This window comes from Lysinibacillus sp. NPDC056185 (genome assembly GCF_047737915.1).
Lineage (GTDB): Bacteria > Bacillota > Bacilli > Bacillales_A > Planococcaceae > Lysinibacillus.
In genome coordinates this window covers 118,652-176,322 of the sequence record NZ_JBLLLQ010000005.1, presented here as the reverse complement: position 1 = coordinate 176,322, position 57,671 = coordinate 118,652, and the positions used below count along the sequence as shown (strand labels likewise).

The following is a 57,671-nucleotide window of genomic DNA, read 5'->3' as shown; positions in this document are numbered from 1 at the left end:
TGATCACCTGTATAAACAGGCTTTCCACTTTCATCAACACGTAAATTCATTGTCGCTTTTTTATGACAGAACCAGCAAATCGTCTTCATTTCCTCAATTTTATCTGCATATGTAAGCATGTACTGACTGCCTTCAAATAACTCATTTTGGAAATCGTTTTTTAGACCGAAGCCCATGACTGGAATATCTAACTCATCTACGATATAGGCTAACTGCAAAACATGCTCTTTTTTTAGAAATTGTACTTCATCAACAAGTACGCAATATGGTTTTACAGCATTGTTTTTTACTAGCTCAAAAATATTTGTATCATCATTAACAGGAATGGCTTGTTGACGTAAGCCTACTCGACTTGAGATAAAGCCTACTTCATCTCGCGTATCTATGCCTGGTGTAAACATCATTACAGGTTTTTGTTGTTCTTCATAGTTATGCGCAACTTTTAGAATTTCTATAGATTTACCACTATTCATTGCACCGTGTTTAAAATATAGCTGTGCCATTTTGTCTTCTCCCTTTCTTCATGTCGATCTGGATACTGAAAAGACTCGCATCAGGGTTTCTTAACTTCTTTCATCAGAAGTCTCCCACCTCTATAGATGTTGAGATGAATACGGATTTAATCTACTTTTCAACGGGTGTCCAAATGCCCCCTGAAAGAAGTTAAAGCCTCCGGCGGATGTCACGGAATCGGAAAGGAGTTCTTTGTGCAAGCACAAAGCCGATATCGGACGCAATTATGCCGAGGCATAATTGATTATACTGAAAAAAATACCTGCCAAGCACATGCTTGGCAGGTATTAAACTAACATTAGTTTTTAAGACCGTATTTTTTGTTGAAACGATCCACGCGACCATCAGCAGACGCGAATTTTTGACGGCCAGTATAGAATGGGTGACATTCGTTGCAGAACTCGACAACGATGTTTTCTTTTACTGAACCAGTTTTGAAAGAATTACCGCAAGAGCAAGTTACTGTTGCTTCTTTGTAATCTGGATGAATTCCTTGTTTCATATTCGTTTTCTCCTCTCGCCCTGAACCATCTGGAACAGAGTATTATCGAACTGTACCTTACATAGCCCGAATATGTCGGCTACATATGTACACGTTGCATACTTTGCTATATTATCATATAAAATATACATTTGACAATAGTTAATGATTAGTTATTTATAACAAATAATTTAAATATCGCCCTATTGCAGAGTCAATAATAAAAGAGAAAATAATTTTAGATAAAATACCTGCTACTACTAAATAGAAAATAAAACCATAAAAACTATCAATAGTTTTAGATTTATTACTTAACAACTTAATAATGACAAAAATAGGGATGATTCCAATAACTAATGCAACCCCACCGTATATCATCATTATTGAATACTTAAATGATTTAAATAACCCAAATAAAATACTTAAAACCGCAAAGGCTATAGGTAGTGTATAATAGTTTCCTATTTTACTAATAACATTTGTAAAACTTTGACTTTCTGAAAATAGCTTTGAGGTTAAGAATATACCTAAGACACTTATTGCTATTAGTAAAGATATTAATAATGACATATAAAAGAATACTTGAATAAAAGATGGACTAAAGCTTTCGAAGAAACCAAATCCTCCAGAAAAGAAATTTTTCGTTAATAAGTATACTGATATTGCTGTTAATACAACATAGATAATCATACTAGCAAGACTATTTTTCCAAGTAGCTTCTACATTAAAATTTGCGGATGGCATTTTTAATTGTTCTAAAAAATAATTAAAGTATAACTTAGAATTCTTTTTAATTAATTCCATTTGCTCATTATTTTGCGTAGTTCCCTGAACAGTCTGATCATCATCACTCATGCTATCCATTGTTGCTGCTTGTTCACGTGCAGCATTTTCAAATGGAGTCCCACATTTCCCACAGAATTTTCCTTCTTCCTGTGAATGACCACATGTTATACAGTCTTTCATAAACACACCTCATTATAATTTTGTCTTTTTCGTATCTAAATCAACAATCATACGAAAAGACCTATTTCTTTTACGTTCATAATTAGTAGAACTGTAGTAGCTGGGGATTTATCGAGGGGCTATTTCTTGATGATGCTGAGGATTTATTTCGGTTCATTTTCCTCAGATTTTTTTGTAGAGTAATTACCACAGTTTATACAAAATAATACTTCTCCACTTTTTACTCCCTTCATTTTTCATAAAATCCCATTACTGAGCATAATCCCCTGTATATTGTAACAAAATTATACAATACAAATTTATGAAATAATAGATTAAATTATTATGATTATAATCAGCTCAGCACTTTAATGTGTGGTCATTTCTGTTCCGACTGGGAATAGATTTCTTATAATTTCAAACTAACAAATAGAACATCAAAAAAATCACCATCGACTATTGCTAGTCAACGGTGATTCATGTTTATAGTAAGCCCTTACCTTTAGTAGCTTTTTTCATATCTTCATTTAACTTTTCAAAGAATTCTTCATTTGAATTTGTCGTACGTAATTTTTTCATGAAGCGCTCCGCGAAATCAGGTGCGTCCGAGAATGTTTTACGAATTGCCCATAGCTTTTCAAGTTGCTCAGGCTCAAGCAGAAGCTCTTCCTTACGTGTACCTGAACGGCGGATATCAAGCGCAGGGAAAATACGACGCTCTGCTAATTGGCGATCAAGGTGAAGCTCTAAATTACCTGTTCCTTTAAATTCTTCATAAATGACCTCATCCATGCGAGATCCTGTATCCACTAAAGCTGTTGCTAAAATTGTTAAGCTACCGCCTTCTTCAATATTACGTGCAGAACCGAAGAATCGTTTTGGTCTATGGAAGGCAGCAGGATCAATACCGCCTGAAAGCGTACGACCGCTCGGAGGAATAACTAAGTTATACGCTCGAGCTAAACGTGTAATAGAGTCCATTAAAATAATAACATCACGCTTATGCTCAACTAAGCGTCGTGCACGTTCTAATACAATTTCTGCAACTTTCACATGATTTTCTGGAACCTCATCGAAAGTCGAGCTCACTACATCTGCATTCACAGAACGTTCGATATCAGTTACTTCCTCAGGGCGTTCGTCAATAAGTAAGACAATTAACTCTGCATCCGGATAATTTGTTGTAATAGCATTCGCGATTTCTTTTAATAATGAAGTTTTCCCTGCCTTTGGTGGTGCAACGATCAATCCACGTTGCCCAAAGCCTACAGGTGCCACTAAATCCATAATACGAGTCGATAAATTACGTTGTGTTGTTTCAAGCTTAATTTGGCGATCAGGATATAAAGGCGTTAATGCAGGAAAATGCACACGTTCCTTTGCTACTTCTGGGTCTTCGCCGTTAACAGCATCCACCTGTAGTAGTCCATAATAGCGTTCGTTTTCTTTAGGTGGACGTACTTTACCAGATACCTTGTCCCCATTTCGTAAGTCAAAGCGACGAATTTGAGACGCAGAAATATAAATATCTTCTTTACTTGGAGAATAGTTAATTGGTCGAAGGAAGCCAAAGCCCTCTTGCGAAACAATTTCTAGTACACCTTCCATAAAGAAATAGCCCTCTTGCTCCGAACGTGTTTTCAAAATAGCAAATATTAATTCTTTTTTCGTTAGCTTGCTATAATATGAAATTTTGTATTGGCGTGCAAGGGCGTAAAGCTCTTTTAACGTCATGTTTTCTAATTGAGCGATTGTCAATGCAGACATATGCACAACTCCAGTCTTTTTCAAAATATAATTGCTGTTTTTGGGGTTAACAAAGAAGTTTTTTTTACGATAGGCTCTGTAGTCTATTCGTACCTGTCAGCTTGAATCAGAGCGATAGGTACTTGAATTAACTATGCAAAACAATGAAGCATAATATAGCCTTATAAAACTATGGGATGGTTGAAAATTTAGAAGAAGGTACCTAGCGCAAAAAGATGCACTAGGTATATTTTAGAAGAAATTTTTATTAATAGCTAGGTTTTTTATCAAGAGCGTGACGACCTTCTACAAAACGCACAGTTCCAGATTTAGCTCGCATAACAACTGAATGTGTTAATGCATAGGCTCCTTTATACTGCACACCTTTTAAAAGCTCACAATCTGTTACAGCAGTCGCTGCAAAAATAGCATCGTCACCTTTAACTAGGTCATCTAAATAAAGAACTTTCTCTACATCTACACCCATTTTTTTGCAACGTTCTAACTGTTCCTCATCTTCTGGGACTAGCTTCGCTTGGAAGTCTCCACCTAGACATTTTAATGCAACAGCTGAAATTACACCCTCTGGTGCACCACCTGTACCAAACATAATATCAATGCCAGTTTCATCAAAAGCAGTATTGATAGCTGCTCCAACGTCGCCGTCTTGAATAAATTTAATACGTGCTCCAGCTTCTCGGATTTCATCAACAATTGCTTGGTGACGTGGTCGATCTAAAAGTGTAGCTACTACGTCTGAAATATCTTTATTTTTAGCTTTTGCTACCTGTAATAAATTATACGTAACAGAAGCGTTAATATCTACCTTACCTGCTGCCTCTGGTCCTACTGCAATTTTTTCCATGTACATATCAGGTGCGTTTAACAGATTACCTTTATCTGCAATAGCAAGAACTGTCATTGCACCATTTGTACCCTTCGCTACAATATTTGTACCTTCTAATGGGTCAACTGCGATATCTACTTGAGGACCTCCATTACGTAGGCCAAGCTCTTCACCAATATAAAGCATTGGTGCTTCATCCATTTCGCCTTCACCAATCACCACTGTAGCATGCATTGGAATTGTATCGAACATTACACGCATCGCTGTCGTCGCTGCATCATCTGCCTCAATTTTCAAACCGCGACCCATCCATTTCCCGGATGCGATTGCTGCTGCCTCTGTTACTCGTACTACTTCCATCGATAAACTACGTTCCATTGTTTTATTTGCCTCCCGTTATCGGCATTTTTAATCGCCGAAACATTCAAATTACCTCTATTGTAACATAGTTAGTTCAAAACTTTTAGCTCTCATTATTCCTTTGCCTCTGCTACGCGGGCCATTATTGTTTCACGTCGAATATCAGCGCCTAAATCACGTAATTTCTCAATAAGTGAGCTATAACCACGCTCAATATGATAGATATCATGAATTTCCGTTTCACCTTCAGCTAACAGGCCTGCTAATACTAATGCGGCACCAGCACGAAGATCGGTAGCTGTTACAGTTGAACCATGTAATTTACTAGGCCCTGTAATAATAGCTGTATTGCCTTCAACGCGTGCATTGGAATTCAAACGACGAAGTTCATCAATATGCTTAAATCGAGCTGTATAGATTGTATCTGTTATCTTTGAGGAACCAAATGCTTGAGACATTAAAACAGAAAGTGGTTGCTGAATATCAGTTGGGAATCCAGGATACACTAATGTTTTCACATCAACGGCTTGCAATGTGGAGAGATCCGTTTTTGGCACAAAAATACTTTCTTCACCGATTTCAATTTTCACACCCATTTCACGAAGCTTTGCAATAATCGCCTCTAAATGCAATGGAATAACATTATCAATTGTAATGCCTTCACCTAAAGCGGCAGCCATAATCATAAATGTAGCAGCTTCAATACGATCTGGAATAATCGTATGCTCCGTACCATGAAGTTCCTCTACGCCTTCAATACGGATAACACTTGTACCTGCACCTTTAATATTAGCTCCCATGTTAGTGAGAAGAGTAGCTACATCAATAATTTCCGGTTCTTTTGCTGCATTTTCAATAACCGTACGTCCCTTCGCAAGGACTGCAGCTAACATAATATTAATTGTTGCACCAACACTGGCAACGTCTAAATATATTTTTGCGCCAATTAATTCATCAGCACGTAAATAAATTGCTCCATGCTCATTAGTGATTTTCGCACCTAATGCCTCAAAGCCTTTTATATGTTGGTCAATAGGACGCGGCCCTAAGAAACAGCCTCCTGGTAAACCAATCACAGCTTTTTTAAAGCGGCCTAGCATTGCTCCCATTAAGTAATAGGAGGCACGAAGCTTTTTCACGTTGCCGTTTGGTAATGGCAATGCAATCATTTCTGTCGGATCTATGGTCATTATGCCATCCTCAAATGACACTTCTCCACCGATTTCCTCTAATAATGCCTTTAACGTCCATGCATCAGAAATTTCTGGTATCCCTCCAATTGTCACTGGAGAGTTCGCCAAAATTGATGCTGGAATTAAGGCGACTGCACTATTTTTTGCACCACTAACTTTTATTGTACCCTTTAGACGATTTTCGCCTGTAATTTTATAAACATCCATTTCGCGTTCTCCCTCATGATTGGAAAGTAATTTTTCTGCAATTGGCTCACTATATAATCTTATTATTTGCCTTTTCTCTTATTCCAATCCGTTAAAAATCCTTCAATTCCTTTTTCCGTTAATGGATGATGGAAAAGTTGCTTTAATACTTTAAAAGGAGTAGTTGCAATATGTGCACCAGCAAGTGCTGCCGCTGTTACGTGCTGTGGATGACGAATAGATGCAGCGATAATTTGCGTATCGATATTATGGATTGTGAAAATATCTGCAATCGTTTCAATTAGTTCTACACCGTTTTGCCCCATATCATCGAGACGACCGATAAATGGTGATACATATGTAGCACCTGCACGAGCAGCCATTAATGCTTGGTTGGCACTGAAGATTAATGTTACGTTCGTTTTAATACCTTTGTCTGCAAAGAAGCGACATGCCTCTAAGCCAGCTGGAGTCATTGGCAGTTTAACTGTAATATTTGGAGCAATTTCAGCCAATTCTAAGCCTTCTTTAATCATACCTTCCGCATCTAGAGCAATTACTTCCCCACTCACTGAGCCATCTACAAGCTCTGTGATTTCACGAAGACGATCATGGAAAGAAACGTTCTCTTCTTTAGCAACTAACGATGGGTTTGTCGTAACACCTGATAAAATACCCCATGCGTGTGCTTCTTTAATCTCTTCAAAGTTTGCTGTATCAATAAAAAATTTCATTATATTCCCTCCTGATCACTGTTTGGCTCATTACCATAACGTGGGTTAATTTTCGTTCCGATTGGGCGCTTTCCTAGGGCCGTTCAGTTGGATCGGAAATCAACTATTATACATTACATTCGTTTTAACACAAATGCCATCCCCAACTTTTGGTGATGAACCCCATATTTAAATTTTCGCCAAAAATTTATCATTTCAAAAACAAGAGAAGGTCGATAACAGCATCAACACTTCTCTTATTTTGTGTATTCATCTGATCTTTTGTACTTTTAGATACAAAAATTATGCTTTTTGCGCACTACCAAATTCACGGATTTTCCCGATAACTGTTGTTTTAATCGCTTCACGTGCTGGAGCAAGGAATTTACGAGGGTCATAAACAACTTTATCTTTATCAAGAACTTCACGGATTACTTTAGTAGCAGCAATTTGATTTTCAGTATTGACGTTAATTTTTGCTGTACCTAATGAAATTGAGCGTTGGATATCTTTTGTTGGAATTCCTGTACCACCATGTAATACTAATGGTAAATCTGCTAATTTAGAGATTTCTTCCATTTCTTTAAAACCTAAATTTGGTTCTCCTTTGTAAGGACCATGTACAGAGCCTAGTGCTGGCGCTAAGCAATCGATATCTGTTAACTCAACCATTTTACGGCATTCCTCTGGATCAGCGTACATAATACCACCGATAACGCCATCCTCGTCACCGCCTACTGTGCCAAGCTCCGCTTCAACAGAAACACCTTTCGCATGAGCGTACTCAACTACTTTTGAAGTAGTCGCAACATTTTCCTCGAATGGATGATGAGATGCATCAATCATAACCGAAGTAAATCCTGCATCAATTGCTTCTTTACATTTTTCAAAGCTTGAACCATGGTCAAGATGAATAGCTACAGGTACTGTAGTGCCATAAGATTCCATCAAACCTTTTACCATGTGTACAACGGAGATGAATCCGCCCATATATTTACCTGCGCCTTCAGAAACGCCTAGAATAACTGGAGATTTTTCTTCTTGTGCTGCTTGTAAAATTGCTTGAGTCCACTCAAGGTTGTTGATGTTGAACTGACCAACCGCATAACCTTCTGCTTTTGCTTTAATTAACATCTCTTTCATAGATACTAATGCCATACTAAAAATCCTCCTCTTAGGACTATTCTTTTACATAGATATGCTATTCAATCATAGCAAAAACAAAGTAACCTGAAAAGCATTTCAGGTTACTTTGTTTTCTGCACGAAAGCGAAGTGCAACGGAGCGACAGTGCCAACCGCAGTGGAGTGCAACGGAACGAAGGTTTAGCCCCTGAAAAGCAAGGGCTGTTATTTTCTACACGAAAGCGTAGTGCAACGGAGCGACAGCGTCAAACCGCAGTACAGTGAAACGAAACGAAGGTTCTAGTTGCTGGGACAAAACTCGTCAAAACCTTAAAAAGCGCGAGAAATCAATTTAGAAACGTTGATTTCTTGTGCTTTTTTGATGTTAAATTTTGCGTAAAAAAATATGCTTATGTCATAAGCGGCGCAAATTATCAGTGCGGTCAGATAGTGTTGCATGAAGGTAGATGTCGATATTTTTGAAAGTTGGGTGATAAATCGATAAAGTTGGTCGATAAACAATCAAAAGTTCTCGATAAATCTCAAAACTGCAGCTCATCGGACGCCCCAAGGAAGCTTTGCACTGTGCGAAAGCGTAGCGACAGCAACGACAACAACAACAACAACAAAGCGCCGAGTAGGAGCGGAAATCAAACCTCACGTTATGATGAGCCTTATATTTCGGAAGCAAAATGAATATGAAACGATAAAACATTACTTCAAATCGAATAATAACCATAAAAAACAGGCGGTGTTGACCACTGCCTGTTCATCTAAACTTTTAATGTTTTATTAACTTCATCTCGCACTTCAAAAATATCAAAAGGCTTAGTAAAATATCGAATTGCTCCTAAATCTAATGCCTCCTGTACAACGTCCAATTCACCATATGCAGTCATCATGAATACTGGGAGTTGTGGCCACTTCTCTTTTAAGCGCTTTAAAATTTCTATGCCATCCATCCCTGGAATTTTCATGTCTAATAGGACACAATCCATTTCCTCCTCAGCATATTTCAGTGCTTCCATACCATTTGCAGCTAAATATGTAACATAACCTTCCTTTTTCAACACTTCATTTAAAAGTAAACGAATTCCTGGTTGATCATCGACAATTAGTAATCGTTTCACATTCATTCCGCCCTTTTTGAGTTATTATTCTTACAGAAAAACTTCCTATATTATGTATTATTCTCCTTTAACCTCTTAATACCTTCTAGTATTATAAATTATCTGCTTTTGCTTTATGCTCTTTTCATACCTATAATATTGATTGAGGTGGGATCATGTCAAAAATTCTAACAACACAATTAAGTGGATTATTACAAAGAATAACACAAAATGAAGAGGAAGCTATTGAAGAAACAGCGCGATTACTTGCACAAGCGGGTATTGGTGAAGGCAATGTCTATTTCGCATGTTTTGGCGAAATGCAAGTTGTCGAATTAAATGCATGCCAAGCTGTGGAACGTTTTACGAAGTTAGTCCCTTGGACAAAAGATACAGTGATTACGGAAGCTGATCGTGTATGCATTTTTACACGTAGTGCACACGATGAGGATGCATTAGCCTTAGCACAGCAATTAAATAATCATTTTATTCCATTTGCAGCAGTTGCTAGCGAAGTTGTTAATTCCGAAAATCCACTAGCAGATTTAGCGTATACGTATATTTCAACACGCATGCGCGGTGGTTTATTACCAAACGATTTAGGCAAGCGCATAGTCGTGCCACATGCTATTGCTGCCCTTTTTGTTTATGAAGCAGTAAAAATTGCGTATGATGAAATGCTTGGCCTTGATGACGAAGAGTTGTAATAATTCCATCATTTTCGCCTTTGCATGATTGATGCTGCCGCTGTCAAGCGCAGATTATGAAGAAAAAAAAGAGTTGTCTCAGCACTTGAGACAACTCTTTTTTCATTATTTGAATGTTGATCCGATAAAATCACGGAACAATGGCTGTGGACGGTTTGGACGTGATACCAATTCAGGGTGGAATTGACATGCTACGAAGAAATTATTTTCTGGTAACTCGATAATTTCCACTAATTTACCGTCAGGGCTTGTACCTGAGAAGACAAGACCTTCAGCTTCCATCGCTTCACGATATTCATTGTTAAATTCATAACGATGGCGGTGACGTTCATAAACAAGTTCTTGACCATAAGCTTGGATTGCCTTTGAGCCTTCTTTTAACTTACATGGATATAAACCTAAACGTAATGTACCACCGATGTCTACACTGTCGTTTTGATCTGGTAGGAAATCGATAATAGGATATTGCGTTTTTGGATCAAGCTCTGTAGAATGCGCTCCTTGTAAACCAAGTACGTTACGAGCAAATTCTACTGTTGCAAGTTGCATACCTAGGCAAATACCTAAGAATGGTACATTATTTTCACGAGCATATTGCGTCGCTAAAATTTTACCTTCAACTCCACGATCACCGAAGCCACCTGGAACTAAAATTGCATCAGCACCTTTTAATAATGAAACAACATTGTCAGCATCCACATGTTCTGCATTGATCCAATCAATCTCAATATCAGAATTAAATGCATAGCCTGCATGCTTTAATGCCTCTACAACAGAAATGTAAGCATCTTGTAGTTCTACATATTTACCTACTAATGCTACTTTTCGTTTATTTGGTAAGCTCTTCACTTTTGCTACAAGCTCGCGCCATTCTTCCATATCTGCCTCTGGTGCTTCAATGCCAAAATGGTCAAGCACGATATCATCAATATCTTGTGCATGAAGGTTTAGTGGTACTTCATATAAATGTTCTGCATCGCGAGATTCAATAATTTCGTGTGGCTGAACATCACAGAATAAAGCTAATTTTTCTTTCATATCCTGAGGCACTTCTTGCTCTGTGCGTACAACGATAATATTTGGTTGAATACCTAAAGAACGTAATTCTTTTACAGAATGCTGAGTTGGTTTTGTTTTTAGCTCACCTGCAGCTTTAATATAAGGAATAAGCGTACAGTGAACATACATCACATTGTTATGACCTAAATTCGTTTTCATTTGACGAATTGCTTCAAGGAATGGCAATGACTCAATATCCCCAACTGTTCCGCCTACTTCTGTAATAACTACGTCTGCATTAGTTTCGCGACCAGCTCGTTGAATACGATCTTTGATCTCATTTGTAATGTGAGGAATTACTTGTACTGTTCCACCGTTGTATTCACCACGGCGTTCTTTTTGTAATACAGATTGATAAACACGTCCTGATGTTACTGTAGAATGTTTTCCTAGGTTAATATCAATGAAACGTTCGTAGTGACCTAAGTCTAAGTCAGCTTCTGCGCCATCATCTGTTACGAAAACCTCACCATGTTGATAAGGACTCATTGTACCTGGGTCAATATTGATATATGGGTCAAATTTTTGAATCGTTACTTCTAATCCGCGATTTTTTAATAAACGACCTAGAGATGCTGCTACAATCCCTTTTCCAAGTGAAGAAACAACCCCACCTGTTACAAAAATATACTTCGTCATGAAAAAATTCCTCCTTTTGTTGTTCTAGAAATTACTAGTAAGAAAAGTGCATTCACGTCCTAAGCTAAGTAATCTTGAGCATTAATGCAAATGTCTCTACGGCCTAAGAAATTGATATTTCTTATCCCTAAAATAAGAAAAGCCGAGAATGCCTACAAAATTGTAGTCGATTCGAAGCTGTAATCGTTTCTATCTCTTTTCTACTTTCCTTTTAAAAAATCCATCCTAACATATACTCAGTCACCGATTAATATACATCATGAATAATTTAGAGCATTTATATTCATTCCGTAGCTATAAACATGGGAGAACTTGACTGAATATAGTTAAAAAAATAAAAAAACGCTCCTCCTGCATAGGTTTGCAAGGGAAGCGTATTACATACACGGTCTTTCTCCTTTAATTAAGGAGCCCAAGTAAAAGATTAAACGGAACCGCGATAGAAGTCAAGATTTTTTACTACACGGATAAAAGAAAGAAAATTTCAAAGAGTAATTATCATCAATTATGCCTCAGCATAATTGCGTCCGGAATCGGCTTATTTCAGCGGTTGTTTGCTGAAATAAGTTAGATTTCGTCCTCTTCTTCAAATTCCTCTTCATCTTCATCAGTAAAGTCCTCGTCGATTTCTTCATCGATTTCCTCTATATCTTCTTCATCAAAATCGATATCTTCTTTATCTTCTTCTTCTTCATCTAGATCATCATCTTCTTCAACGAATTCTTCATAATCTTCATCGAAGTCAATATCTTCTTCCTCTATATCTTCATCTAAATCATCTTCTTCAACGGCAGCTTTAGATTTTTTCTTATGAGTTTTAACAGAAGGAGCTGTTTCTTCTTCAATCTGTTCAACTTTATACCATTCACGTAAGCCCCAGCCAGTTTCCTGATTAAATAAGAAGCGGCCATCTACATTTAAATCTGTGTAAAATTGTAGTAGGCGAGCTTTCATTTCTTCATCACTATAGCCTACAAGCTCTTGAATAATTGTTAATAAGTCATTAAAAGACACTGAGGCACGTTTTTCATTTAAAATTGCATACGCTAAGTTAATTAACGACTCTTCCGTTAATTGTTCTTTTGTCATTTCACGAAAATTCATTCGTGCACTTCCTTTCCCTCATCACATTGGACGTTTTAAAATTTATATAGCTTTATTGTCGGAGCGCAGCAAAAAAGGCCGCACAAAAGTAACTTTCCATATCATAAGCATAATACCCATTATATACAAAGTTTTATCCTCTTTGCTAGCTTCAATTACTGTTTTTTATATCACGCATTTTTTTTATCCCTAAGTAAAACAAATAGAAAGATAATATAAGTAAAGGAACAGCGCCAAATTGCTTATCATACAGGAAAATAACTCCTACCACCAAAGCCAAAATAATGATGTAGTTAATTGTTGATTTCATCATTCTACTGCGCCTCCCCTTTTTTTTACATTTCTTATTATAACGGAAATAAAAAGAAGTGCCTAATCCTAAGACTAGACACTTAAAACTTCACAAACATTTTGCACAAACAAAATACTACGAATTACATATTACGACGATATTGTCCGCCAACCTCATATAAAGCATTTGTAATCTGCCCTAAGCTAGCGACTTTTACGGTTTCCATAAGCTCCGCGAAAATATTACCGTTGTTTACAGCTACTTGTTGTAAACGAGCAAGGGCCGCTTCGTTCTCACCTTCATGTTGCTTCCAGAAGGCATGTAAATTATGAATTTGCGTCTCTTTTTCTTCCGTCGAGGCACGCGCAATTTCCATATTGTTAATTTCATCTTCTGAAGGTGGGTTCGGATTTAAGTATGTGTTCACACCAATGATTGGTAACTCACCTGAATGCTTTAGCATCTCGTAGTGCATGGATTCCTCTTGAATTTTACCACGTTGATATTGTGTTTCCATTGCACCTAGCACGCCACCACGATCATTGATACGATCAAACTCTTCTAGTACCGCTTCTTCTACAAGGTCTGTTAACTCTTCTACGATAAACGCTCCTTGTAATGGATTTTCGTTTTTCGCTAAACCATGTTCCTTCGTAATAATCATTTGAATAGCCATTGCACGACGTACAGATTCTTCCGTAGGCGTTGTAATTGCCTCATCATATGCATTTGTATGCAATGAATTACAGTTATCCTGTAATGCCATTAACGCCTGTAAAGTAGTGCGGATATCATTAAAATCAATCTCCTGTGCATGCAAACTGCGTCCAGATGTTTGGATATGATATTTTAATTTTTGTGCTCGTTCATTGGCGCCGTACTTATCACGCATGACAACTGCCCAAATGCGACGGGCTACACGTCCAATAACTGTGTACTCTGGATCAAGTCCGTTAGAGAAGAAGAATGATAGATTTGGCGCAAAGTCGTCAATATTCATTCCTCGGCTTAAATAATATTCCACATACGTAAAGCCATTTGCTAATGTGAAGGCCAATTGTGATATTGGGTTCGCACCAGCTTCAGCAATATGGTAACCAGAAATAGATACTGAGTAATAATTACGAACTTTATGATCGATAAAGTATTGCTGAATATCTCCCATCATTCGTAACGCAAACTCTGTTGAGAAAATACATGTATTTTGCCCTTGATCTTCTTTTAAAATATCTGCTTGCACGGTTCCACGTACAACCTGTAATGTCTTCTCACGTGTCTCCGTAAATTCTTCAACTGTTAAAGGTCGACCAAGTTCTTCCTCACGTAGTTTCACTTGCTGATCAATAGCCGTATTCATGAACATCGCCAAAATAACCGGTGCCGGACCGTTAATTGTCATTGATACTGAAGTTGATGGTGCACATAAATCAAAACCTGCATAAAGCTTTTTCATATCCTCTAGCGTACAAATAGATACACCCGATTCTCCAACTTTCCCATAAATATCTGGTCGGTAATCAGGATCCTCACCATAAAGCGTTACCGAATCAAATGCGGTTGATAAACGTTTTGCATCATCATCCTTCGATAAATAATGGAATCGTTTATTCGTACGCTCAGGCGTGCCTTCACCAGCAAATTGTCGCTTCGGATCTTCACCTTCACGTTTAAATTGGAATACCCCCGCCGTATAAGGGAATTCACCAGGTACATTTTCTCTATAAACCCAGCGTAAAATTTCACCATAATCTACGAATTTCGGTAAAGCAACTTTAGGTATTTTTATACCAGAAAGGCTTACTGTCTTTAAAATTGTTCGAATTTCTTTATCACGAACTTTCGTGACAAATTCGTCTCCTGCATACGCTTCTTTTAAAGCATGCCAATTGTCTAATATTCGTTTAGACTCAGCTGTTAATTCATCTCTAACACCTTCCGCTAAAGAAGTGAGAGATGCGATAAGTGCATCATTTGGCGCTTTTTCCTTAACCGCTTCAATAGCTCCCTCTAATTGGTATAGACGGCGAGCAAATTCCACCTGTTGCTCTGATTTTTTATGATAGCCACGCACAGTATCTGTGAGTTCTCGTAAATAATAACGACGGTCGTTCGGAATGATAACATCTTGTTTTTGGGTTTTCGCAAATTGCTCATAGCCTGTTTCCCAATTACTACCTGTCTTCGTATTAATGATAGTTACTAATGCAGCAAATAAAGCATTCGTTCCTTTATCATTAAATTGACTGGCAATCGTACCGTACACAGGCATAGTATCAAGTGATTCATCCCAAAGCTCTCGTGAACGTTGATATTGCTTCTGCACTTGACGTAATGCATCCTCAGAACCTTTGCGTTCAAATTTATTGATAGCGATCACATCCGCAAAATCAATCATGTCAATTTTCTCAAGCTGTGTTGGCGCACCAAACTCACTTGTCATCACATACATAGATAGATCAGTGTATTTTGTAATTTCCGCATCACCCTGACCAATACCACTTGTTTCTACAATGATTAAATCATAACCCGCTACACGCGTTACATCTAGCACATCCCCAATGGAAGCAGTAAGTTCTGTACGAGATCCACGGGTTGCTAAACTACGCATATATACGCGATTATTGAAAATCGCATTCATACGAATTCGGTCACCAAGTAAAGCCCCACCTGTCTTTTGCTTTGTCGGATCGACAGAAAGAATAGCTACGCGTTTATCCGGAAACTCCTTCAAGAAGCGGCGAATTAATTCATCTGTTAAGGAAGATTTACCCGCACCACCTGTTCCAGTAATGCCCAATATAGGCGTCCCTTTTGAGCGTTTGCGAGCTTCCGCTAGCATCTTTTTCGTTTCTTCATCATCATTTGACTCAGCAGCAGTTAATAAATTTGCTAAAATTTCAGGTGTTTCTGTGGATAGAGCATCCAGCTTTTCTTGATAGCTACCTATAGCAGTCGGGAAATCAGTTCCTTTAATTTTCTCATTAATCATCCCTTGTAAACCTAAAACACGCCCATCCTCTGGTGAGAAAATCCCTGCAATCCCGTAAGCATGTAGCTCTTTAATTTCACGTGGTAAAATAACACCACCGCCACCACCATAAATTTTAATATGTGGCGCCCCTTTTTCACGCAGCAAATCATACATATATTTAAAGTATTCCATATGCCCGCCTTGATAAGAAGATACCGCAATACCTTGAGCATCCTCTTGAATCGCAGCATTTACGACTTCTTCCACGGAGCGGTTATGTCCTAAATGGATTACCTCTACACCGCTTGATTGTAAAATACGTCGCATAATGTTAACCGAAGCATCATGTCCATCAAAAAGACTCGATGCTGTTACAAAACGTACGTGATTTTTTGGACGATATACTTCTACCTTTGTCATATGAAATCCCCACTTTCTCCCCTTAATGTTCTTTATCGACTCATCATCATAAAGTGTGGTTGATTTCCGTTCCGACTGGGCGCTTTGCCGCTGACGCTTCGCTTTCGCGCATAGCAGAGCTTCCTGGGGGCGTCCGATGAGCCGCTTCACTCGCACCGCTCGCTCCAGGGTCTCATCTGTGACGCTGATCCCCAAGGAGTCGCCCAGTCTCCACTTCAATCAACTAATTTACATGACATACATTTTTAACAAATATCATCCCCAACTTTGGTGATGAGCCTCATAAAAAAGCCGGTAATTGCAATGTCGCTCTATGCAATTACCGACAACCCCTTTACGGAACTTATTAGAACCCCTTTATGCCCGAAATAAACAATGTTATTTGCATTTCAATAAATTCGTCAATAGAGTGCTGACGATGGAGCGCCCATTTACGGAATGCCCAGCTTTGTCCAGAAACGACTAAGTTATTTGCTGCCAAGTGAATTTGTTGATCCGTCATCGTTATTTCACCTGACTGCACACAGCGTTGTAGTAATCGCTCAAAAGTACCTACCATTTCAAACTCTTTACTAAATACATAACGTTGTGCTTCTTTTGATAATGATTTAGTTTCCTGATACATGATTGTCAGCTCATCAACCATACTATCAATTTGCAAGAAATACTCTCGAATCATTTCCTTTAACTCTTCTATAGTTCCTGCCTTAATCTCATAACTTGAAAGTCGCTCCATCGCATGGTGATAAATACTATCACATACAAGGTAAAGGACATCTTCCTTAGTACGAATATATTCATATAATGTTCCGATACTAAAGCCTGCAGCTTTTGCGATTTCTCTCGTGGTAGCACGATGAAAACCTTTTTCTTTAAATAATTTAATGGCTCCCTCTATCATTTGTTCTCGACGAATGGCGATGAGATTTTCATCTTTTACCGTTGACTGTACTTGGGGTCTTTTATCTCTTTCTGTCATACGTTATTTTGTCAACATACGAGAGATAACAAGTCGTTGAATCTCTTGTGTACCTTCATAAATTTGTGTGATTTTTGCATCACGCATGAAGCGCTCAACTGGATAATCTTTCGTATAGCCATATCCACCAAAGACTTGAACCGCCTCAGTCGTTACATTCATCGCAGTATCGCCAGCCATTAATTTTGCCATTGCAGATGCCTTACCATAAGGTAGACCATTTGATTCCAACCAGGCCGCTTGGTATGTAAGCAGTCGAGATGCTTCAATTTGAGTTGCCATATCCGCTAGTTTAAAGGAGACACCTTGGTTAGCAGTAATCGGCTTACCAAATTGCACACGCTCTTTACCGTATTCAACAGCTGCATCTAACGCACCTTGTGCAATCCCTACAGCTTGTGCCGCAATACCATTACGTCCTCCATCAAGTGTTGTCATCGCAATTTTGAAGCCTTCTCCCTCAGCTCCAAGCATGTTTTCTTTCGGAACGCGACAGTTATCAAAAATAATTTCAGTTGTAGGAGATGAACGAATTCCTAGTTTTTTCTCCTTCTTTCCTACCGAGAAGCCTTCATAGCCAGCTTCAACGATAAAAGCAGTTGTGCCATGTTTAGCTTCTGGGTCTGTTACTGCAAATACAACATATGTATCTGCTACTCCACCATTGGTAATGAAAATCTTCGAGCCGTTTAAAATATAATCATCGCCATCACGTTTTGCATAAGTTTTCATGCCTCCAGCATCAGAACCTGATCCTGGCTCCGTTAAGCCATATGCACCGATATGTTTACCTTCTGCCATCGGACGAAGATATTTTTGTTTTTGTTCTTCATTACCGAATTTATAGATCGGCCAACCCGCAAGCGAAGTATGTGCTGATAAAGTTACCCCTGTTGACGCACATACACGTGATAATTCTTCTACAGCAATGACATACGCAAGATAATCAAAGCCTGCACCGCCGTATTCTTCTGGCCATGGAATACCTGTTAAGCCTAGCTCCGCCATTTTATCAAAAATTGCACGGTCAAACTCTTCGTTCTCGTCACGTTCAGCTGCTGTTGGTGCTACTTCATTAATAGCAAAATCACGAATCATTTCGCGTAATTGCTCATGCTCTTCTGATAATTGAAAGTTCATTGTCCATTTCCCCTTTTTCGTTAGACTCTGTTAGTGCTATATTGTTGATTTCAATTTTTGATAATGTTTCTGGATTATTGCTTCGAGAAACCGAGCAAATCTTTTTGTTACCTGATCAGTTCTTCGAGGTACCTGAGCGATTCATTGCTTTACCTGAGCAGTTCTTCGGGTTACCCGAGCGATTTATTGCTTTACCTGATCAGTTCTTCAGGTTACCCGAGCGGTTTATTGCTTTACCTGATCAGATTTCTGGGTTACCCGAGCGATTTATTTTAGCAATCGACATCATCCTTGAAAAATCAACATTGTAAAGACCTTATTTAAGTAAATGTTTACTAATGACTAGCTTTTGAATTTCACTTGTACCCTCGTATATTTCTGTCACCTTTGCATCTCGGAAATAACGCTCTACGGGATAGTCTTTTGTATAGCCATAGCCACCAAAAATTTGGATAGCGTCTATTGCTGTTTGCACTGCCGTACGAGAGGCAAAAAGTTTTGCCGTCGAGGCCTCGGCTCCACACGGTAACCCTTTTGTGCGTAAATCCGCTGCCCGATAAACTAATAATTTCGCTGCTTCTACAGCAGTCGCCATATCAGCAAGCTTGAAGCCAACCCCTTGTTGCGCTGCAATAGGCTTTCCAAATTGAACACGTTCTTTGGCATAGGCAGTAGCTGCCTCTAGCGCTGCTTCAGCAATGCCTAGAGCTTGTGCTGCGATTCCAATACGTCCAACATCTAAGTTGGCCATTGCAATTTTAAAGCCTTCCCCTTCCTCCCCAAGAAGGTTCGTAGCTGGAATGCGACAGTTGTCGAATGTTAGTTGAACTGTACGTGAGCCGTGTAGACCCATTTTATGTTCATCTTTCCCTATGATTAAGCCAGGTGTTCCTTTTTCAACTATAAATGCTGAAATACCGCGTGTTTTTTCAGCAGGATTCGTTGAGGCAAAGACAATATAAACATCTGCTTCTCCGCCGTTTGTAATAAACACCTTGGAGCCGTTGATGACATATTCATCTCCATCTCGCACCGCTTTAGATTGTAAAGAGCCAGCGTCAGAACCAGCGCTAGGCTCCGTTAAACAAAATGCCCCTAAATATTCACCTGCAGCAAGCTTTGGAACATAACGTTTCTTTTGTTCATCGTTGCCGAAATAAATAATGGGATTTGTTCCAACCGAAGTATGCACAGATAAAATAACCCCCATTACCGCGCTAACCTTCGACAGTTCATTGATAGCAATTATGTACGATGTAAAATCCATCGCTGAGCCGCCTAATTCCTCAGGCGTCGTGATCCCCATTAAACCTAATTCTCCCATTTGTGCAAGGAGTTCGCGTGGAAACTCTCCTGCCTCCATACGTTCTACCCACGGTTCGATTTTATCCTGAGCGAAATTCCGAACCATATCACGCATCATTATTTGTTCATCTGTAAATTGTAAATGCATCTATAATGTCACCCCTGTACGTTGTCCCGTAGCATTACACTTCGTTTGAATCGTCCCATCCCCATAGGATTATTCGTAAACGTAAAATCCTCTTCCAGATTTTTTACCTAGCCATCCTGCTGCCACATATTTACGAAGCAATGGACAAGGTCTATATTTACTATCACCTAAGCCCTCATGTAAAATCTCCATGATGGATAGACATGTATCAAGACCAATGAAATCTGCTAATGTTAATGGCCCCATCGGATGATTCATTCCGAGCTTCATCACATCATCAATAGCTTCCTTCGATGCTACACCCTCATACAATGCGTAGATCGCTTCATTAATCATTGGTAATAAAATACGATTTGAAATAAAGCCTGGGAAGTCATTTACTTCCACTGGCGTTTTCGATAATTTTACTGTCATTTCTTCAACCGCTTTGTAGACTTCATCACTCGTAGCTAACCCTCTAATAATTTCTACAAGCTTCATAACAGGTACCGGATTCATAAAGTGCATACCAATCACTTGCTCTGGACGATTTGTGACAGCTGCAATTTCCGTAATTGGTAAAGATGATGTATTCGTAGCTAAAATGGCATGTGCCGGTGCAATCTGATCAATTTGCTTAAAGATGGATTGCTTTACTTCCATATTTTCCACTGCTGCCTCGATGATAATATCTACGTCACTAGCATCCTGTAAATCTAGTGACATATTAATACGACCTAGAATGGCCGCCTTCTCATCCTCAGTTTTACGACCCTTTTCGACATCACGTGTCAGGTTTTTCGTAATGACTCCTAAACCACGTTCGAAAAATTCTTGCTTCATGTCGTTCAGTTTGACGTCATAACCAGCTTGTGCACAAACTTGTGCAATGCCGGAGCCCATTTGCCCAGCACCAATAACCATTACTTTTTGAATTCCCATCATTCATGTCCCCCTGTTTTCGGTACTTCAATCATAATCGCATCGCCTTGCCCTCCACCTGAGCAGATAGCAGCAATTCCGATACCACCGCCACGGCGCTTTAATTCATGAGCAAGTGTTAAAATAATGCGTGCTCCAGATGCTCCGATTGGATGACCTAATGCAACTGCACCACCGTTAACATTGACCTTTTCAGCATCTAAATCCGCCAATTGTTTGCTGACAAGTGCTACTGCTGCAAATGCTTCATTGATTTCGATCAAATCAATGTCAGCTAATGATTTCCCCGTCTTTTTCAGTAATTTGTTAATGACAAGCCCTGGTGTTTGCGGGAAGCTCTCTGGCTCAATAGCAATCTCTTCATGGCCGATAATAACTGCAAGTGGCTCTCTGCCTTCACGAGTTGCACGTTCTTCACTCATTACTAATAAGGCACATGCACCATCGTTAACACCAGGTGCATTACCTGCTGTAATTGTTCCATCCTTGTCAAAGGCTGGTTTGAGTTTTGCAAGTACCTCCATTGATGTACCAGCTCTTGGTGCCTCGTCTGTATCGACTTGAAGCGGTTCTCCCTTACGTTGTGGAATTTCCACAGGCACAATTTCTTCAGCAAAGTAACCTTTTTCAATTGCTGCAAGTGCACGTTCATGACTGCGAACTGACCAAGCATCCTGCTCCTCACGGCTTAACGAATATTCTTTCGCAGTTGTATTACCGTAGCTTCCCATATGCGGCCTTGCCTTATTAAAGGCACATGTTAAGCCATCATATAGCATGCCATCCACCATCGTTGAGTCGCCCATGCGTAAGCCAGTTCGACCATTTTGTAAATAATACGGTGCATTGGACATGGACTCCATGCCACCAGCGATCATTACTTCTTCGTCCCCTAATCGAATTAGCTGATCTGCTAGTGTTACAGCACGCATCCCTGACGCACAAACTTTGTTAATCGTTTCTGTTTTTACCGCTATTGGTAAATTTGCTTTGATTGCAGCCTGCCTTGAAGGAATTTGGCCCTGTCCCCCTTGTAAAACGGAGCCTAAAATTACTTCATCCACTTCATCAGGCGAAATATTCGCTTTCTCAAGTGCCCCTTTTATGGCGATTGCACCTAAGTCACTTGCACTTAATGCTGATAGTGAACCTCCAAACTTACCAAATGCAGTTCTTGCTCCTGCTAAAATTACAGCTCTATTCAAGTAAAACACCCCTTTTGTTTTACGTTCTAGAAGAAGTATTAGAGCATCTACGTTGACTGAACGCTCGCTCGACCTCTTGCGATGAAAAATGGGAGTTTATTGATCAACTCCCATCTCCATTTAATCTTATTCTACAAAACAATTATTTATTGTGCAATTTATATTTTTCAGATAACAGAAATATTTCTACAATAACTATCATTTTTCTGCGTTAGCCTCTGTATTCTTGTCTTGTTCGACACTGTCCACTGAAGCTACCACTTCTTCAACCATTACATCCGCTGCTTCTTCAACAGATTCTTCGACAGCTTTCACTTTTTCACCAAATACAGAACGCTCTAATAGTTCTGCAACATCGAATGTACTGATTGTATCTTCAACCTCTTTTGCCTTTGTACCATCCTCAAGCATTGTTAAGCAGTAAGGACATCCAGAAGAAATAACTGAAGCATCCGTTGCTAAAGCTTGCTCTGTTCTTGCTACGTTAATTCGGTTGCCGACATGCTCTTCCATCCACATTAAACCGCCACCTGCACCACAGCACATTGCCGTTTCACGATTACGCTCCATTTCCACAAGCTTAACACCTGGGATACCACGTAATATCTCGCGTGGTGCATCATAAACATCGTTATAACGACCTAAATAACAAGAATCGTGGAAAACAATCGTTTCATGAACTTCGTAATTTAACGCTAGACGATTTTCTTCAATCAATTGATTCAATAATTCAGTATGGTGGTAGACCTCGCCCTTCCAGCCAAAGTCTTGGTATTCATTTTTAAAGATATTGTATGCGTGCGGGTCAATCGTAACGATTTTCTTCACATCGTTTTTCTCAAATTCATCGATATTTGCTGTTGCCAACTCTTGGAATAAGAACTCATTTCCTAAACGACGAGGAGTGTCCCCTGAGTTTTTCTCTTTATTTCCTAAAATCGCAAACTTCACGCCCGCCTCGTTTAATAAACGACAGAAAGCTAATGCAATTTTTTGCGAGCGGTTATCAAATGCACCCATTGAACCTACCCAGAATAAATATTCCATTTCCTCGCCTGATTTTTTCAGCTCTTTCACTGTTGGAATATGAATTGTTGGATCTAGGTCACGCCAATTTTCTTTTTCTTTACGGTTTAAGCCCCAAGGGTTACCTTGACGCTCGATATTTGTCATCGCGCGTTGTGCATCAGGATTTACTTTCCCTTCAGTCATTGTTAAGTAACGACGTAAATCAATAATTTTATCGACATGTTCGTTCATAACAGGACATTGATCCTCACAGTTACGGCAAGTTGTACATGCCCAAATCTCTGATTCTGTAATAACATCGCCAATTAAAGAAGGGTTGTAGATATCTTCAATGACTGCCCCCTCAGCACCAGCTGCCATCGCTAGCTGATTCCCCTTTGTATTAGCAAAGAATTGATAAGGTACCCAAGGCTTTTGCTTTGTCTCAACAGCACCTGTAAATGTTAAATGATCACGTAGCTTCACGATTAAATCCATCGGTGATAGCATTTTTCCTGTACCTGACGCTGGACACATATTTGTACAGCGTCCGCACTCTACACAAGAATATAAATCGAGCATTTGTTTTTGTGTAAAGTCTTGAATACGTCCAACACCGATTGCTGGAATATCCTCTTCATCTTCAGCATTTTCTAATGCTTCAAAGTCGATTGGTGTTAAAGTACCTGTACGATCCAAACGGTTCATATACACATTAATCGGGCTTACAATCAAGTGGAAGTGCTTCGATTGTGGTACATACACTAAGAATGTCAAAAGAATTAGTAAGTGCGCCCACCACATTACATAGAAAACAACAGCCGCTGCTGATGCTGGTAAGAAACTAAAAATAGCGGCAATGCTAGAAGCAACTGGCTCTGTATAAGTTAGTTCTTCACCATGCCAAATTATTCCCATACCATTTGCAAGTAATGTGGATACCATTAACCCACCAATGAAAATTAGGACAAGACCATTTTTCCAGCCTCGTTTTAGACGTACTAGCTTTTCTACATAGCGTCGGTAAAATGCCCACACAACCGCCACTAAAATCATTAATACTACAAGCTCTTGGAAGAATGTAAACACACTGTAGAAAACACCAAGCGGTAAATGTGATCCAGGTGCTAACCCCTTCCAAATTAAATCAATGGCACCAAGCTGCACCATCAAAAATCCATAGAAGAACATGACGTGAATTAAACCACTCTTTGGATCTTTTAATAGCTTGTTTTGGCCAAGTACATTGACCATAAGATAACGAACTCGTTCTTTAACACTTTCATCAAACTCAACCTTTTTCCCCAATTGCACAAACTTATAGCGTGTTTTTAACAGATAGAAGAACAATCCTACTGCATAAAGCACAACCACGACTGTTAGAACAATGTTTGCAATTACTAATGGACTCATGGTTGGTCCCCCCTTTAGTTTGTCGTAAGTTTCTCTCTTTGTGGTAAATTTGCTAGCTCATACGTAAATGTACGTCATTCCATCATTATATTCCCATTCTAATAAATGAGTGAGCATTCAGTCAACATAAAACGGAAATATTTCTGATAATTTTATATTCTTACATTTTATAAGAAAAAAAGCCACCCTGAATTTTTCAGAGTGACTATTTTTCTCATTATTTTAAATACAAATATATAACTTCTCACCATAACGTGGGGTGATTTCCGTTCTAATTGAAATTATTCCGATAAAAACTGAAATTGTTCCGATAAAACGAGAAAACATTCCGATAAAAGCTAAAATTGTTCCGATAAAGTGAGATTTTGTTCCGATAAATCTCCAAAGTATTTATATAAAAGTGAATTATAGTCGGAACGGAAATCAACCCCATGTATTGCTAATGAGCGTAATTTGTCTATAAATAGCAGACTATTTTTTAAAGACATTGCCGCTTCGAATATACTCAACATCTGCGACATTCAATCTAAAATTAACAACACGTGCTGCTGCAAATAAATAGTCAGATAGACGGTTTAAATATTTTTGTACAATTGTCGGTACGTCTTCGATTTCCTTCATAAGCGTTACCATTTGACGCTCTGCTCGACGTGCTACTGTGCGAGCAATGTGTAAGGTTGCAGCTGCTGGTGCACCACCTGGGAGAATAAAGCGCTGTAACGGCGGTGCTTCATCTGACAATGCATCAATACGCGTTTCCAACACTTCAATCGGCTGCTCTGTCAGCTTAAAATGACGTTCCTTCATGACGTTAGCAAGATCGCCACCCGCATCGAAAAGCTCATGCTGAATCGTTTCTAAATCAATTAGTATATCCTTGAATAACTCACGATCTAATTCACTAACTGCCTTACCAATAAAAGAATTTAATTCATCGATGGCCCCATATGTTTCAACGCGTAAGCTATCTTTATCAACGCGTCCACCGATAAGACTTGTTTTCCCTGTATCGCCTGTTTTCGTGTAAAGCTTCATTTCTCTCATCTCCTAGAATTATTTTATCAATTTCGCCTTGGCGTAATTGCGTCCGGATTTTGAATTGTGCCCTCACAATTCATTCCCTTGAAAATCCGTGACATCCGCCGGAGGCATTATCTTCATTCAGCAGAGGTTTCTGCTGAATGAAGATAATTTTCTATTGCCTGCACAGTTGTTTCAAAAACACCTTTACCGATAATCTTACCTACATCAGTAATGGGGCCTCCGTACAGTATTTCTTCCCCTTTTTGTGTAGCTGCTATCAATAAACTATCTGTAGCAGTACCTGTCACAATTGTACCACTAAGCTCATCACGAATATTTTCCGATTGCAATGCCTTTGTTTTCGCCTCGGTAGCCGTCATCATTGCTTGGAAAAACGCTTCTTCTGATAAACAACCATTAACAATAACCCACGTATTTATAGTACCAATATGTGGTTCATCTTGTCTTTCATGTGTACGAGACACATCAACAGCATTGCCAACTCCGGCCGTAACTGCAACAAGTACGCTGCCAAAGGAAGCTTTAAATTCATTAATAGCTACAAGATTTGTTGGGACTGCTGTTAACATGACGACGGTACTTGTAGATGAAAAATGCTCTTTTAGTAAAAATCCAGCAACCTCTTTCTTTACATCACTAATGACATAATCTATTGGTACAGAGCGATTTAACAGACAATCATACCAACCGATACCCGGATTATGGACAGCTGAGGACACTGTTTTTAACGGAAACTCTGATTGAAGCTTAATATAACGATCTGTAACAGTGAAATTTTCTTTTGTAATGACAGCACGTTGCTGATGTTCAACTGAGGCTGGCATCATTGTAATTTGAGGCTTTGGAATTTCTGGATGTGCATAAGTTGCAACTCTGGCATGATAAACATCTTCGATTTGCGAAGCGATTAATACTTCATGTGGCGCCCCCAATGCTCGCATCCGACCTTCCTCCATTAGTAATAATTCATCACAATAGAGGGAGGCTAAATTCATATCATGCAGTACCATAATAACGGTCAAACCACTTTTAATTGCTTCTTTTCGCACCATATCTAAAATTTGGCGTTGATGAGCAATATCTAGATGGTTCGTTGGTTCATCTAGCAGCAATATTTCCGCGGTTTGTGCAAGAGCTTGAGCTACAAATACCCTTTGCTGTTCACCGCCCGACAAAAATTCCAACGGTGTCTGTTCATAGCGTTTTACACCAGTTTGCATCATGGCATGTTGTACTGCTTGTTCATCGCGATCAGACCAGCTTGAAAAGAAGCCTGTTTGATGTGGATAACGCCCAAGTGATACTGCCTCCCGTACACTGTTTGAAAAGGCATTAGCGTGTAATTGTGGAAGCACCGCCATTTTTTTTGCTAATGCACGAGCATTGTAAGAGCTACTATTTTTGCCATCTACTAATATAGTGCCTGCAGTTGCTGGTAGTATGCCACTTATTACTTTTAACAGTGTGGATTTCCCGCTACCATTCGGCCCTAAAATCCCTAGTATTTTGCCTTTTTCAACGGAAAAACTTATATCGTGGACGATCGGTACGTCTTCATAGCCGCCGGAAAGATGTTCAACAACAATCATGCCCGTACCCCCTTGCCTCTACGTTGCTTATAAAAAATATAGGAAAAAACGGGTGCCCCAATAAATGCAGTAATAACACCAATCGGTAGCTCTCTTGGCATAATAATTGTTCGTGCTATTAAATCACAAATAATCAGCAAAGTTGCCCCATTTAAAAATGATAATGGCAATAAATGACGGTGATCAGAACCCCAAACCATTCTCGTCATATGAGGAACAACTAAACCAACAAAGCCAATCGTTCCAGAAACAGCTACCGCAGCTCCCGTCAACATGGATCCACCCACTAAAATAATATATTTACTGCGCTTAACATTGACACCTAAATGCTGCGCGCGTTCTTCACCATATAACAGAACATTTAACTCGCGTCTTTGTGTCCAAAGCATAATTGAGCCAATTATGACAAACGGAATAATCATCTGAACATATGGCCAACCACGCATCGATACTGAGCCTAGCAACCATCCGATTACTTGGCGTAGCTCTTCACCAGACAATGCAATCATTAATGAAATCAAAGAACCTAAAAATGAACTAAATATAACCCCTGTTAATATAAGAGTTTCCATTTTTAGCGAGCGGTCTACTATTCTAGCAAAGCCCATAACAGCTACCATCGTTAATATGGCACCTATCATACTAAAGGTCGGCAATGTAAAATGGCCTACTACAGGTATTGATATACTAAAAAAAATTGTCATAACTGCGCCAACTGATGCACCAGAGGAAACACCTAATGTATAAGGATCAGCCAAAGGATTTTTTAATAAGCCCTGAAAAGCTGCCCCTGCAATTGCAAGTGACGCCCCTACAAGCCCTGCCAGCAGGACTCGGGGTAATCGAATTTTCCATAAAATATTGGCGGCTGTTTCATCAGCCGCCTTATTCCACAACACTTCTAGTGGAATATGAACTGAGCCTATCGCCACACCACACCAGATGCTAATGGTTAGAAGCGTAATTGCTGTTACATAGGCTACAATTGTTTTACTCATTTAAACGCCTCAGGGTAGACAGCTTTTGCTAGTTCCTCAAGACCATCTGCTAATCGAGGACCTTGACGACTTATCATATTTTCATCTACTTGTACTATGGCTTTATTTTTTACGGCAGAGATTGTCTCAAAGCCTGCACGTTGTGGAATTTTCGTTAAAATTTCAGGTACATAATTATATGCCACAACAATGACATCTGGATTTTTCGCGATAATTTTTTCAGCATCGATTTGATACCAGTCATTTACATCTGCTGCCACATTTTCAGCCTGAATCATTCCTAGCATTTCATTCATAAATGTACCTTTACCGGCTGTATAAATCTGTGGCTCATCAGACGATTCTACAAAGACTTTCTTCGGCTCAACACCGTCAAGTTTTGTTTCAACTTCTTTAACTTTTGCCTTCATATTTGCAACAATTTTTTTAGCTTCTTCTAGTTTTCCTGTTGCACGACCAAGCTGTTCAATCGTTGTGTAAGTTTCATTAAAGTTTTTTGCATCCGCTACAACAAATACTTTCACACCTGCCGCCTCAAGCTGTTCAATGGCTCCTTTTGAATAACTCATACCTGACGCATGCGTAAAAACGATATCTGGCGATAAAGCAATAATTTTTTCAATATTATAATCCATACCGCCAACCTTTTCTTTTTTAGTAACCTCTGGTGGATAATCGTCATTATCAGTCACGCCAACTATTTCATTATTTAAGCCAAGGCCAAATAATATTTCTGTGTTACTCGGAATGAGTGAGACAATTTTTTCAGGAGGTGCCTCTAGCGTAATATCCTTGCCAGTAGCATCCTTTATCGTCATTGGGAATGTTGCTTGATCTACTTTTGCAGTCTCTTGTTGCTCAGAAGATGACGGCTTTTCATTTGTCGCCTCTTTTGTATTACATGCAGCAAGTAAGCCCATAGCTAAAAATGCTGATAACCCTATTTTCCAAATTTTCTTCATGTGAATCCTCCTTAGTCTATTTGTGCTTATAGTTTTTATTGTTTTTCTGATTGATCGATACATTTTAGTTTTTGATCGCCTAACATTGTGGGGTTATCGTCAACATCGCGAACTTCCAGCCAACATTTTGAATTTATCACCCAACTTTTTGAGTTTATCGCCTAACATTGTGAATTTATCGCCCATGTTTTCAAATTTATCGACATTCATCTTCCAAAACAAATACCCCTCATCATAAAATAATGAGGGGGTCAAATTTGCACAAAAATACATATACAAAATCCACCATCCTATCCTCGTAGGCTACAACGTGTTTTCTATAAAGGCAGGTCTCCTGGCTCGTGCTCCATACGCTTTTTCAAGCCTTCCCGAAATTTTCAGTGGCGTAGATTGAAAAAACTCACACATACAGTGGCGGGACCGCATCGGAATTACACCGATTTCCCTTTTCACTTTACTTAAGTAAAGAACCTTTATAATATTCAGTTGATTGTATTATACATGAAAATGAAAGAAGTCGCCTCCATTCGAGACGACTTCTAAACAAATCAATATACTAAAAGAAGTTAAACGATATCTGAAAAATACTGTACCGTTTTCATTGGTGCACCCATTTCTCGCAATGCCCATGTGTGCTCTAAATAAATATCTGCTAGCTTCTCATATTTGACGCCGAATCTTTGTGCCCACTCGACTGCTACCACACTTTCATATAAATGCGCCATTTTCTCTGCGACCTTTTTTGCTTCAAACGTTTTTGTTGCATCATCTAAACGGCTAAATGTTTGCAAAGTTGATTCTAGTTTTGCTAATTGATCCACGACAATTTCAACTAATGGACTGGCAACTAGTTTTTCTAGACGTTCTTCCATGACACGAACAAACATTTCGTGCGCATGAAACTTATCAACTAAACGAATAAGCTCTAATGCTAAAATATTCGCAGTCCCTTCCCACACAGTAAGTACCTGTGCATCTCTTAATAACCGAGGTGTAACAAAATCTTCAATATAGCCGTTTCCGCCATGTAATTCAATGGCTTCACTAGCATAATGTACAGCTTGCTCTGCAGTTTCTTTTTTCATGATAGCAATATACAAGCGGTTTAAAATAATGTCTTCTTTATTCCCCTGCCCACTAGTTACTTTGTCGTACAGCTGAATAAGATCAAAAACCGTGGCAACTTCTACATGAAGCTTGGCAGCGAATTTCCCTAGTGTATCCTGAATCATAGGATATTGCGTTAAAGGTTTACCAAAGGCATGACGATTTGTCACATAATGCTTCGCCTCTAAATATCCGCGGCGCATAATGCCGATAGAAGCAACCGCATTGCAAATTCTTGATAAATTAAGCGCCTCGAGCATATAATAAATTCCTTTATTCGGATCACCAACAACATATGCTAGCGCACCATCAAATTCCACCTCACCAGAAGGCACTGCTCTAACGCCAAGTTTATCCTTTAAACGCCGAATGCGGAGATTATTAACTGTGCCATCCTCATTTCGCCACGGAACTGCAAATAATGTTAAGCCCTTTGAGCCTACCTGAGCCCCTTTCATGCGCGCCAATACCATAGTTACTCCACACATTCCTGCGTTTGATGCAAAATATTTTTCCCCATATAAGCGATACTGATTGCCGTCCTGTCTTGCCTCCACAACATTCGCCCCAACATCAGAGCCACCTTGACGCTCCGTTAAAAATGTAGCCCCCTCATATAGCTCTGTATCTCCTGTTGCACAAACATGTGGTAAAAAGCGCTCCTTTACCTCATCACTCGCATAATGATCAAGGAGATAAGCCGTTGCCATTGTTAAAGTAACAGGACAGTAAAAGCCTGGCTCAGCATGTGATAGTATATAGCCTTGAGCAAAGCTATACACATAATTGCCCTTCCTACCTAATTGCGGAATATCCTTATGCACATAGCCAACTATGCCGGTATTGTACGTTTCTTCTATTGTTTTTTTATAGCCATCATTAACCCAAACCTCTGACACTTCTTCACCATAGGCATTATACCTTTGTAATCGAGGTTCACCCTCTCGATCCGTATGTTTGGCTCTCACATCAATATCTCCAGCACAAAGCTCACCAAAATCTGTTAACTCACGTTTTGCATAGTCCACAAACTCTTTATCTAGCATCATTTCTAAAACTTTATGAAGTGTATCATTATCGTTAAAAAAATTTGTTGTTTTCATTTCTTCCCGCTGTAAAACCTTCATGCTATCTCACCTCTTGTCCCTTCAAGGATTGTTTTAGTATTTTGCCCGATGCATTTCGTGGTAACGCTTCCACACGTTCAAAGATGCGTGGAATTTTATATTTAGCAAGATGCTCCTCCAAATAAGCTTTCAGTTCATCCTCTTCAATTTCCGTTTTAGCGGCATAAACGGCCTTCACCGTTTCTCCCCACTCCGGATGCGGTACACCTATTACTGCCACTTCAAAAATCCCCTCATAGCTCAACATACTATCTTCAATTTCTTTCGGATAAATATTCACACCGCCTGACAAAATGACATCCTTTTTACGATCAACAATCCAAATATAGCCGTCCTCATCTAAGCGAGCTAAGTCACCTGTTTTCAGCCAGCCATCTATAAATGCAGCCTTTGTTGCCATATCATCCTTGTAATAGCCCAGCATATTACCCTCACCGAATATCACAATTTCTCCTACTTCACCAACACTGACATCTTCTCCATTGTCGTTAATAATACGCAGCTCCCCCCCAAGCGGTGCACGCCTACCAACGCTCCCTGCCTTCGTTGCATGCTCTTCGCCAAACAATATTGAACCGTTTGGACCAGCCTCTGTTAGGCCATAAACACAAGTTAAGTTTTCTGTTCTGAAAGCTTCTTGTAAATGGCGGACTTCGTTTTGTGATAACGGCGCTCCGCCATAAGACCACCATTTCATCGATGATAAATCAGCTGTTTGCAATCTTGGCATTTGAGCGGTTAACAAATACGCGACAGGTGCGCCGAAGAAATGCGTTGTCCGTTCCCGCTCGATTGAATCTATCAATAAATCAGGCGTAAATGTTGGCGTTAGCACATTTGTCGAGCCTACAAATACTCCTGCCATTAAAAATAAATGTAATGGGGCTGAATGCGTCAACGGCATCATAAGAAGAATCCGACTTTCTGGCTTTACTTCCATTTCTACTGCAATCATTTGCGCTACAGTTAAAATATTGCGATAGCTAAACAATACTCCCTTTGGTTTTCCCGTTGTACCCGAGGTATATAAAATCGTAGAAACATCATCTTCATTCAACTGGCAATCAATTGTTTGACTGCTTGCATGTTGAATAAGTGATTCATAGTTTAGCCAATCAGCCTGCTCTTGACCTGTTTTGATTTTTAAAGGAACAACCGTGATGTTTTCAACTGCTGCAAAAATCGCCTCATGCACTAGAATAGCTTTAGCATCAGCATGCTGCGCTACATACTCAACCTCTTGCAGCGTAAATTTCGCATTTACTGGAACAACAATAGCTCCAATACGCTGAATAGCAAAATAGCTAATAACAAACTCTACAACATTTGGCATAAAAATGATCACTTTATCGCCTTGCCAGACCCCCTGCTCTAACAAAGCATGACTAAGACGTGTCACTTGCTCATCTAAATCACGATAAGTCACACGTCTGCCCTGACAAACAACAGCTTCACTCATAGGGTACTTTCGCGCATTACGTGCTAACAAATTCGAACTATTCATCATGCATCTCTCCCTTTAAAGTCGCTAATTTTTCTGTAAATATGCCTTGTAATTGCTGTAACTCCTTTTTCATCTGTACAAGCTCTGCAATTTTGCCATCAATTTCTTGCATTTTTTGCTCCCCATATTCGACCGTACGCTCCAACTGCTGAATGCCCGTGCGATCATAATCAAACAGCAATACCATTTCCTTGATCTCCTCAAGTGAAAAACCGTATCGCTTTCCTCGGAAAATAAGCTTAAGCTTCGCTAATTCTTTTTTTGAAAAGGTTCGCTGATTAGTAGATGATCGATTAGGATTAAGCAGCCCAAGCTCCTCATAATAACGAATGGTCCGTGTTGAAACATTAAACTGCTTAGCCACTTCTTGAATCGTCTTCAACATCATCTCCCCCTTCCGTTTTCCATCAGTATACCATTGACGTTAGCGTAAACCACAACAAGATTTCTGAATTTTATAGAAAAATATCGTTTTAAGTAGATGAATTGTTTTATTTCGGGTGCTGTTTGTCAGTTTGGCTGTTGTATCCGTCGGGGCGGCGGGTCTATCCATCGATTCGGCTGTCGCTTCCGTCGCTCTTGTGGGGCTTTCCGTCGCTCTGGCGATTCTTTCCGTCGCTCTAGCGGGGCTTTCCGTCGATTTGACGATTCATTCCGTCACTTTGACTGTTCTATCCGTCACTTCTGCTTCTATCCGTCGATTCGTCTGTTGCTTCCGTCGCTCTGGCGATTCTTTCCGTCGCTTCGAAGGGCCTATCCGTCGGGTTGGCGAGTTTATCCGCCAAGTCCTTAATATTATGTAAAATTCTATACAAAGTTTTTCAACCCTGACTTTAGTTTTGTTAAATTGTGCAGCTTATGTTGGAATTCGCCGCTAAAAGTGTGAGTTGCGCCGCTAACCAAGGGAGGAACGCCGCTAAAACCCGATTTTCCGCCGCTAACCAAGCAAGGAACGCCGCTAAAACCTGAAATTCCGCCGCTAACCACAAGATCAAATCCATTTCAACAGAAAAAAGCCCCGGCACATTGTCGTGCCGGGGGCTAGAGAGACTATTATTACATTTTTTCCGGTGCAGATACGCCGATTAAGCGTAGTGCGTTGGCGATTGTTGTACGCACAGCAGTAATAAGGGCTAAGCGAGCTTCTGTTAGCTCTTTATTTGAAGCATCTAACACTTTTTCAGCGTTATAGAAGCTGTGGAATGCAGCTGCCGTGTCTTGAATATAGTTGGCGATACGGTGTGGTGTACGGTGCTTCGCAGCATCTGCTACCACTTTCGGGAAGTCGCCCACTTTTTTCAGTAAATCAATTTCTTTTTCTGCAGTTAACAGAGTTAAATGATCTGTTGTTGCAGCAAAGCCTTGCTCAGTCGCTGAGCGTAAAATTGAAGAAATACGTGCATGCGCATATTGTGCATAATACACTGGGTTTTCATTTGATTGAGATACGGCAAGGTCAAGGTCAAAGTCCATGTGAGAATCGCCCGCAGTTTTCACGAAGAAGTAACGAACTGCGTCTAAGCCAACCTCTTCTACAAGCTCACGCATTGTAACAGCGTTCCCTGTACGTTTAGACATTTTGAATTTCTCACCGTTTTTATAAAGCTGAACCATTTGGATGATTTCTACTTCAAGCGTATCACGGTCGTAGCCAAGCGCTTGAATAGCAGCTTTCATACGTGGGATATAACCGTGGTGGTCAGCTCCCCAAATATTAATTAATTTATCGAAGCCACGTACAATTTTATCCTCATGGTATGCGATATCTGGAGTTAGATATGTGAAAGAGCCATCATTTTTAATTAACACGCGGTCTTTATCGTCACCAAATGTTGTTGAACGGAACCAAGTAGCGCCCTCTTCTTCAAATACATGACCATTGGCTTTCAGTTTATCTAACGCTACTTCGATTTTGCCGTTTTCGTATAGTGAAGTTTCTGAATACCACACATTAAAGTTTACACGGAAGTTTGCAAGGTCTGTTTTTAACTTGTCTAATTCTAACGCTAAACCATGTTGACGGAAGAATGCAAAACGTTCTTCATCAGATTTTGCTAAAATTGCATCGCCATGCTCGCCTGCCAGTTTACCAGCGATTTCAATAATATCTTGACCGTGGTAGCCGTCCTCTGGCATCTCAGCATCCATTCCTAAAGCTTGCTTATAACGCGCTTCAAGTGAATATGCTAAGTTATTAATTTGGTTACCCGCATCGTTAATGTAGTACTCACGAGATACATCGAAACCTGCCATATCTAATACGTTACATAATGAATCCCCTACAGAAGCTCCACGTGCGTGACCTAAATGAAGATCACCTGTTGGATTTGCAGATACGAATTCAACTTGAACTTTTTCACCCGCACCAGCATTAGAACGACCATAATCAGCACCTTGCTCAAGCACTGCTTTTACTACACCAGTTAAGAAATCTTTACGTACAGTAATATTCATGAAGCCAGGGCCAGCTATATCGATTTTCTCAATATCAGTGCCTACTGTGTCAAGATTTTCTAAAATAGCTTCTGCAATCGCACGAGGTGGTTTTTTTGCTAATTTCGTTAATTGCATAGCAATATTTGTTGCATAGTCACCGTTTGCTTTATCCTTCGGTGTTTCAAGGTGAATATTTAATTCTGTGCCAGCCTCGACTAAGCCAGCTTTTTCAACAGCCTGCGCAATCGCTGCTTTAATGGCTTGTTGTACTTGTTCTACTGCGTTCATCATTGTACCTCCGTAAATGTAATATCTAATTTATAATTGCCAACGGATTGCCCACCCATTAGTAAATCGTACTGTACATGGAAATCTCCGCTTACTGCCTGTTGTGTATACGTCATTTTTTTCGTGTGGATGACGAGCGGCATTGAACCGAATTCACTTTCATAATGACCTATTTGTTGTTCAATTATGTTAAGTGGTAGTCGCATTTTTACTGCTCCAGTACGCATAATTAATGCCTGTTCATTGCCTAACTTCATAGTTGTGCGGATGGTTTTATCCTCCTGCACCTCTTCATATTTCAAATACATGCTTCCTGCTTTTTCAAGTAGCTGCCCTGTCAGCCACATTTCATAACTTTCAGAATCACCATCAATCGGGCGAATCGTAGAAATGAGCTTAATGTTCACCTGCGATCTTGCTTCGTTCGCCATTATGGACGCTCCCTTTTAATGTTTTTACTATAACCTTTTTATTATAGGATGAATCCTCATATTTTTTCAAGGTAGAAGTAAGTATTCCATCCGATGTGGCAGTAATTTGTTCATTATTTAATGATTGACACAATTCACCTGCAAATCTACAGTTATATTAAATAATCAGAATATTCAATTACCTTTACGAAATGAGGGTTACTGTATGTTAACACTTGAACAAATTCATGCTGCTAAACGGAGAATTTCATCTTATATATATGAAACGCCTATTATTCGATTAAATGGGCTCGATCAATTTTTAGGATGTCACGTCTATATTAAAGCCGAGAATATGCAAAAAACAAACTCCTTTAAGCTTCGAGGGGCTCTCAACAAAATGCTTTCCATGCCGTTAGAACAATTACAAAAAGGTGTAGTCGCTGCATCCTCAGGTAATCATGGCAAAGGTGTCGCCTATGCTGCCAAGCTAGTAAATAGTAAGGCGACAATTGTTCTACCAGATTCAGCTCCTACCATTAAGATTGATGGAATACGTGCCTTAGGTGCAGAGATTGTACAATGTAAGCTGGCAGAAAGACATGTACTAACAGAAAAACTCAGTCGTGATCATGGCTTTTGCAATATACATCCTTATGATGATTACAATATTATGGCAGGACAAGGAACAGCAGGTTTGGAAATATTAGCACAGCTTCCTGATGTCGATACTATTGTTGTTCCTATTGGTGGTGGTGGGTTAATTAGTGGCGTTGCAACTGCTGTAAAATCTATGGCCCCTCATATTAAAATAATCGGCGTGGAGCCTGCTGTCGTATCGCGTTATAGCAAAAGCTTAAAAGCTGGTGAAAGATTGCTGTTAGCGGAACAAAAATCTTTGGCTGATGCTCTACTAACTTTACAGCCTGGGGAACGGAACTTCCCAATTGTTCAACAGCTTGTCGATGAGGTTGTAAGTGTGGATGAAGTATTAATTCAACGTGGGATGAAAACCTTACTTTCAGAGGGTAAAATTATTGCAGAACCTTCCTCTTCTATCGGCATTGGCGCTGCCCTGCAAGGAGCTTTACCTATTCGTACAAATGAAAAAGTGTGCTTCCTTATTTCAGGAGGAAATGTTGGATTAGAAGCTTTGACATAAGAAAAATAGACAAAAAAAGCATCTGCTCAAATTTAACGAGTAGATGCTTTTTTGCTTGTCGTGTTTAAACGTAACTCTCAGGATTTTTTAAATTCATAACAGCCTTTTTAGGAAATAAAGCTTTCCAGAAATAAATTGCGAGACCAATTAACACTAGACAATGAAAGATATAAATAGAAACAGAAAGAACATTCGGCTCACTATCGGTCAAGAATGCAATAAAATCATGCGTAGCGTGCCAGACAATTGGGAACATAATACTTTTTGTCTTTGCAACAATCTCTGCACAAACTAGCCCAAAGAGGAATGCAAAAAATATTTGTATTAACGTCAATAAAAAATCATGACCGGAAAATAAATTTGCAATGTGTCCAATACCAAACAAAAATGAGGAGACGAGAATAGCAATTTTAAGCCCTTTTGCTGATAAATATTTGAAAATTAGACCTCGGAAAATAAGCTCTTCACAAAAACCAACGGCAATAACAAGTAGAAGCAAAGTAAATACATATTGCATAGAAAAACCATCTTTATCAGTAATACCATTCAAGAATGCAACCAGCTCAGAGACAACGATAACAGCTATCCACGCCTCTGCTTTAAACTTTCTAAATCCGAAATCTTGGAAAGAGAATTTACTTTTTTTCATGATCCAAAGAGTAACTAGTACACCAACTGCAAAGGCAATAAATTGAATCAAAGTTATAGAACTTAAGCTACTTATATTTTTGACAGCTATAATTACACCAGCTATGAAAGGAAAAACAATTGCAAGTAAAGTAAATAATATCGATAAAAGAATAGGTGAATTTTTCATTTTCATATATTTTCTCCAGTCAATAATTTTTGTTTAACTCCTACAAATACGTCTTTTAAAATATCTTCAATTTCCGAGCTATCTAAATCGCAAGTATTCGTCGCACACATTGTTGCAATACCATGTGCAGTTAACCATGTATCGATAAATAGGGATCTAGCGGAGGTTTGAGTTAATCCTGTTAATTTTGAAATTATTGCTATAATCCCTTGGTTTTCTACGTCATTTAATAAATCCGAAAAGCTGGAGATTTTATATTTATTGGATAGAAACAATAGCTCAAATAGCTTTTTTTCTTCGCGAGCAAAGTTAATATAAGCCAAACCCATCCCTAAAAAAGAACTTTCTTGCAAGCCTTGAAACATTCTTTCGTTGTATAGATTGCCAGCCCTTTCATATATTGCATACTTCAAATCATCCATATTCGAAAATAATCGAAATATAGGCTTTGTCGAACAACCTAACTCTTTTGCTAAATCCCTTGCATTCACACTATCAATACCACTTTTCCTAACCATTTCAAAAGCACAATCCAATAAAATTTCTTCTGTAAACCGCTCTTTTGGTGCCAAAAAAATTTGCCTCCTTTTGATAGGTAACGTTTGTTACCTATAATGTAACAGTGTTTTCCTATTAATGTCAATAAGGCATTCAAAAAAAATTTCCCAATAAATGAAAAAAGCTCACTTTGATGAGCCTTGTTTTACCAAGAAAGTCCGTAAACTCCCAATAACTATTGATGCCTAAAATATAAAAGCAAGTGGGGCTAAAAGTGAACTCATTACGCTTCCTCACTTTTAGCCCCACATTAATCAATTATGCCTCGGCATAATTGATTGGGTAGATGCTTTTTGTATTTAAACGTAACTCTCAGGCTTCTCATTATTTATGATTACCGCTCCCGCCTTATCTTTCTTAGTAAATAAAGCTTTCCAGAAATAAATTGCTAGACCTATTAACAATATACACTGAAAGACATAAATAGAAACCGCAAGGACATTCGGCTCACTTTTATCAGTCAAGAATGCAAAAAAGTCGTGCGTAGCGTGCCAGACAATCGGTAATATAATACTTTTTGCCTTTGCTACAATTTCTGCACAAACTAGCCCAAAGAGGAATGCAAAAATAATTTGTAGTAATGTCATTAAAAAATCCTGACCGGAAGCTAAATTCGCAAGATGTCCAATACCAAACAAAATTGAGGAACCTAGAATAGCCACTTTAAGCCCTTTTGCTGATAAATATTTGAAAATTAGACCTCGGAAAATAAGCTCTTCACAAAAACCAACTGCAATAACAAATAGAAGTAAAATAAATATATACTGCGCAGAAAAACCATCATTATCTGTAATACCATTTAAGAATGGAACCAGCTCAATAACAACGATAACAGCCATCCACGCCTCTACTTTAAACTTTTTGAATCCGAAATCTCGGAAAGAGAATTTACTTTTTTTCATGATCCAAAGAATAACTAGAACACCAGCCGCAGTGGAGATAAATTGAATCAAAAATATTGAGCTTGAGCTACTTATATTTTTGATTGTTATAATTGCCCCAGCTATAGCAGGAAAAACAAGTGCAAGCACAGTAAATAATATTGATAAAAGAATAGGCGAATTTTTCATTTTCATTTATTTTCTCCATTCAATAATTTTTGTTTAACGCCTTCAAAAACGTCTTTTTAAATACTTTCAATTTCCAAGCTTAAGCTTTGTTGAGCAACCTAACTCTTTTGTTAAATCCCTTGCATTTTCACACTAACAACGTCATTCTTCTTAACCATTTCAAAAGCACAATTCAAAAAAATTCACCTTCATCCGATAGGTAACACCCGTTACCCATAATGCAAAATTTTTTTCCTGGTTATGTCAATAAGATATGTGAATCTAATCAAAAAGTTTCCAAAAAAATTAAAAAGCTCACTTTGTAAATGAGCCTTGTTTTCTTAAGAAAGCTTGTTATCTCCCCATATCTATTGAACCCAGAAATGATTATGTTAGCTAAATGTAAGTGGGGCTAAAAGTGAGCTCATTACGCCTCCCCACTTTTAGCCCCACATTAAAATTGTTTACCTTCCTAAAATCATTTCTCTTAGCAATTTGTTATATTTGCGACTGATATTTCACTGCTTAGCAACGACTATTTATATCATCCTATATGACCTAGTTATTGCTTTCTTGTTTAATTTGATCAATTCTTTTTTTGCCCCAATCATACATCATCTCAACGATCGGTAATAATGTCATCCCTAGTTCTGTCATGGAATATTCTACTTTCGGAGGGACTTCTGGAAACACTTCTCGATGAACAATCCCATCTTCCATCAGTTCACGTAATTGGTTTGTTAATATCTTATGAGATATTTTCGGAAAAAGTCTTTGAAGCTCACTGAAACGATGCGTCCCTTCTACACCTAAATGCCACAAAATCACAACTTTCCATTTCCCGCTAATGATCGATAAGGTAAGTTCTTTTTCACAATGGTAATCGTTATTTAATATTCTCGCTTTTATCTCTTCTCTTAATTTATCTGACATAGAGCTAGCTCCCTTTTCATATAAGTAACTTTTAGTAACCTCCGCACCAAAAAGTGCACTCTTCACAATGTATAAAACCGTAGTAAAATGAGGATAGTCTTAAAGACAAATCTTAATCTATTTTTTCGTCTAAATAAAATGATCTTAACTGAAGGAGCAAAAAAACATGCAAACAATCGCAGGGAAAGTGGCGTTGATTACAGGGGCAGGACGTGGAATCGGACGTGCAACAGCAGTAGCTTTTGCGCAAGAAGGTATTCACGTAGGTCTTGTTGGACGTACTCTTGAAAATTTACAACAAGTAGCAGAGGAACTTAAGCAGTATGATGTGAAGGTTGCAATCGCTGTGGCAAATGTAGCGGATTTAGATTCTATTACCGCAGCCGTTGAATCTATTCGCGGCGAGCTTGGCGCCATCGATATTTTAGTAAACAATGCCGGCATTTCAAAATTCGGTAACTTCATGGACTTAACGCCTGAAGAATGGACAAATATTATCGATGTTAACGTAAAAGGTGTGTACTACACAACACGCGCTGTATTACCAGAGATGATAGAGCGTAATACAGGAGACATCATTAATATCTCATCGACAGCTGGTCAAAAAGGTGCACCGATTACAAGTGCATACTCGGCTTCAAAAGCTGCAGTTATCGGATTGAGTGAATCATTAATGCTTGAAGTACGTAAGAAAAACATTCGCGTTACAACATTAACGCCAAGTACAGTTGCTACGGATATGGCAGTTGAGCTTAACTTAACAGATGGCAATCCAGAAAAAGTGATGCAAGCAGAAGATTTAGCAGATTTAATGGTTGCACAGCTAAAACTTCATCCACGTGTTGTATTAAAACATGCTGGACTTTGGTCTACGAACCCTTAATAGAACTATTCGAAATATCAAGGCGCTATCTGATGTATTTGAGATGGCGTCTTCCTTTTTTAGACTAACAAGCTCTAATTGGGACTACCAACCCGTCTATCACATGAACTACATCATTTGTAAAAGCTTGATAAGACCTTTTATCAAAAGATGTTTATAAATACCTTTGAGAACAATTTATCCTAATTGCTTCAATCTTTTTATTTGGTTGCATAATACCACCATGTTCAGCTTATCGATACTAAGAAAATGATGTTAGAATTAAACCATTGTTTGAATTAATGTTTTATAAAATTTTTCATAGATTTAATTTAGGATTTTTCCCGTCAGTAAACTCAATTGCTATAACATGTATACCTTTATTTCCTGCTGAAGCTCACAAAATTTGGAATGGGTTAATCTAAATCTCATTTAACAGTAGAAGGAATGTTGGTGGTCTTTCAATCACTCAATATCGTTAAGTCAAGTTGCCCAAGGCGAGCAGCATTGGAGATCAAGTCCACCTCGGCAATTTTCTCATCTTTTATTGTGAATTGAATCACGTAAATTAACTTCCCGTTCGGAGCCGCAATCGCCCCGATACATCCATCCACAATGGCCACCTGCGCAGCTTTGGCGCGCCCCGATACCTTCTTGGCTAGGGTCATGGCTCCTCGCGTTTCAGTTCGAGTGCCTGTTTCACGATCATCTCGAAGGACTACATCCGGATCTAGTACCGCTACCAGCGAATCGAAATCTCCAGCGTATGCTGCAGTAAGGAAAGCGTCAACAAGTATACGCTGACGATCCAAATCGGATTGTGAACTCATCTCTTTTCCTCTTACCTTTTGACGCGCACGGCTCGCAAGCTTTCTAGTGGCTAGTTCAGATTTCCCCACAATAGGTGCAATTTCGTTGAATGGCATGGCAAAGATATCATGCAGCACGAAGGCAATTCGTTCCGCTGGATTTAGTTTGTCAATTACAACAAGTAGTGCGAGTCCAACTGATTCGGCCAACAGTGCTTCTTGTTCCGGATTGTATCGATCTTCAGAGTTAGCAAAAACTTCGGGTAAAGCTTCGTTCATGAATTCCTCATGCTTGGCTTTTCTCGAACGTAACATGTCGAGACAAATCCGCGATAAGACCGTGGTCAACCATCCTCCTAAATTCTCAATCTCACTTCTATCTGAACGATGAAGACGTAACCAAGTTTCTTGCACCGCATCCTCCGCTTCTGTCAAAGATCCAAGCATACGGTAAGCCAATGCCTGCAAATGATTTCGGTACGATTCGAATTGCTCTTCCATAAGACTGAATTCTCCTTCAATATCTTTTATCATTAATAATATTTTATATCATATTGACGAATGAAGTTCAGCCAATGTGACAAAAAGCCAATCATCTGCGTCGTCACACTCTCTCCATTTGATGCGTCATTATAGTGAGAGGCCCATTTAAGGGTTTCTATTATATCTACAAAGGAGTGTTTACTATGCAATCAAGAATGAGAAATCCAGTTATGTTTTTGCCTGAAGTGGGCCAATCCTTGCAAGCGTTAGGCGAAGCTTTATTTGCGTTAGCCGAGAAAAACGGTGTGCCGGCTGGTACCCTTTACCTTACCTATCTTCGTGCCAGTCAAATCAACGGTGATAGTGTCTGTGTTGATCTTCATTCCCGTATCGCAATGGCTGCTGGCGAATCAGTCGAACGACTTCTAGCCGTATCTGCTTGGCGCGAAACGTCAAACTTCACAGACGCAGAACGTGCTGCTCTAGGGCTCAGTGAATCGATAACTCGACTGCATAACCAGACCGATCCGGTACCAGACGAAGTGTACAAGGAAGCATCTCTTCACTATGATGAAGCGGCACTGGCTACGCTCATTACTGGTATCTCCACAGCTAATCTTTACAACAGGCTTAACGTCTCAACACGCCAAATAGTGGACGTTTTGTCCCGCAAATAAGATCAGCAGTCACTACTTGTAGAAACAGGAGGTTTTTTTATTATGTCAACAGTACTTTATATCACAGCTCATCCACGTGATGAGCAATCCTATTCCATGGCGGTAGGCAAAGAATTTATGCAAGCTTACCGTTCAGCTCATCCGCAAGATGAGGTGATCCATCTCGATTTGTATAAAATGAATATCCCCCATCTGGACGCTGATGTTTTAAATGGGTGGGACAAGCTTAAAAGTGGAATTGCTTTCGAAGAATTAACGCTTGCGGAGCAAACGAAAATCGGACGTATTAATGAACTTGCCGATCAATTTGTGGCCGCAGATAAATATATCTTTGTAACTCCTATATGGAATTACTCCTATCCCCCAGTGATGAAAGCATATATTGATTCTTTTTGTATCGTAGGTAAGACATTTAAATATCTTCCTGATGTTGGTAGGATTGGTTTGCTCGGCGATAAAAAAGCGCTCCACATTCAAGCTAGCGGAAGTGTATTGTCACCCGGCTCAAATACGCCCGCCGAGGGTTTTGAAATGGGACACAGTCACCTAAAAGTCATTATGGAGTTCGTGGGAATAACTGACTTTAAAGGCATCTTTGTTGAAGGGATGGCCGAGTACCCTGAACAAGCCTCGCAGTTAAAGGAAAAGGCAATTCGACAAGCCCACAAAATAGCAGAAAACTTCTAAGCGAAGGAGTTGAGTAGGAGGGGGTGACTACCCCCCCACCTCTCACACCATCGTAGAACGATTCTGTATACGGTAGTTCAATTAACGCAGTTGCGACTTAGCCAAAAGGGATATCATTAATTCTCCATATCAGAGTTTAAAGGAAAATGGGGCTAGCTCATAGCTAAACCCCACTCTAACCGCTTCATATCAACATTTACGAAGCCCGTATTATTTTACCCAACCCAAAATCATTTCTCTTAATAGCTTAGAAGCAATATTTGCGACTGACGTTTCACTTTCGTCGCAGAAAGCATTATGAGTGTTTTATTGCTTTATTTTACCCAACCCAAAATCATTTCTCTTAATAGTTTTGAAGCTGTATTCGCAGTCATTTCTGATGAGTCGTAGATTGGTGCTACTTCAACTAGATCAAAGCCCACTACATTGACGTTACTTGCAGCAATCGCATGGATTGACGCTAGTAATTCTTTTGATGTAATGCCTCCGCAATCTACTGTTCCTGTACCTGGTGCATGCGCTGGGTCAAGTACATCTATATCAATCGTAACGTAAACATTACGTCCCGCTAAAGACGGTAATACTTCTTTTAATGGTTCTAGCACTTCAAATTTTGAAATGTGCATGCCATTTTCCTTCGCCCATTCGAATTCTTCCTTCATACCTGAACGAATACCAAATGAATAGACATTTTTCGGTCCAATATGTTCAGCAATTTTGCGAATAGGTGTTGAGTGAGAAAGTGGCTCCCCTTCATATTCTACACGTAAGTCTGTATGTGCATCGAAGTGGATAATTGCTAGGTCATCATATTTTGCTGATACTGCTTTCATAACAGGCCACGATACTAAATGTTCGCCACCCATACCTACAGGAATCTTATCATCTGCTAAAAGCTTCTCGATATACTTTTCAATTTCATCTAGCGAGCGCTGAGCGTTACCGAATGGTAATGGTATATCACCCGCATCAAAATATTTCACTTCTTCTAGCTCGCGGTCTAAATATGGACTATATTCTTCTAGTCCAATAGATACTTCACGGATACGCTGCGGACCAAAACGTGAGCCCGGACGATAACTAACTGTCCAGTCCATTGGCATACCATAAATGACCGCCTGAGCATCCTCATATGTAGGATGACTTTTTATAAAAACATTTCCTGAATAAGCTTCATCAAATCTCATTACTCGACCTCCACTATATTAGAAATTACTAAATTCATTTTCACCACTAGAGTTGATATCCGTTCTGGGCGCTTTTCTGGGGCATCCATCTTCACCACTGCAATTCTAACAAAATGTCATTCAAATCCTTCGATGATGAACCTTTTATCATTACTCTATTAAGGACTTACAGGAATGTAATGAAACCTCTATCCTTGTATCCTCGTATACATTATTGGAATGTCTAGCAAAATTCGATTAAACTCTACAATGTGTTATTTTTTGTCGAACACTAGCATTTCAAACAGTACAAAAAAAGTATAGATGTTTTTGAATAAAGTGCAATAGTTTTTACCAATAATTTCGATTAAATATGAATGTTCAGACACATACTATACGCAAGTGTGAGAAAACGAGGTGAAGTCGGATGCAGAGAAAAAGCTATCAACGTAAACAAAAGCGTGTAAAGCGTACGCGTAAAGCACTTACCCTTTTTATCGCCTTTACATCTGCAATTGTAGTAGCATTTATAGCTTTACGCGTCTATGTTCAAGTGGCTGGTGCCCCACCTTTAACCGTACCTAAAGCCTCTATTTTCTTAGATGAAAATGAGAACCAAATTGGGGATCACTTTACGAATGAACGACGTTATTGGGTTGGGCGTGATGAGATGTCCCCCTATTTAGCAAAAGCAGTAGTCGCTGTTGAGGATAAAGATTTTTATAAGCATGGCGGTTTGGATTTTTCTCGTATCGCTGGTGCATTATTAGTGGACCTTAAGGCTGGGGGGAAGGTTCAAGGAGCAAGTACAATTACGCAACAATATGCTCGAAATCTATATCTTTCACATGAAAAATCTTGGACACGAAAATTAAATGAAGCACTGTATGCTTATAGATTAGAAGTTTTTTATAATAAGGATGAAATATTGGAAGGCTACTTAAATACTGTTTACTACGGACATGGGATGTACGGCGTAGAAGCAGCTAGTCGATTTTATTTCGGAAAATCAGCAAAAGACTTAACATTAGCAGAAGCTGCAATGTTAACAGGAATTCCAAAAGGGCCAAGTATTTACTCCCCTATTGTCAATCTAGATAAAGCAACTAATCGCCAACACGTTATTTTAAAACTGATGGCCGATCAAGGTGCTATTACGCAAGATGAAAAAACACGTGCAGAAAGTGAAAAGCTTGTCTTAAAGAATGATAGCTGGGTAGCAGCAAAATCAGTAGCACCATTTTTCCTTGACGTAGCATGGCAAGAGGCTAGTGAAATTTTGAAAGCGAAAAATCTCGACATTAGTGAAGGTGGCTGGACTATCCAAACAACCCTTAATCTAGAACACCAAAAGGCAGCGGAAGAAGCTGTAGCCAAACATATGCCTAATGATGATCTCCAAACTGCTTTTGTAAGTATGAAATCCAAATCAGGCGCCGTTACAGCATTAGTTGGTGGTCGCGACTATGCTACAAGTTCATTTAACCGAGTTACACAGGCAAAACGTCAGCCAGGCTCAACCATTAAACCTATTTTATATGCGGCAGCTTTAGAGAATGGTTATACACCTTTAACCTATTTAAATGTAGGTGAGACAACTTTCACTTATGATCATGGACGTGCCACATATGCACCCAAAAATGTTAATGGCAAATTCGCAAACCATGATATGTCTATGGCCCAAGCTATCGCTATTTCAGATAATATATACGCTGTGAAAACTTTAGAGGAAATTGGATTTAAAGCATTTCATAATATGGCTAATCGCTTCAACGTGAATATCGGTACTAAGGACAATTTATCTATCGCGCTTGGAACGACTGAAACAACATTATATGAAATGACGAATGCTTATAATATTTTAGCATCGCAAGGTAAAAAAACTACGCCTACTACTATTGTTTCTATTAAAAATGCAAATGGCGATATCATCTATGAAAATAAAGAAGCTGATAAAGAAGATGAGACTGTTCTCTCAAAAGAAAATACGTATATCTTAACAGAAATGATGACGGGTATTTTCGATCCAGTCTTTAGTGATTATTCTCCTGCTACAGGGATTGGCATTCGCTCTCGCATGACGCATACGTATGCAGCCAAATCTGGCTCTACAAATAGCGATCAGTGGCTAATTGGATTTACACCTAGCTTAACTGCTGGCGTGTGGAACGGCTATGACCAAGGAAAAAATCTAACAGAAAGAGAAGATACTGCATCTACAAAGCAAATTTGGATCGACTTTATGGAGGCTGTCAATAAAGGAACAAAGAACGAAGATTTTGCAAAGCCTAAAGACGTTAAAGGTGCGGTCATCGATATTGAATCAGGTAAGTTAGCAACAGATGCCTGCCCGAAACAACGTCTCGTCTATATGGATGCTAAAGATGTACCAACTGAAAAATGTTCAAACTTCGATATTCTCGATACGAATACGTGGGGGAAATTCTGGAATATGCTTCCATTCTCCATTTTTAAAGATTAACATACGGAACCTTTATCAGAGATAGACGTTTTAATTAACGAAGTCTCTCGACAAAGTACAGACATATACGAAAAAGAAAAGCTTTCTCTTCCCCGGAGCCGTGTCCGTGGGAACAGAAAGCTTTTCTTATTTATGGTTCGCGAAGTAGATCAGCATCATGGGGCATTTGGCTTGGGTTTGGGTTGTTCAAATGCCGCATAGTGCTCATCACATTCGCAGAACCAAGTGTCCTAGCTTACTAAAATGTAAGCTCTGCATCAAGTTTACTTCGTTTCAAATCCACTTTCAACCTTATATCGAAGGCGATTGCAAAATGTCACAGATTGTTCAATCATTGCAGGTCTATTAAACAAATAAATCTTGACGCAATTGCTCCTCACTACGTGCCCACAAGTCCGGATTAAGCTCTTCTAGGAAAGAAGCTAACATCTTTTTAGATGGTGCATCCATATGTTCTACAATAATATGACGCTTCATTGATTTATCCATTTTATTCACATGATCAGCTAAAATTTTATAGCCACGACGTTTTTCACGATTAACTACCATTTCACACGCCGTCACACCTGCATAGTAAGGTCCATCCGCTTTATGGTCTATTGTCACCCAAACCAACCAATACGGTTTCCCACCTTCTGAATCAGCACGATCTGTCGTAAATTTAATACCTCGTTCCACATCACTGCGAGCATGCATAGCACCAATTTCAACTGATGCCGTCCCCTCTTCTATATCGATAATGACTGGCGATACGTTTTCAAGCGAAAGCGAACCGATACCAAATCCCTTATGTCCGTCTGTTGGGTCATTTTTAATAATAGTAAAGCCCATTTTTTGTTTTGCTTTTTCTTCATTTGCCATACTTTAACTACCTCCGTTCTGCTATTATAAAAGTAAAGCATAGTTAAGCGCATTAGCACCGTAATGAACACGACACTGACATTGCGCATATGCCTATATACAAGTAAGAAGTTTATACTTTCTTATAAACTAACTATACAACATTATTCAATAAAGGAGGCAATATTATGCCATACGTAACAGTGAAAATGCTTGAAGGTCGTACAGAGGAACAAAAACGCGCACTAGTAAAAGAAGTAACAGAAGCCGTTTCTCGTACAGTTAATGCGCCACCAGAAAATGTAACAGTCTTCATCGAAGAAATGTCTAAAAACCATTACGGTGTTGCAGGCGTGCGCTTCAGCGATAAATAAAGAGTAGGACGGGTAGAGCATAAAAAGCTCTACCCATTTTTAACGTATGGGTATCGTCGTTTTTCAGTTTTAACGGCGGAATATGGCCCATTAGCGGCGATATTTACTTTTTAGCGGCGGAACTTGACCTTTAGCGGTGTTATTTACCGTTTTAGCGGCGGAACTTGACCCTTTAGCGGCGATATTTACCGTTTTAGCGGCGGAACTTGACCCTTTAGCGACGATTCTCACTGTTTTAGCGGTGGAACAGGATCTGTTGTACCGACAACTCGTAATTTCAATACTAGGATGTGAACTATGAAATGAATAAATTTAAACTATCACTACTTATTTGTATGCTCATCGTTGGCCTCTTACTTATTTTTATTAACCCCATTCAAAATGCAATCATCGCTCATTTGAGTAAACAACTAAATACAACTGATTACAGTGCAGAAGATATTGAAAAAAACAATAATGCGGATGCCGATTTTGAATTTGAAGCAGTGCAATCTCTATCCATTGCGGAAGTTTTAAAAGCTCAAACAACCGCAAATAAAATGCCGGTCATTGGCAGTATCGCTGTCCCTAGTGTTGGTATGAAACTTCCTATCGTCAAAGGAGTTGGTAATGCATCTCTTGCCGTTGGAGCAGGCACTATGAAGCCTAATCAAAAACTCGGGCAAGGAAACTACGCATTAGCAGGTCATTACTTTGAGGAAAAAGATATTTTATTTGGCCCCTTATACAAAGCGAACATCGGAGATACGATTTATTTAACGGATTTAACGAATATTTATGAGTACAAAATAACGATCAAGGAAATCATCGCTGCAACGGATGTTTATGTTATTAATGACATCCTTGATAAAACTATTTTAACCCTCGTGACATGCGCTGATAGAGGTACGAAACGACTTGCCGTACAAGCAGATTTTGTCGAGCAATATCCATTCGACCAAGCACCTGCAAAACTATCAGAAACTTTTTAGCATAAGAAAAGCCCCAAGATTTTATCATCTTGGGGCTTTCTTATTGAAAATTATTTCACTTCTGTATTGCGACGGCGCAATAAGAATAATGCACCTAGAACGAGAGCCACACCAATTAGTGTAAGAGCTGTTTGGTTTGCTCCATTTGTTTGTGGCAGTTTACCTTGTGCCTTTAACTGCGCTTCCATTTCTTTAGCATCTGCTTTGATTTTGTCAATATCAAGAGATTTTGCTACTTCTTCCTGTTCCTCTTTAGATAACTTGTTGTATTTATCGAGGAAATCCTTATATGCATCTAAAGTGTCTTTATTTGCTGTAGAAGGATTGTATGGCTTTAAGTCTTTCCCTTGGTCAATGACTTCTTGTACAGATGGTTTTCCAGGTTTTGTTGTTTCAGGTTTTCCAGGATTCGTTGGATTTTTCGAATCTGTTGTTGGGTTACCTGGATTTTCTGGATCAACTGGTTTCTCTGGTTCTGGATTTGGTTTGTTTGGATCAACTGGTTTTTCCGGATCTGGATTTGGTTTGTTTGGATCAACCGGTTTCTCCGGATCTGGATTTGGTTTGTTTGGATCAACTGGTTTCTCTGGTTCTGGTTTTGGTTTGTTTGGATCAACTGGTTTTTCCGGTTCTGGATTTGGTCCCGGGCCTGGATTTGGACCTGGGCCTGGATTTGGACCTGGGCCTGGATTTGGACCTGGGCCTGGATTTGGACCTGGGCCTGGATTTGGACCTGGGCCTGGATCAGGGTTTGGTTTTACTAATGCAGAACATGTATCTTTTACAGTAAATGAGCCAATTAAACTACTTCCTTCATATACATAGTACGTTCCTTGTTTAATAGCTTCGTTTGGCAATACAACCGTTCCAGCAATACTTGTTGTTAGAACTTCACTGTTGTCTACACCCTTAACGATATTACCGTTAGCATCTTTTACTGTGATCTTTGCATTCGCATTAGGCGTTCCAAACTTAGTTTGTACAGTCAATGTAAACTCAGGACAAGCAGGTGCTGCTGATACTTCTGCTCCACATTTAACTGAATATTTAACTGTTATTTGACCAATGTATAGATCACCTTGATATACACTATACTCACCAGAAGGAATTTCTTTAGGCTCAATAGTAATTTGTCCTAATTCATTTGTCGTTTGGTTTGTAGCAATAATTGCACCTGTTTCATCTTTGATTGTGATATTGCTAACATTAGGACGTGGTTTACCATTTTCATCCTTCACTGTTAATGTGAATAGGTCACATTTTGGTGCTGGTTGAACAGTTGCTTCACAGTCTGTATCTACTGTAAACTCTTTAATTTTACCAGTTTCATCATAAACCATATATCTTCCTGGCTCTAGTTTAGGAATTGTTACTTTCCCTTTACTATTAGTTAACTCTTCAACTTCAATAGTTTTCTTTGTATCTACATTTTCAAGTGTAACTTTTACACCCTCACGAGGCTTACCATCTACATCATTTACAGTTAATGTAAACTCAGGACACGTAGGTGCTTGTTGTACTTCAGCTTCACAGCCATCTTTATAACTAATAGTCACTTCTTTAAGGAATTGCTTTCCTTCGTAAAGATAATACTTTCCTGCAGATGGAATTGGTTCTATTTTAATTATTCCATTGTCATCAGTTTTTGTTGTTATTTCTTTACCGTCTTTATCCTTTAATGTAACTGTTACATTTGGACGTGGTTTACCATTTTCGTCTTTTAGTGTAATTGTAAATACCGGACACGAATTTGTAGGCTGTAATATAGCTCCACATTCCTCGTCGTTACTATCTTTACCGTACTTCACGGTTACTTTTCCTTGTCCTAATGGTTCTCCATTACTATCTACTACTGTGTATTCACCAGCTTGGACAGATTTACGGTCAAATTTTAATTGTCCATTTAAGTCTAATGTACCTGAATGCTTCTCAACACCATTACTATCCAATAATTTAATTGCAGTGTCTTTAACTAGATTCCCGTCAATATCTTTTACAGTTATTGTGAATAGTGGACATGCAGAGGATAAATCTATATCTTCAATATTTTCAATAACGTATGATTTTCCACCATCACTTATATCAATTCTTTCACTCATCGTAATTACAAAAGGTGAATTTTCAACATAACCTGTTGGTGTAATTTCTCTCAACGTATACTTACCATAACGAACTTCCTCAAAGATAATTGTTCCATCTTCATCCGTTATTCCGTCAGCAAGTTTGATTGTATTATTTTTATTCCATAACTCGAATTTAACATCTTCAAATTCTTCACGATCTCCTGTTAGAGGATTTACTTTGAATTTTTTCAATTGCAGTGTACCTTTAACTCCTGATGCGCTAGTATCTGATGAACTATATTTAAATTCTTTACTATCATTATCCTTTTCATTCGTACCTGCAGATGAAGCTCCACCATAATCGATTGATGCCTCATTTGAGACTGTTTCACCTTTGTTACCATCACCCATGAAGAATGTAGAGTATTTAATGATATAGCCTTTGCCATCTAAATTACCTAAATCAAGACTAAAGCCTCCATTCTCATTTAGCTTAATCTCACTTGGGTCAATAGATACTGCAGGACCTTGTGGTTGGGACACTCCATTAGCATTCAACTTAATTTCTTGCTTAGTAAAAGTATCAGTTAATACTTTTTGATTGCTAGATGGCTTATCTGTTAATGTAATATTTCCCAGTTTCGAATTCGAAGCATTCACAGTTATTTGCCAATTAATAATATCATTAGCAGGGTCAGTTTTTGCTGATTTTGTAATTAATTCATTTGCTTTTTCAGTAATCTGAGCTGTAACAGAGTAATCATAGCTTCCATCTTCAATTGTATTTAATGTTGCAGTATTCGTATAATCTCTTTTATTTCCTGAGCTTTGACCAAAGACATCATCCGAATCCTTTGATTTGTATTCTATTAAATACGCTTCATAATTTTCGGTATCTTTAAGATCTTTCAAATTAATTGTAAATCCTGTTACTTTCCCATCCGTCTTATGCTCCACGACTCCCCATTTGTCGGAAGATAATTCCTGATTCGGAATAAACTTTACTCCTTCTTCAGTCGTTAAATTTAGTTTTGAAATCGTAATTTGGTCTTTTAACTCTTTGCCTTCTGGAATTGGAATATAATGACCTTCCCCAAGTTTGTCTATAATTGTAGCTTTACTAATATCTTTTTTATTGATATTGATACCAATACTCCAAGAAAATTCTTGTGTGCTATTATCTACAGAAACTTTTTTATAACCATTTTTATTCGTCGGTGAAGTTGCATTTGGTTTATAACTGGAAGTATCCGATGCCTTATTATTAGAGCTATTAATACCATCCCAAATTGCATTTGCTGTATTGTGATAAGCTATTGCAACGCCACCATTTGGTTCAATTTCGTATTTTGTTTTATATTGAATAGTAATTACACTATCTTTAGGAATGTCGCTACTAAAATTCACCTTAAAGCCTTCATTACCTTCAGCTGGTGAATTACCATCTAAATCTGTGATGTTATACGTCAAACTTTCTGCACCAGTAACATCATAGAATTTGTTAGTCCCCCCCAAAGAAGTTAATGTATGCTTTAATTTTTTGTCATCTTTATTTTCTGTCGTAAAGCTGTCTGTTATTGTGAAATCTTTTAAATCTTTTTCAGCAGTAATTTTTAATGTCCATGTAATTGTTTTATTTACATAGTCAATTGTTTCAGCTTTACCACCAGATTTACTAAATATTGCAGAACCAAGATCTATCGAAGCCGTTTTTTCTTCATCTGTATCAACTCTTGTTACTGTATTAGTAATAGTACCTGCATTAGCATCTGTAACAAACTCATCTTCAAGCTCTGTCACGTATCTAATTTTAAATGCTGATGTAACTTTACCGTCTGCATTTACGTTAGACGCATGATTGAAGTCAATAGTAAAGCCATGGTCTTTTTCCACTTTTAAGCTATAATCCTTATCTTTTGAAAGAAGTTCTTCATTTTTTTCAGTTTGACCATCTGAATCTAATGTCACCCGATATACTTTAAAATTATTGTAGTCAATTTTATGTTTTCCTGTTGTATTCGAACTCGTAGTCATCAAATCGGTTAACTGCGCTTCACTAGCATCAATTTTTTGACCTAACCAGTTATACTTAATAGTCCATGTAGATTGGTATTTATCCCCATTCAGAGACTTTTCTAAACTTGGCCCATACTCTACAGTCTTGAATCCCTCTGCATTCTCCTTGATGTCTTTTCCTGTTAGTGTAGCTGTATTTTCATACTTCATTTTCGATTTTGTTGGGTCAGCAGTTACCTCAGTTTCATAAGTCACCTTATAAGCATAGTAACCGTCAGCTAAATTAACTGGAAATTCAGTTGTAGAACTATCTATATCCTCTAGTTTTCCCGGACTATTTTTGTCAAAACCATTCAAACCGATTTTGTATCGTTCTACAGTAATATTCCCTTTCAATTCATGCTTGCCATCCGTTGTGTCATTTAAAATAGCGCCACTTAAATACTCGCCACCTGTATTTACCCATACTGTCCACGGAATCGTTACTGTACCATCTGCAGCACGTGAAATTGTTCCTGCTTCTTTTGATAATAGTTGACCACTACCTTGTGGAGTAAATTTAATCGGCAACTTAACACTATCTTTTCCGATAATGGGAATATCCATTTCCTGTTCAAGATCATCTTCATTAGCGAAATTACCGAACTTTGCCATAAAGTTAAAATTAATTTGCCCAACTTGCTCTGCTTCAAGATCGCTATTCAGAGTTACCGTAACAGTTTTACTCCCACTATCATAGCTTGAAGTATACGCCGCCCAGTCACCAGTTTGCTCTAAAGTTCTTTCTTGATTAAACGAACCTGGATTAAACTCTTCAATCATATTTGCAGGCAATTGGAAGGTAAATGTAGAACCTATTCCATAATCTTGTTTTGGGTTTACATTAAATAAATAATTCAGATATACAGTATCACCTTTTTTAGGCTTAGGACCTGTATAACTTGCTAAATCGCCAGCATTATTAATTAGAACACCATTTGAATCAAAAAGGCGTAGGCCGGCGAATGACATTTCTATGTCACCTTGCATGCTAGCTGGTTTCATTTCTGAAGCTGGTTCTTCTGCTAGCTCATTATTTTCTAAATCTTTCTCTTCTGAAGCTTCTTCCTCAGTCGGTTCAGGTTTTGCTGAGTTACTATCTTCTCCGACATTTTCTGTTTCCTCTGTAGAAGTACTTGGGACTTCTGACTGTTCAGGTGTATCTACAGTGTTTTCTTCTTCTACAGTGTTTTCTTCTTCTACAGTCCCATCACTGGTACCATCGCCTTCATTGATAGGTGATCCGTCTTCTACTGAAGCTGGTTCTTCAGGAATTGTTGTTTCAGTTACTCCAGTATTTGAATCTATATCAATTGCAAACACTGATATCGGTGATAGTACTGTTTGGAATACGAGTAGCATTAAGATCATTGCTATGTTTAATTTTTTTAATTTCTTCATGTTTCTCTCCTTTTCTAAGTTCCGAGGGATACCTGTTGGTGTTTGCTGACGACGTTGCATCCTTTTTGTAATGGTATGCTACAAACATTGGTTGATCTCTCTTTCCTCCTATTCAGATGTCGTCATACATTCTATTAAGTACTCACTAGTAGGTATTCATGATGACTTATGTATGTTCGATGTACAATTCGAATGTATACATAGTACTTTTGTGACACCTTCAATAATAGGCCTCACCCCCCTTAGGGTTTTAGGCTCATTATAAAAGATGATACTAAACAATTTCTAAACAATCACGGACTTTCTATTTAAAAAATTCTAAAAAATTCTATATTATTTCCACTTTTTTCATCTTTATACACGACAAAAAAACAGTGAAAATAACTCAATTAGAGTACTTTCACTGTTTTTCACTATTTGTATGTTGGAATACTATTTAATTTAATTATTTTATATACATATTTTTATACATAAAAAAAATTTTTTAATTTTTCCCTTTTCCTTGAAGTAAGGCTAATATTTGCTTCTTAATATCGGAATGGGTACTGTTGTCTTCTAAGAAATCTAGAGGGAAATAGACTTTATGATCTCGCTTCATGCGACCAGAAATAGAATCAACAATAATAGATTCACGCGATAGCTCTCGTAGCTCTCCATTTTTCATTTCTAAGAAAATAGGAACACGCACTTCTTCCTCTCCAGGTCGATAAAAGTCATAAGGTAAATCTGCCGTCGTATCGTGGACAAGGTAATATTCTGGATTTAAATCAGCTTGCTTGAAGAGTTCTTGGAGTTTTTGATATTTATCTAGCTCTACACCTGGGTCTAAATCGATGTATTGAAATAACTTTCGATTAACAAAACGGCGGCTTAAGTCACTTAATATAGCATCTTCCTCTTGCATCCAAAGCTGAAAATATGTAAAAAGAATACTTTCATCTAATGCAAGATAGTCCTCAAGCGTAATTGAGTTGCGGAAAAACGCTAAAAAGTGTGTAGGCTCGTGCTTAAATTTGTAGCCTGCCAAGCTTAGTTGTTTAGCTCGTTTTAAAATATTATTTAAAACAACCTCTGCACTGCGAGATACTGGGTGGAAATAAATCTGTAAATACATTTGATAGCGGCTCATTATATAATCTTCTACCGCATGCATGCCCGTCGCCTTAATAACGACCTGATTTTTTCGTGGACGCATCACTCTTAAAATACGTTCCATATCAAAATGACCATAGCTTACGCCAGTGAAATAAGCATCACGCTGTAAGTAATCCATACGATCAGCGTCTATTTGGCTTGATATTAAACTGACGACCTGCTTATTCGGATATGTTTTTTCAATTACCTGTGATACTTTCTCTGGAAAATCAGCTGATACTTTTTTTAATACTGCATTCACTTCTGTATCGCCGAGCAAAATTTGTCTTGTATAAAATTCATGATCAAGCTCAAAGACATTTTCAAAAGCGTGTGAAAATGGCCCATGCCCTAAATCGTGTAATAGGGCTGCACAAAGCACAAGCAGTCGTTCATCCTCATCCCATTCAGGACGACCTGCAAATATATCATCTACTATGCGGCGTACAATTTCGTAAACGCCAAGCGAGTGACTAAAGCGGCTATGCTCCGCTCCATGGAATACTAAAAATGTTGTACCGAGCTGGCGAATTCGTCGTAATCGCTGAAATTCTTTCGTGCCAACTAGATCCCAAATCGCTTGATCCCGTACATGCACATAACGATGCACTGGATCCTTGAATACTTTTTCCTCTTGTAATTTAGCTTTTGCATAATGTGTCAATTGTACAGCACCCCCGTTTCCTATTTGTTCTATTATATGCGATAAATATAGGACTAGCATACATATTTCCTTTTAATTATAGAGACTATCAACCTAACTCGCTGTATTCTCGTCTTAATTTAGGATTCTATTGACCTAATTTCCATGCTCATCACCATAATGTGGGGTTGATTTCCGTTCCAACTGGGCGCTTTCCTGGGAGTCTTTCCGTCGCTTCGATGACTCTATCCGTCGCTTTGACTCTTCTTTCCGTCACCTCGATGACCTTCCGTCGCTCTGATGATTTTTTCCGTCACTCTAGCTCTTCTTTCCGTCACCTCGATGGCCTTCCGTCGCTCTGAAGATTTTATCCATCGCTTCAGTTCTTCTTTCCGTCGTTTCGATGATTCTTTCCGTCGCTTTGACTCTTCTTTCCGTCACCTCGATGACTTTCCGTCGCTCTGATGATTCTTTCCGTCGCTCTGGCTCTTCTTTCCGTCACCTCAATGACT

48 protein-coding genes and 1 riboswitch (1 of these 49 cut by a window edge) are annotated in these 57,671 nt (G+C 38.8%); of the genes, 11 read left to right on the top strand and 37 right to left on the bottom strand.

Annotated features, from left to right (window positions below; all coding sequences use genetic code 11):
- From ACMZ42_RS07495 to ACMZ42_RS07455, 9 genes are all read right to left on the bottom strand, one after another.
- Positions 1-503, bottom strand: the 5' portion of a protein-coding gene (locus tag ACMZ42_RS07495) for a thymidine kinase (RefSeq protein WP_249075164.1). 70 nt of this gene lie to the left of the window's left edge; the window shows 503 of its 573 coding nt (coding positions 1-503); it begins with the start codon at positions 501-503; the stop codon falls past the left edge of the window.
- Between the two features lie 308 nt (positions 504-811).
- Complete coding sequence (gene rpmE / locus ACMZ42_RS07490; RefSeq protein ID WP_100543414.1) at positions 812-1,015, bottom strand: 50S ribosomal protein L31; 204 nt, start codon at positions 1,013-1,015, stop codon at positions 812-814.
- A 156-nt stretch (positions 1,016-1,171) separates the two neighbouring features.
- Entirely contained in the window at positions 1,172-1,960 is a 789-nt protein-coding gene (locus tag ACMZ42_RS07485) for a hypothetical protein (protein ID WP_370083022.1), read from the bottom strand.
- 462 nt (positions 1,961-2,422) lie between these two features.
- Positions 2,423-3,706 carry a transcription termination factor Rho gene (gene rho / locus ACMZ42_RS07480; protein ID WP_370083024.1) on the bottom strand — a complete coding sequence of 428 codons (1,284 nt, stop codon included), beginning with the start codon at positions 3,704-3,706 and terminating at the stop codon, positions 2,423-2,425.
- Positions 3,707-3,953: 247 nt separating this feature from the next.
- Positions 3,954-4,910: a class II fructose-bisphosphatase gene (glpX, locus tag ACMZ42_RS07475; RefSeq protein WP_370083026.1), complete on the bottom strand. Its 957-nt coding sequence runs from the start codon at positions 4,908-4,910 to the stop codon at positions 3,954-3,956.
- A 95-nt stretch (positions 4,911-5,005) separates the two neighbouring features.
- A complete protein-coding gene (locus tag ACMZ42_RS07470) occupies positions 5,006-6,292 on the bottom strand; it encodes a UDP-N-acetylglucosamine 1-carboxyvinyltransferase (protein ID WP_370083028.1) in 1,287 nt (428 codons plus the stop codon).
- Positions 6,293-6,354: 62 nt separating this feature from the next.
- Positions 6,355-7,005, bottom strand: coding sequence for a fructose-6-phosphate aldolase (fsa, locus tag ACMZ42_RS07465; RefSeq protein ID WP_370083030.1), 651 nt, complete (start codon positions 7,003-7,005; stop codon positions 6,355-6,357).
- 282 nt (positions 7,006-7,287) lie between these two features.
- Positions 7,288-8,142: a class II fructose-bisphosphate aldolase gene (locus ACMZ42_RS07460; RefSeq protein ID WP_370083032.1), complete on the bottom strand. Its 855-nt coding sequence runs from the start codon at positions 8,140-8,142 to the stop codon at positions 7,288-7,290.
- Between the two features lie 739 nt (positions 8,143-8,881).
- Positions 8,882-9,238, bottom strand: a complete 357-nt coding sequence (locus ACMZ42_RS07455) for a response regulator (RefSeq protein ID WP_132360320.1) — start codon at positions 9,236-9,238, stop codon at positions 8,882-8,884.
- A gap of 155 nt (positions 9,239-9,393) precedes the next feature.
- Between ACMZ42_RS07455 and ACMZ42_RS07450 the strand changes: the two genes are divergently transcribed.
- Entirely contained in the window at positions 9,394-9,924 is a 531-nt protein-coding gene (locus tag ACMZ42_RS07450) for a DUF2529 family protein (protein ID WP_415731048.1), read from the top strand.
- 105 nt (positions 9,925-10,029) lie between these two features.
- Here ACMZ42_RS07450 and ACMZ42_RS07445 read toward each other — a convergent pair whose 3' ends face one another.
- From ACMZ42_RS07445 to ACMZ42_RS07420, 6 genes are all read right to left on the bottom strand, one after another.
- Positions 10,030-11,622, bottom strand: a complete 1,593-nt coding sequence (locus tag ACMZ42_RS07445; protein WP_370083036.1) for a CTP synthase — start codon at positions 11,620-11,622, stop codon at positions 10,030-10,032.
- A gap of 567 nt (positions 11,623-12,189) precedes the next feature.
- A complete protein-coding gene (rpoE, locus tag ACMZ42_RS07440; protein WP_370083038.1) occupies positions 12,190-12,726 on the bottom strand; it encodes a DNA-directed RNA polymerase subunit delta in 537 nt (178 codons plus the stop codon).
- Between the two features lie 151 nt (positions 12,727-12,877).
- Positions 12,878-13,039 carry a hypothetical protein gene (locus ACMZ42_RS07435; RefSeq protein ID WP_370083040.1) on the bottom strand — a complete coding sequence of 54 codons (162 nt, stop codon included), beginning with the start codon at positions 13,037-13,039 and terminating at the stop codon, positions 12,878-12,880.
- Between the two features lie 121 nt (positions 13,040-13,160).
- Complete coding sequence (icmF, locus tag ACMZ42_RS07430; RefSeq protein ID WP_415731047.1) at positions 13,161-16,409, bottom strand: fused isobutyryl-CoA mutase/GTPase IcmF; 3,249 nt, start codon at positions 16,407-16,409, stop codon at positions 13,161-13,163.
- Between the two features lie 346 nt (positions 16,410-16,755).
- Complete coding sequence (locus tag ACMZ42_RS07425; protein WP_323654254.1) at positions 16,756-17,388, bottom strand: TetR/AcrR family transcriptional regulator; 633 nt, start codon at positions 17,386-17,388, stop codon at positions 16,756-16,758.
- 3 nt (positions 17,389-17,391) lie between these two features.
- Positions 17,392-18,528 (bottom strand): acyl-CoA dehydrogenase, encoded by a 1,137-nt coding sequence (locus tag ACMZ42_RS07420; protein ID WP_402870666.1) that lies wholly within the window; start codon positions 18,526-18,528, stop codon positions 17,392-17,394.
- A 44-nt stretch (positions 18,529-18,572) separates the two neighbouring features.
- Here ACMZ42_RS07420 and ACMZ42_RS07415 point away from each other — a divergent pair, with 44 nt between their 5' ends.
- Positions 18,573-18,839, top strand: coding sequence for a hypothetical protein (locus ACMZ42_RS07415; protein ID WP_415731046.1), 267 nt, complete (start codon positions 18,573-18,575; stop codon positions 18,837-18,839).
- Positions 18,840-18,844: 5 nt separating this feature from the next.
- Here the strand turns inward: ACMZ42_RS07415 and ACMZ42_RS07410 are convergent, their stop codons facing one another.
- From ACMZ42_RS07410 to ACMZ42_RS07360, 11 genes are all read right to left on the bottom strand, one after another.
- On the bottom strand, positions 18,845-19,981 hold the full coding sequence (locus ACMZ42_RS07410; RefSeq protein WP_415731045.1) for an acyl-CoA dehydrogenase: 1,137 nt from the start codon (positions 19,979-19,981) through the stop codon (positions 18,845-18,847).
- A 69-nt stretch (positions 19,982-20,050) separates the two neighbouring features.
- Positions 20,051-20,902 (bottom strand): 3-hydroxybutyryl-CoA dehydrogenase, encoded by an 852-nt coding sequence (locus ACMZ42_RS07405; protein WP_415731088.1) that lies wholly within the window; start codon positions 20,900-20,902, stop codon positions 20,051-20,053.
- Positions 20,902-22,107: an acetyl-CoA C-acetyltransferase gene (locus tag ACMZ42_RS07400; RefSeq protein ID WP_415731043.1), complete on the bottom strand. Its 1,206-nt coding sequence runs from the start codon at positions 22,105-22,107 to the stop codon at positions 20,902-20,904. The genes ACMZ42_RS07405 and ACMZ42_RS07400 overlap by 1 nt, the downstream gene beginning before the upstream one ends.
- A gap of 198 nt (positions 22,108-22,305) precedes the next feature.
- Positions 22,306-24,528, bottom strand: a complete 2,223-nt coding sequence (locus ACMZ42_RS07395; RefSeq protein ID WP_415731042.1) for a heterodisulfide reductase-related iron-sulfur binding cluster — start codon at positions 24,526-24,528, stop codon at positions 22,306-22,308.
- Between the two features lie 471 nt (positions 24,529-24,999).
- Positions 25,000-25,563 (bottom strand): cob(I)yrinic acid a,c-diamide adenosyltransferase, encoded by a 564-nt coding sequence (locus tag ACMZ42_RS07390; RefSeq protein WP_415731041.1) that lies wholly within the window; start codon positions 25,561-25,563, stop codon positions 25,000-25,002.
- 122 nt (positions 25,564-25,685) lie between these two features.
- A complete protein-coding gene (locus tag ACMZ42_RS07385; protein WP_415731040.1) occupies positions 25,686-27,161 on the bottom strand; it encodes an adenosylcobinamide amidohydrolase in 1,476 nt (491 codons plus the stop codon).
- Positions 27,158-28,159, bottom strand: coding sequence for a FecCD family ABC transporter permease (locus ACMZ42_RS07380; RefSeq protein WP_415731039.1), 1,002 nt, complete (start codon positions 28,157-28,159; stop codon positions 27,158-27,160). Before ACMZ42_RS07380 ends, ACMZ42_RS07385 begins: the two co-directional genes overlap by 4 nt.
- Positions 28,156-29,121 (bottom strand): ABC transporter substrate-binding protein, encoded by a 966-nt coding sequence (locus ACMZ42_RS07375; RefSeq protein ID WP_415731038.1) that lies wholly within the window; start codon positions 29,119-29,121, stop codon positions 28,156-28,158. The genes ACMZ42_RS07380 and ACMZ42_RS07375 overlap by 4 nt, the downstream gene beginning before the upstream one ends.
- A gap of 306 nt (positions 29,122-29,427) precedes the next feature.
- A riboswitch (cobalamin riboswitch) is annotated at positions 29,428-29,611 on the bottom strand.
- 76 nt (positions 29,612-29,687) lie between these two features.
- A complete protein-coding gene (locus ACMZ42_RS07370) occupies positions 29,688-31,355 on the bottom strand; it encodes an acyl-CoA dehydrogenase family protein (protein ID WP_415731037.1) in 1,668 nt (555 codons plus the stop codon).
- 1 nt (position 31,356) lies between these two features.
- The gene (locus ACMZ42_RS07365) at positions 31,357-32,859 is read right to left on the bottom strand and encodes a class I adenylate-forming enzyme family protein (protein ID WP_415731036.1); all 1,503 of its coding nucleotides are present in this window, start codon (positions 32,857-32,859) and stop codon (positions 31,357-31,359) included.
- Positions 32,852-33,241: a MerR family transcriptional regulator gene (locus ACMZ42_RS07360; protein WP_402870690.1), complete on the bottom strand. Its 390-nt coding sequence runs from the start codon at positions 33,239-33,241 to the stop codon at positions 32,852-32,854. The genes ACMZ42_RS07365 and ACMZ42_RS07360 overlap by 8 nt, the downstream gene beginning before the upstream one ends.
- A gap of 133 nt (positions 33,242-33,374) precedes the next feature.
- Here ACMZ42_RS07360 and ACMZ42_RS07355 point away from each other — a divergent pair, with 133 nt between their 5' ends.
- Entirely contained in the window at positions 33,375-33,662 is a 288-nt protein-coding gene (locus ACMZ42_RS07355; RefSeq protein ID WP_415731035.1) for a hypothetical protein, read from the top strand.
- Between the two features lie 253 nt (positions 33,663-33,915).
- Here the strand turns inward: ACMZ42_RS07355 and argS are convergent, their stop codons facing one another.
- Both argS and ACMZ42_RS07345 read right to left on the bottom strand, forming a co-directional pair.
- Positions 33,916-35,583: an arginine--tRNA ligase gene (gene argS, locus ACMZ42_RS07350; protein WP_415731034.1), complete on the bottom strand. Its 1,668-nt coding sequence runs from the start codon at positions 35,581-35,583 to the stop codon at positions 33,916-33,918.
- On the bottom strand, positions 35,583-36,014 hold the full coding sequence (locus ACMZ42_RS07345) for a DUF1934 domain-containing protein (protein WP_387083949.1): 432 nt from the start codon (positions 36,012-36,014) through the stop codon (positions 35,583-35,585). The genes argS and ACMZ42_RS07345 overlap by 1 nt, the downstream gene beginning before the upstream one ends.
- Before the next feature lie 205 nt (positions 36,015-36,219).
- Here ACMZ42_RS07345 and ACMZ42_RS07340 point away from each other — a divergent pair, with 205 nt between their 5' ends.
- Positions 36,220-37,155, top strand: coding sequence for a threonine ammonia-lyase (locus ACMZ42_RS07340; RefSeq protein WP_415731033.1), 936 nt, complete (start codon positions 36,220-36,222; stop codon positions 37,153-37,155).
- 64 nt (positions 37,156-37,219) lie between these two features.
- Here the strand turns inward: ACMZ42_RS07340 and ACMZ42_RS07335 are convergent, their stop codons facing one another.
- The 4 genes from ACMZ42_RS07335 to ACMZ42_RS07320 form a co-directional block, all read right to left on the bottom strand.
- Complete coding sequence (locus ACMZ42_RS07335; protein ID WP_415731032.1) at positions 37,220-37,978, bottom strand: lysostaphin resistance A-like protein; 759 nt, start codon at positions 37,976-37,978, stop codon at positions 37,220-37,222.
- Entirely contained in the window at positions 37,975-38,544 is a 570-nt protein-coding gene (locus tag ACMZ42_RS07330) for a TetR/AcrR family transcriptional regulator (RefSeq protein ID WP_415731031.1), read from the bottom strand. The genes ACMZ42_RS07335 and ACMZ42_RS07330 overlap by 4 nt, the downstream gene beginning before the upstream one ends.
- Positions 38,545-38,829: 285 nt before the next feature.
- Positions 38,830-39,606: a lysostaphin resistance A-like protein gene (locus ACMZ42_RS07325; protein WP_415731030.1), complete on the bottom strand. Its 777-nt coding sequence runs from the start codon at positions 39,604-39,606 to the stop codon at positions 38,830-38,832.
- A 531-nt stretch (positions 39,607-40,137) separates the two neighbouring features.
- Positions 40,138-40,512, bottom strand: a complete 375-nt coding sequence (locus tag ACMZ42_RS07320) for a winged helix-turn-helix transcriptional regulator (RefSeq protein ID WP_415731029.1) — start codon at positions 40,510-40,512, stop codon at positions 40,138-40,140.
- Positions 40,513-40,678: 166 nt separating this feature from the next.
- On the opposite strand from ACMZ42_RS07320, the gene ACMZ42_RS07315 reads away from it, so the two are divergent.
- Complete coding sequence (locus tag ACMZ42_RS07315; protein ID WP_370083522.1) at positions 40,679-41,395, top strand: 3-ketoacyl-ACP reductase; 717 nt, start codon at positions 40,679-40,681, stop codon at positions 41,393-41,395.
- Between the two features lie 440 nt (positions 41,396-41,835).
- On the opposite strand, the gene ACMZ42_RS07310 is transcribed toward ACMZ42_RS07315, so the two are convergent.
- Complete coding sequence (locus tag ACMZ42_RS07310) at positions 41,836-42,684, bottom strand: sigma-70 family RNA polymerase sigma factor (RefSeq protein ID WP_415731028.1); 849 nt, start codon at positions 42,682-42,684, stop codon at positions 41,836-41,838.
- A gap of 185 nt (positions 42,685-42,869) precedes the next feature.
- Here ACMZ42_RS07310 and ACMZ42_RS07305 point away from each other — a divergent pair, with 185 nt between their 5' ends.
- Together ACMZ42_RS07305 and ACMZ42_RS07300 are read left to right on the top strand one after the other, a co-directional pair.
- Positions 42,870-43,343, top strand: a complete 474-nt coding sequence (locus ACMZ42_RS07305) for a carboxymuconolactone decarboxylase family protein (RefSeq protein ID WP_415731027.1) — start codon at positions 42,870-42,872, stop codon at positions 43,341-43,343.
- Positions 43,344-43,385: 42 nt separating this feature from the next.
- Complete coding sequence (locus ACMZ42_RS07300) at positions 43,386-44,030, top strand: FMN-dependent NADH-azoreductase (protein WP_415731026.1); 645 nt, start codon at positions 43,386-43,388, stop codon at positions 44,028-44,030.
- 314 nt (positions 44,031-44,344) lie between these two features.
- On the opposite strand, the gene speB is transcribed toward ACMZ42_RS07300, so the two are convergent.
- On the bottom strand, positions 44,345-45,217 hold the full coding sequence (gene speB, locus ACMZ42_RS07295; protein WP_053484497.1) for an agmatinase: 873 nt from the start codon (positions 45,215-45,217) through the stop codon (positions 44,345-44,347).
- Between the two features lie 406 nt (positions 45,218-45,623).
- Between speB and ACMZ42_RS07290 the strand changes: the two genes are divergently transcribed.
- Positions 45,624-47,678: a transglycosylase domain-containing protein gene (locus tag ACMZ42_RS07290; RefSeq protein ID WP_415731024.1), complete on the top strand. Its 2,055-nt coding sequence runs from the start codon at positions 45,624-45,626 to the stop codon at positions 47,676-47,678.
- Positions 47,679-48,023: 345 nt separating this feature from the next.
- On the opposite strand, the gene ACMZ42_RS07285 is transcribed toward ACMZ42_RS07290, so the two are convergent.
- Positions 48,024-48,539: a YwhD family protein gene (locus ACMZ42_RS07285; RefSeq protein WP_400935916.1), complete on the bottom strand. Its 516-nt coding sequence runs from the start codon at positions 48,537-48,539 to the stop codon at positions 48,024-48,026.
- Between the two features lie 167 nt (positions 48,540-48,706).
- Between ACMZ42_RS07285 and ACMZ42_RS07280 the strand changes: the two genes are divergently transcribed.
- Positions 48,707-48,892: a 2-hydroxymuconate tautomerase gene (locus tag ACMZ42_RS07280; RefSeq protein ID WP_053484500.1), complete on the top strand. Its 186-nt coding sequence runs from the start codon at positions 48,707-48,709 to the stop codon at positions 48,890-48,892.
- Between the two features lie 302 nt (positions 48,893-49,194).
- The gene (locus ACMZ42_RS07275; protein WP_370083529.1) at positions 49,195-49,863 is read left to right on the top strand and encodes a class A sortase; all 669 of its coding nucleotides are present in this window, start codon (positions 49,195-49,197) and stop codon (positions 49,861-49,863) included.
- 50 nt (positions 49,864-49,913) lie between these two features.
- On the opposite strand, the gene ACMZ42_RS07270 is transcribed toward ACMZ42_RS07275, so the two are convergent.
- Together ACMZ42_RS07270 and ACMZ42_RS07265 are read right to left on the bottom strand one after the other, a co-directional pair.
- Complete coding sequence (locus ACMZ42_RS07270) at positions 49,914-55,382, bottom strand: collagen binding domain-containing protein (RefSeq protein WP_415731023.1); 5,469 nt, start codon at positions 55,380-55,382, stop codon at positions 49,914-49,916.
- A gap of 484 nt (positions 55,383-55,866) precedes the next feature.
- On the bottom strand, positions 55,867-57,240 hold the full coding sequence (locus ACMZ42_RS07265) for an HD domain-containing protein (RefSeq protein WP_415731022.1): 1,374 nt from the start codon (positions 57,238-57,240) through the stop codon (positions 55,867-55,869).
- 107 nt (positions 57,241-57,347) lie between these two features.
- Between ACMZ42_RS07265 and ACMZ42_RS07260 the strand changes: the two genes are divergently transcribed.
- Complete coding sequence (locus tag ACMZ42_RS07260) at positions 57,348-57,521, top strand: hypothetical protein (RefSeq protein ID WP_415731021.1); 174 nt, start codon at positions 57,348-57,350, stop codon at positions 57,519-57,521.
- Positions 57,522-57,671: the final 150 nt, after the last annotated feature.

Bases quoted from the DNA above. Each gene is read 5' to 3' on its own strand.
- rpmE (WP_100543414.1), bottom strand. From the start codon at position 1,015: ATGAAACAAGGAATTCATCCAGATTACAAAGAAGCAACAGTAACTTGC.
- ACMZ42_RS07485 (WP_370083022.1), bottom strand. From the start codon at position 1,960: ATGAAAGACTGTATAACATGTGGTCATTCACAGGAAGAAGGAAAATTC.
- rho (WP_370083024.1), bottom strand. From the start codon at position 3,706: ATGTCTGCATTGACAATCGCTCAATTAGAAAACATGACGTTAAAAGAG.
- glpX (WP_370083026.1), bottom strand. From the start codon at position 4,910: ATGGAACGTAGTTTATCGATGGAAGTAGTACGAGTAACAGAGGCAGCA.
- ACMZ42_RS07470 (WP_370083028.1), bottom strand. From the start codon at position 6,292: ATGGATGTTTATAAAATTACAGGCGAAAATCGTCTAAAGGGTACAATA.
- fsa (WP_370083030.1), bottom strand. From the start codon at position 7,005: ATGAAATTTTTTATTGATACAGCAAACTTTGAAGAGATTAAAGAAGCA.
- ACMZ42_RS07460 (WP_370083032.1), bottom strand. From the start codon at position 8,142: ATGGCATTAGTATCTATGAAAGAGATGTTAATTAAAGCAAAAGCAGAA.
- ACMZ42_RS07450 (WP_415731048.1), top strand. From the start codon at position 9,394: ATGTCAAAAATTCTAACAACACAATTAAGTGGATTATTACAAAGAATA.
- ACMZ42_RS07445 (WP_370083036.1), bottom strand. From the start codon at position 11,622: ATGACGAAGTATATTTTTGTAACAGGTGGGGTTGTTTCTTCACTTGGA.
- rpoE (WP_370083038.1), bottom strand. From the start codon at position 12,726: ATGAATTTTCGTGAAATGACAAAAGAACAATTAACGGAAGAGTCGTTA.
- ACMZ42_RS07435 (WP_370083040.1), bottom strand. From the start codon at position 13,039: ATGATGAAATCAACAATTAACTACATCATTATTTTGGCTTTGGTGGTA.
- icmF (WP_415731047.1), bottom strand. From the start codon at position 16,409: ATGACAAAGGTAGAAGTATATCGTCCAAAAAATCACGTACGTTTTGTA.
- ACMZ42_RS07425 (WP_323654254.1), bottom strand. From the start codon at position 17,388: ATGACAGAAAGAGATAAAAGACCCCAAGTACAGTCAACGGTAAAAGAT.
- ACMZ42_RS07420 (WP_402870666.1), bottom strand. From the start codon at position 18,528: ATGAACTTTCAATTATCAGAAGAGCATGAGCAATTACGCGAAATGATT.
- ACMZ42_RS07410 (WP_415731045.1), bottom strand. From the start codon at position 19,981: ATGCATTTACAATTTACAGATGAACAAATAATGATGCGTGATATGGTT.
- ACMZ42_RS07405 (WP_415731088.1), bottom strand. From the start codon at position 20,902: ATGGGAATTCAAAAAGTAATGGTTATTGGTGCTGGGCAAATGGGCTCC.
- ACMZ42_RS07395 (WP_415731042.1), bottom strand. From the start codon at position 24,528: ATGAGTCCATTAGTAATTGCAAACATTGTTCTAACAGTCGTGGTTGTG.
- ACMZ42_RS07390 (WP_415731041.1), bottom strand. From the start codon at position 25,563: ATGAAGCTTTACACGAAAACAGGCGATACAGGGAAAACAAGTCTTATC.
- ACMZ42_RS07385 (WP_415731040.1), bottom strand. From the start codon at position 27,161: ATGATTGTTGTTGAACATCTTTCCGGCGGCTATGAAGACGTACCGATC.
- ACMZ42_RS07380 (WP_415731039.1), bottom strand. From the start codon at position 28,159: ATGAGTAAAACAATTGTAGCCTATGTAACAGCAATTACGCTTCTAACC.
- ACMZ42_RS07375 (WP_415731038.1), bottom strand. From the start codon at position 29,121: ATGAAGAAAATTTGGAAAATAGGGTTATCAGCATTTTTAGCTATGGGC.
- ACMZ42_RS07370 (WP_415731037.1), bottom strand. From the start codon at position 31,355: ATGAAGGTTTTACAGCGGGAAGAAATGAAAACAACAAATTTTTTTAAC.
- ACMZ42_RS07365 (WP_415731036.1), bottom strand. From the start codon at position 32,859: ATGAATAGTTCGAATTTGTTAGCACGTAATGCGCGAAAGTACCCTATG.
- argS (WP_415731034.1), bottom strand. From the start codon at position 35,583: ATGAACGCAGTAGAACAAGTACAACAAGCCATTAAAGCAGCGATTGCG.
- ACMZ42_RS07345 (WP_387083949.1), bottom strand. From the start codon at position 36,014: ATGGCGAACGAAGCAAGATCGCAGGTGAACATTAAGCTCATTTCTACG.
- ACMZ42_RS07340 (WP_415731033.1), top strand. From the start codon at position 36,220: ATGTTAACACTTGAACAAATTCATGCTGCTAAACGGAGAATTTCATCT.
- ACMZ42_RS07335 (WP_415731032.1), bottom strand. From the start codon at position 37,978: ATGAAAATGAAAAATTCACCTATTCTTTTATCGATATTATTTACTTTA.
- ACMZ42_RS07325 (WP_415731030.1), bottom strand. From the start codon at position 39,606: ATGAAAATGAAAAATTCGCCTATTCTTTTATCAATATTATTTACTGTG.
- ACMZ42_RS07320 (WP_415731029.1), bottom strand. From the start codon at position 40,512: ATGTCAGATAAATTAAGAGAAGAGATAAAAGCGAGAATATTAAATAAC.
- ACMZ42_RS07315 (WP_370083522.1), top strand. From the start codon at position 40,679: ATGCAAACAATCGCAGGGAAAGTGGCGTTGATTACAGGGGCAGGACGT.
- ACMZ42_RS07310 (WP_415731028.1), bottom strand. From the start codon at position 42,684: ATGGAAGAGCAATTCGAATCGTACCGAAATCATTTGCAGGCATTGGCT.
- ACMZ42_RS07305 (WP_415731027.1), top strand. From the start codon at position 42,870: ATGCAATCAAGAATGAGAAATCCAGTTATGTTTTTGCCTGAAGTGGGC.
- ACMZ42_RS07300 (WP_415731026.1), top strand. From the start codon at position 43,386: ATGTCAACAGTACTTTATATCACAGCTCATCCACGTGATGAGCAATCC.
- speB (WP_053484497.1), bottom strand. From the start codon at position 45,217: ATGAGATTTGATGAAGCTTATTCAGGAAATGTTTTTATAAAAAGTCAT.
- ACMZ42_RS07290 (WP_415731024.1), top strand. From the start codon at position 45,624: ATGCAGAGAAAAAGCTATCAACGTAAACAAAAGCGTGTAAAGCGTACG.
- ACMZ42_RS07285 (WP_400935916.1), bottom strand. From the start codon at position 48,539: ATGGCAAATGAAGAAAAAGCAAAACAAAAAATGGGCTTTACTATTATT.
- ACMZ42_RS07280 (WP_053484500.1), top strand. From the start codon at position 48,707: ATGCCATACGTAACAGTGAAAATGCTTGAAGGTCGTACAGAGGAACAA.
- ACMZ42_RS07275 (WP_370083529.1), top strand. From the start codon at position 49,195: ATGAATAAATTTAAACTATCACTACTTATTTGTATGCTCATCGTTGGC.
- ACMZ42_RS07270 (WP_415731023.1), bottom strand. From the start codon at position 55,382: ATGAAGAAATTAAAAAAATTAAACATAGCAATGATCTTAATGCTACTC.
- ACMZ42_RS07265 (WP_415731022.1), bottom strand. From the start codon at position 57,240: ATGCTAGTCCTATATTTATCGCATATAATAGAACAAATAGGAAACGGG.